The organism is Alkalibacillus aidingensis (assembly GCF_014595945.1).
Taxonomy (GTDB): Bacteria; Bacillota; Bacilli; order Bacillales; family Alkalibacillaceae; genus Alkalibacillus; species Alkalibacillus aidingensis.
Map to the genome: position 1 here is coordinate 57,672 of NZ_JABXWU010000007.1, position 55,387 is coordinate 113,058.

Consider the following 55,387-nt stretch of genomic DNA (forward strand, 5'->3'; position numbering starts at 1 on the left):
TTTCGTTAAGCCGAATTCTTTATTAATAATCATCTGGATTGCCATCGCACGACGAACAGATTCTTCAGTTGGGGTCGTAATCGCTTCATCATAAGCATTCGTGTGTAGGGAGTTCGTATTATCTTGAATGGCGATTAGTGCTTGTAAAGTCGTTCTAATATCATTAAAGTCAACTTCTTGAGCGTGTAAAGAGCGACCTGATGTTTGAATATGATATTTCAACTTTTGACTTCGCTCATTTGCGCCATACTTATCACGCATAACGATTGACCAAATGCGACGAGCAACACGACCGATCACGGTATATTCAGGGTCTAAGCCGTTAGAGAAGAAGAAGGATAAGTTCGGTGCAAATTTATTAATATCCATTCCTCGACTTAAATAATACTCGACATAAGTGAAGCCGTTTGCCAGTGTAAAAGCTAATTGGCTAATCGGATTAGCTCCCGCTTCAGCAATGTGGTAACCAGAAATCGATACCGAATAATAGTTACGTACTTCATTTTCAATAAAGTAAGCTTGAATATCACCCATCATTCTTAAAGCGAATTCGGTTGAGAAGATACACGTGTTTTGGCCTTGGTCTTCTTTCAAAATATCCGCTTGCACCGTACCACGGACAACTGAAATGGTTTCGGTTTTGATTTGTTCACGCTCTTGTTCGTTAGGCTGGCGACCATTTTCTTCTTTAAATTTCTCAATCTGTTGATCGATCGCTGCATTAAAGAACATCGCAAGGATAATAGGCGCTGGTCCATTAATCGTCATCGATACGGACGTCAGTGGATGACATAAGTCGAAACCATCATACAGCTTCTTCATATCTTCTACCGTACAAATACTCACACCAGATTCGCCCACTTTACCGTAAATATCCGGACGCTCATCTGGGTCTTCACCATAAAGTGTCACGGAGTCAAACGCCGTACTTAAACGCTTCGCCTGTTCACCTTTAGATAAATAGTGGAAACGACGATTCGTTCGTTCCGGTGTACCTTCACCAGCAAACTGACGCGTTGGGTCTTCGCCTTTACGCTTAAACGGAAAAACACCTGCTGTATAAGGGAAGTAGCCTGGAACATTTTCTAACAACATCCAACGCAGGCGATCGCCCCAGTCTTGATATTTCGGTAAAGCAACTTTAGGGATCTTTAACCCGGCTAAACTTTCCGTATTTAACTCCACTTTAAATTCTTTACCACGCACTTGGTAGGACATTTCGTCTTTCGTATAAGATTCTTGAAGTTCATCATACTTCTCAAGCTTCTCAGCACTTTCAGAATCAAGTTGCTGTTCGTATTTTTCTACAAGCTCTTGAAGGGCTTCTACCTCATTCTGCTCAAGCTCGTCTTTAACTCCCTTTAACTTATATAATTTACTAGCAATTTCACTTTGCTTTTCTGCATGATCTTTATAGTTGTGCACTGTTTGAACAATATCTCTTAGGTACTGACGTCGTTCTGGTGGAATAATTAAATTTTGCTTCTCCACTACCTTAATCTTGGTGTCAAACGGAACTTCAACACCCCATTGGTAACGATCATTTAACGTCTCAAGTAACGAGGCGAATAGTGTGTTCGTTCCTGGGTCGTTAAATTGACTAGCTATCGTTCCAAAGACAGGGAAGGTTTCATGATCTTCATGAAAACGCATGTGACTACGTTCATATTGTTTACGAACTTGACGAAGTGCATCCTCTGAACCTTTTTGTTCAAATTTATTAATCACAATAAAATCAGCAAAATCAATCATATCGATTTTCTCAAGCTGAGATGGTGCGCCAAATTCAGCAGTCATCACATACATAGACAGGTCTGTGATTTCGGTAATTTCTGCATCACCTTGACCAATTCCACTTGTCTCGACAATAACAAAGTCAAAATCAGCGGCTTTAACGACATCAATCGCATCTAAAATAGCTTTAGATAATTCACTTTTCGAGTCACGTGTTGCTAATGAGCGCATATAAACTCGAGGGTTAAAAATCGCGTTCATACGAATTCTATCACCTAATAATGCTCCACCGGTTTTCTTCTTAGTTGGATCGACAGACAGAATTGCAATCTTTTTATCTGGAACTTCGTTGATAAATCGGCGAATTAGCTCATCTGTTAGTGAACTTTTACCTGCTCCACCTGTACCGGTAATTCCTAGTACAGGAATGTTTGAGCCGTCAACCTTAAGTAAGTCGGCTAACTTTTCGCTTGATACTTCTTTGTTTTCTACGTGCGAGATTAATCTAGCAATAGCTTGGTAATCTCCAGATTTAGCGGCCTTTGCATCCTTTTCCAATTCAAGAGGTGTTGGATGATCGCACTCTTCAAGCATGTTATTAATCATTCCTTGAAGCCCAACCTCACGACCATCTTCAGGTGAAAAGATTCTTGCTACACCATAATCATGAAGCTCCTTAATCTCCCGGGGAAGAATTACTCCTCCCCCTCCACCATAGACTCGAATATGGTTAGCACCTTTATCATTTAGCAAGTCAACCATGTATTTGAAATATTCAACATGGCCACCTTGATAAGAGGAAATCGCTATTCCTTGTGCGTCCTCTTGAATTGCGGCATTAACAACCTCTTCAACAGAACGATTGTGACCTAAGTGAATCACTTCAGCGCCACTCGCCTGCAAGATCCGTCTCATAATATTAATTGATGCATCATGACCATCAAAAAGACTCGAAGCTGTCACGAAGCGAACCGGATGCTTCACTTGATAAACTTCCTGCTGTTGCATGACTTAACGCCTCCCTTTTTCCTTTACTTGCATTTGATAGGCCAATTGGTTTTTAAGTAAATTAAACTGCTGCTTGGTATAGGATTCTAACGTAAATTCTTTTTGCAGAACCCACCTACGAACTCCCCACATTTGACCTTGGATAAAAATATTGTTAGCAATCAAGGTGATTTCCTGTTTGGTTAGTACATTCTGATTGCTATTTTCTAAAACCTTCTCAAAGAGACTTAACATCTCCTTCTCTTTATCTAAGACATACTCTTGCGCTTCTTTTGGTAATGCTTTTAGCTCTTGGTAAAGAATTAAGACTTCATCTTGCATGTCATCCATCAGCTGAAAATATGACTCTATTGCCTGATATAACGCACCTTCAGATGGTTTGTTCGTATCAATAACTGCTTCCATCCGTGCCTTTACTTCATCATAAATCGCATCACAAACGAGAAAGAGTACGTCTTCTTTTTTTCGGATATATTCATAGAGAGTGCCGATACTAAACCCAGCCGCTTTGGCAATTTCCCTGGTTGTCGCTCGGTGGAAGCCTTTTTGTTTAAAAAGCTTAACCGCACCTTTTTGTAGTTCGGCCCTTCGCTTTTGGATTAACGATTCATCTTTAATGGATGAAGCGATGTGTTTAACCATCAGAGCCATCCTTTCTTTGAATTAAATCTTTCCATTTTAATAACCACTCGTTAGCAAGCCGGTATGGATCGTCCGTTTGCTCCAGCTGTTGCTTCATGTGTTCGTTACTTTGTATGACCTGGTGAATATCCTTTAGTAATTGCTCTTGAATTAGTTCGTAAACCTCGTGCTCCAGCTGTGTTTCTCGCTTATGTTTTCCTGCTTGTGATTCGTCAAGATAGGTTTTGTGTTTGACAATCGCATCAAATAATTCATCGAATCCTGACGGTTGAGCCTCTGAGATCGTTTCGACGATTAACGGTTCAAATCCGTCATTACTAGCAATATGAATTAAGTCTTTCAACTGTCTTTTTAATTTCCTAACCCCTGGAAGGTCTGCTTTGTTTAAAATAAACAAATCGGCAATCTCCATGATTCCAGCTTTAAAGATTTGCAGAATATCACCAGAGTTTGGAGTCAAAACAACGGCTGTTGTATCAGCCACCTTCATAATATCTAGCTCTGACTGACCAACACCGACTGTTTCGATTAAGATATAATCAAACCCATAAGCATCACAAGCTCTAATAGCATCCTTTGTCGCTCTAGCTAAACCACCTAAACTACCACGTGTTGCCATGCTACGAATAAAGACGTGTTCATCCGTGAAATGTTTATGCATTCGAACACGATCGCCTAACAAAGCCCCACCACTAAAAGGACTTGTTGGATCAACTGCGATGATTGCAACCTTCTGATCATGTTCACGCAAGAGGGTGATTAAATGATCAACAAGCGAACTCTTTCCAGCTCCAGGAGATCCAGTGATTCCTATATAGTGAGCCCCTTGCTTACGAGCATTTAAATCACTTAATAGCTTTAGCTTCTCAGGATGATCATTTTCAATCATCGTAATTGCTCGAGCAAGCGCACGCTGATCTTGGTTTTCAATCCGACTTGCGAGTTGATCCATACTTTTCAGTCCTTTCTAAGAGTTTTTCGGCATATTTTCAAGAGTCCGCACGGAAATTAGTATTACGTTTCCGGCCTTTCGAGCGCTTCGTCCGACTGTCAGTGCTCTTCGTCCGACCGTGAGTTGCTTCCGTCCGACTGTCAGTGCTCTTCGTCCGACCGTGAGTTGCTTCCGTCCGACTGTCAGCGATCTTCATCCGACCGTGAGATGCTTCGTCCGACTGTCAGCGATCTTCGTCCGACCGTGAGTTGCTTCCGTCCGACTGTCAGCGATCTTCATCCGACCGTGAGATGCTTCGTCCGACTGTAAGCTGCTTAGTCATACTTACTTGGTAACCATTCGTCCAATTACAAGACGCTGAATTTCTTGTGTTCCTTCATAGATTTGAGTGATTTTAGCATCACGCATATAACGCTCGACCGGGTAGTCTTTCGTATAACCGTAACCCCCAAATACTTGAACAGCTTCTACAGTCACCTTCATCGCTGTGTCCCCTGCAAATAGTTTGGCCATTGCTGATTCCTTTTGATAAGGAAGACCTTCCGATTCATTATAAGCAGCCTGGTAAGTTAATAGACGGGATGCTTCTATTTCTGTCGCCATATCTGCTAATTTAAAAGAAATCCCTTGATTTTTAGCGATCGGCTTTCCGAACTGTTCACGTTCTTTGGCATATTCAGCCGATGCATCCAGTGCACCTTGAGCAATACCAACTGCTTGTGCAGCGATACCATTTCGGCCCCCATCTAAAGTTGTCATCGCTATTTTAAAGCCATCACCCTCTTCACCAAGCATATTTTCCTTAGGGATTCGGCAGTTTTCAAAAATCAACTCTGTTGTTGGGGATGATCTGATTCCTAGTTTTTCTTCTTTCTTTCCGAACGTGAATCCTTCTGTTCCTTTTTCAACGATAAAAGCGGAGATCCCTTTATGTTTAGCATCTGCATCTGTTTTAGCAAAGACAACATAAATATCTGCTACTCCACCGTTAGTAATCCAAACCTTAGAACCATTCAAGACATACTCATCACCGTCTAATTTGGCTGAAGTTTTCATGGAAGATACGTCACTACCTGCTCCTGGTTCGGAGAGAGCATAAGCACCTAACGCTTCACCTGTTGCCAAACGTTGTAAGAAATTTTGCTTTTGTTCTTCTGATCCGTATTTATAAATCGGCCAGCTTGCTAGAGATATATGAGCTGAAAGGGTTACCCCTGTCGAAGCACACACACGTGAAAGCTCCTCAACTGCAATCACATAGCTAACAAAGTCTGCCCCAATTCCTCCATATTCCTCTGGCCAAGGAATGCCAGTCAGTCCCAGTTCAGCCATTTGATCAAAGATCCCTCGATCAAAACGCTCTTGTTCATCTCGTTCTGCTGCCGTTGGTCCAACTTCATTCTCAGCAAAGTCACGAACCATCTTACGTAACATTTGTTGTTCTTCTGTTAATTGAAAATTCATCTGCAGTTCCTCCCTTATGATCGAATAAAGTCAATTTAGTCATTGATTAAATGTCTACTAATAACCATGTTCTGTACTTCTGTTGTCCCTTCATAGATTTGTGTGATCTTAGCATCACGGAAGTAACGCTCAACTGGATAATCCTCGGTATACCCATAACCACCAAATACTTGAACAGCCTCAATGGCAACATCTACTGCCGTTTTGGATGCAAATTTTTTCGCCATAGAAGCTTCTTTGCTACTGTTTTTTCCAGCTTGATACATGGAAGCAGCATGGTAGATTAATAGTTTAGCGCTCTCGACAGCCGTAGCCATATCTGCAAGTTTAAATGATACCCCTTGGTGATGAGCAATTGGTTTCCCAAATTGCTCACGCTCTTTAGCATAGTCAACCCCTGCCTCAAGAGCTGCTTCTGCTATCCCAAGCGCTTGAGCAGCAATACCGATTCGACCAATGTTTAAGTTGGCTAAAGCAATCTTTAACCCTTCTCCTTCTTGGCCTAGTAGTTGATTAGCAGGGATTTTACATTGATCGAAATTTAATGAGATCGTACTTGAACCATGTAAACCCATTTTCTTCTCCGGCTTTCCCATCTCAAACCCTGGTGTGTCTTTCTCAACGATAAATGTGGATAACCCTTTACTTCCTGCTTCAGGGTCTGTATTGGCAAATACAATATACGTATCTGCATAACCACCATTCGTAATAAAAACTTTAGAACCATTGAGTATATAGTGGTCTCCATCCTTAATCGCTTTAGTTTTCAGTCCTCCGGCATCACTACCAGCACCTGGTTCAGTTAAGGCAAAAGCACCTAAATATTCTCCTGAAGCTAGTTTTGGGATATAGTGATTGATCTGTTCGTCACTTCCAAACTTAAGAATTGGAAATGTGCCAACAGATGTATGAACTGATAAGATGACACCAATCGTTGCACTTACTTTCGATAACTCATGAATGGCAATGATATAAGACATATAATCCATTCCTGAGCCACCGTGTTCTTCACTAATTGGGATTCCTAATAAACCTAAGTCCCCCATCTTCTTAATAACTTCTTGGGGAAATCGGTCTTCCTTTTCCATTCTTTCGATTTCTGGTGCAACTTCTTTTTGGGCAAAGTCGCGCACCATTTTGCGCATCATTTCTTGTTCTTCTGTAAACTGTAAGTTCATGGGGATGCACTCCTTCAATCCACTTTATTCGTACACATAAAAACCACGTCCCGATTTCTTCCCTAACCAACCTGCGTTAACATATTTGCGAAGTAATGGACAAGGGCGATACTTACTGTCACCAAAGCCTTCATGTAAGATTTCCATAATATATAAGCAAGTATCTAAACCGATAAAATCGGCTAATTGCAATGGCCCCATCGGATGATTCATACCTAATTTCATCACCTGATCCACCGCTTCAGGTTCTGCCACTCCTTCAAACACTGTATAAATAGCTTCATTAATCATTGGCATTAACACTCGATTGGAAACAAAACCAGGATAGTCGTTCACTTCAACCGGCACTTTATTAAGTTGTTTTGTTGTTTCATTGACAAGTCGGTAGGTTTCATCAGATGTCTGGATGGCGCGAATTACTTCTACTAACTTCATGACTGGTACTGGATTCATGAAATGCATTCCAATCACTTGGCTTGGTCGTTCAGTTACTGCTGCAATATCGGTAATCGGTAATGAAGATGTATTGGTTGCAAGAATCGTATGTTTTGGTGTAACTTGATCTAACTGTTGAAACACTTTTGTTTTAACATCCATATTCTCTACTACTGCTTCGATCACTAAATCACAATCACTAGCATCTTCGAGGTTGGTAGTTGTTTGAATTCTATTTAAGGCTTCTTCCTTTTCACTCTCCGTGATTCTTTCTTTTTCAACGTTACGGATTAATCGTTTTTCAATTCCTTTGTATCCGTTTTCTAATGACTGTTCAGAAACGTCATTTAAAACCACGTCAAAAGATGCTTGAGCAAAGACTTGGGCAATACCTGCTCCCATTTGGCCTGCTCCAATCACCATGACTTTTTTGACTGACATGATTGACTCCCCCTTTTAATTTCTACTAATATATTCGTTTCACCTATTTTATCCATGTTTCATTAACACTACTGTTTAGGAACTTCTATTAATAGGGCATCTCCTTGCCCACCACCAGAACAAATTGAAGCGATACCTAAGCCGCCTCCTCGGCGTTTAAGTTCGTAGGCAAGTGTCAGGATGATTCTGGTACCACTAGCACCAATTGGGTGACCTAATGCTACTGCCCCACCATTGACATTCACTTTTTCAGGGGCCAATCCTGCAATTTTCCCACTAGCAAGTGAAACTGCAGCAAACGCTTCATTGACCTCAAACAAATCTATATCTTCGAGAGAGTACTGTGTTTTTTCTAGTAGTTTGTTAATAACGATTCCAGGGGTTTCCGGAAAACGATCAGCTTCAACCGCTACTTCTTCATGGGCTACAATGTTTGCTAAAGGTTCTTTTCCCAATGATTCTGCCTTCTCGCTCGACATCAACACAAGTGCGGCTGCACCATCATTAACACCTGGTGCATTCCCAGCTGTAATCGTTCCATCCTTATCAAATGCTGGTCGTAATTTAGCTAACCCTTCAGCTGTTGTCCCATCACGAGGTGCTTCATCTTGCTCTACTTTAATTGGATCCTTTTTCCGTTGAGGCACTTCAACTGTAGCGATTTCCTCTTGCATCTTTCCGTTTTCCATCGCTTCAAGCGCTCTGGTGTGACTTCTTGCAGCCCATTCATCTTGTTGTTCACGTGTCAATTCAAAAGACTTAGCCGTCTTATTGCCGTATGTACCCATGTGAACATTTTCAAATGAACAAGTAAGACCATCGTGGACCATCATATCAACAACTTTTTGATCTCCCATACGCATGCCCCAGCGTGCATTAGGCATAAAATAAGGCGCATTACTCATGCTCTCCATTCCACCAGCAACAACAACTTCTTCTTCTCCTAACCGAATCATCATGTCACCTAGGGCCACACTGCGCATACCTGATGCACAAACTTTGTTAATCGTTTCTGTCTTCGTTTCCCAAGGGATATCAGCATAACGCATAGCTTGTCGTGAAGGTAACTGACCTTGGCCTCCTTGTAAGACAGTTCCCATAATTACCTCTTGAACGTCCTCACCTTGAATTGCTGCTCGCTTTAGCGCCTCCTTAATAGCAATACCACCTAACTGCGCAGCTGTTAAAGGTGCTAATGAACCCCCAAACTTTCCAAATGGTGTTCTCGCACCAGCGACTATAACTGTTTGACTCATCATACTCTCCCCTTTCCGACTTTGTAAACGCTACCATTAATTATAACATAATTTGATTGAGCGTTCGCTCAATTAGGAGCAATTTTTAAAAAATTTATTTTAGTATAAATATTAAGTTTACTGTTATTATTTACCGTTGATTGTTTGGCTCATTACTTTAATTAAAGCATAAAAAAACTGATGCGTAGGTTTAGCCTACGCACCAGTTTTATCTAAGTGAATTATTCAGCTACAACTGGTTCGTCTTCAGTTACACCAAGTTCATACCAGTATACACCTGAACCAGGAGCGATATCGTAGTTTACGATACGATCGTTAGCTGGTAGCATTAGTGCACGGTATAATGTTGGGAATACTGGAATCTCCTCAACCATTAGCTCTTGCCACTCACTGTAAACTTCTTGACGGTATTCTACGTCAAATGCTTCATCAGAAATACCTTCTTCTAATAGACGGTCATTTTCTTCACTAGCATAACGTGGGTAGTTGAATGCTGCATTACGACCGTATAATCCTGAAGGGTCTACGTCAGAACCAACACCCCAAGCACCTTGGTAAATGTCGATTTCTGGGTCATCAGCTTCTACTCTGTCATAGAAACTATTGAACTCTAGTAAACGTCCATCTACTAATTCAACGTTTAGACCAACAGCTTCCCAAGCTTGCATATAGTAGTTAGCGATTGGTTCTGCAACGTCGCCACCAGACATTGAAGCAAAGTTAATAACTAACTCTTCACCATCTGGATCTTCACGCAAGCCATCACCATCTATATCTTCGTAACCAGCTTCATCTAATAGACGGTTAGCCTCATCTGGATCATATGATGGTGCTTCAATTGAATCGTCATGATAGTCTGGGTGAGATGGTACGATTAATGTTGTACCAGACCAACGAAGACCGTTGTAGAACTGTTCACCAACTGAGTCGTTATCAACTGCGTGCCACATAGCCTTACGTAGGTTTTTATTACCCATCTTCATGTTTTCTGGCTCGTAAACAACTTCGCCAGCATCTTCATCCCAATGACCTAATTTGAATCCAATATACGTGTATGCTAAGTCGATATCCGCTAAGAATTCAACGTTAGACATATCCGCATTTTCTGGATATTGGTCTGTAGGGAAGCTAGATACGATATCTACTCCACCAGTTTCTAATTCTTGAACAACAACGTTAGGGTTAACTACTTTTACAGTTAGAGTATCTAAGTTCGGCTCTCCACGCCAGTAGTTTTCGTTCTTAACCATTGATACAGACTCACCAGGGACGATTGAATCGACAACGAATGGTCCAATACCAATTGGTTCTTCACGTACAGCGTCACTTTCTTCCATTTCTGCTACAGGAATATCTTCAAACACATGTTTTGGTAAAGCGTAAGTCCATACACCACCAGTTAATAATGATGGAGTTAAACGCTCATATTGAATAGTAAAAGATTTTTCATCGTGAATTTCAATACCAGGAATTGAATCTGTATTTCCTTCACGATATTCGTCAATACCTTCAATTAGTGTGAAGCCTGGAGTACCCCAACGGATACCAGTATAATCAGGGTGAGCAATTACCTCATATGAATATACCCAGTCTTCTGCTGTTAACTCTTCACCATCATGCCACTGTACATCATCACGGATTGTGAATGTGATTGTGTTAGCATCTTGATCCGCTTCATATGTTGCAGCGCCATCTTGTGTATAAGTGTAGTTTTCGTCCATTGACAATAATGCTTCATCAAAGAACTGAATAATTTGTGAATCCGGGTTACCTTGATAGAAGTTCCAGTTTAAAGTACCTTCAAACACTGTATCAGATACTAAACCGAAAGTAACATCGCCTCCATCAATCGGTTCGCCATCGTTTGATACTGCTGTATCAAAGTCTGAGACATCATAAATTTGATCTTCTGGATCAACAGGATCATCATCAGGCTCATCGCCGTCGTCATCTGGATCATCTGTTTCTTCTGTTGTATCACCTGGATCCTCGTCTGTTTCCCCATCCCCTGTGTCATCGCCACCACATGCAGCTAATACAAGGAATAGTGCGAGCATTAAGACAAATAAATATTTGCCCCATAAAGATTTGCTCATAAATAATACCTCCCCTTTTTTCCTTTATTTAGTCATGTCAAAGAATTTGACTGACCTAAATTTATACTGATCGCAGCCCAATTTAATGGGCTGGCGATAGTAACATAGATTGATAGAATTTCTTTTAATTTTGCTATGCTCTTCTTTGTCTAGCATCGGCCGCACGTTTTAATGCTTCACCAACGTTACGTACAGCTAGCATTAATATTAAAATTAATACAGCTGCCGGCACCCAAATCCACCATCTAAATTCTAATGTTTGTGGATTGGTTGCATAGCCGAGTAAGGTTCCTAAACTAGGCGTATCCTCAGGAAATCCGAATCCTAGGAATGATAAGCCTGACTCTAAGCCTATATTGGCTGCAAGGTTCAGCGTCATCGTTACGACAATTAATGACGTAATGTTCGGTAAAACCTGTGTAAATATAATTTTTGTATGCGAAGAGCCAAGCGTCCTTGAAGCTTGAACATAATCTAACTCTTTCTCTTGCAATGCCCTTGAACGGATCAACCTGGCGATTCCCATCCACAGGAATGCTGTCATAACAAGTGAGAAGGACCATACACTATACTTTGGAACAATAGCAACAAATACGATGATGATCATTAAGTTTGGTAATACCATGAAGAAGTCAACTATACGCATCATCACGTTATCAATGTGGCCCCCGAAGTATCCAGCAACAACACCGAATACGATTCCGATAAAACCTGACATCACCGTTACTAATATTCCAATAAGTAACGAGTTACGAGTCCCAATAATTAACTGACCAAAGATATCACGTCCACCATAATCTGTACCTAACCAAAATTCACTTGAAGGTGGTTCATAAATGGCAAACAAGTCGACTGTTACGATTTCATCTTGGTCTAGTATCCATGAAATCCCAAATACAAATGCAGTTATTAATACTAAAAAGATTAAAGAGAATAAGGCTAATTTATCCTTTAAAAGCTCCTTCCAAAAGATCTTGAAACCTGAAGGACTTTTATCGAACTTATCAAAATCTACTGTTTCTTCTACTTCCTGTGCGTTATTTTTATTACTCACTCGTTTCACCCCCTAAGCTGCCTTTCTTATTTGATTCGAATCCTTGGATCAACAATACTTAAGATAATGTCAGACAGTAATGCACCAATAATAGCTGCTAAACCAAACAATAATACTAGTGCAGTTACTACTGAGTAGTCTCTTAACAAGATAGACTCAATAAATAAATTCCCCATTCCCGGGTAGCTATATATTCTCTCGACAAAGACTGAGCCACTAATTAACATCGTAATTTCATATCCAAAGAATGCAGCAATCGGTAACACTGAATTCCGGAAAATATGACGGTTATAAACTCTTGATTCAGGTGCACCTTTTGCTCTTGCAAGTAATATGAAATCCTTTTGTTTCGTATCTATAATCTCACTACGTAAGTATTGTACCGTACCAACAACCCCAATTAAGGCAATCGATAAACCTGGTAACAATAGATGGTGTAACTTACTTAATATATATTCCATTGATCCTGGTTCTAGTCCTGGTGCTACTGAACCACCAGTTGGGAACCAACCAAAATGGAACCCGAATACCCATAAAGTAACTAAAGCAAAAATAAATAGTGGTGTTGCGAAACCTAAGTAAGTATAACCAGTAATCACTTGGTCAATTAAACGGTCATTGTATCGACCACTAATAATTCCTAATGGTAAACCAATAGCATAGATAAAAATTACCGATACTAATGATAACCAGAAAGTATTAATTATTCGGCCCCAAATCAAATCTGTTACCGGCATCTTAAAACGAAATGAATCTCCAAAATCCCCTTGAACAGCACCAACAACCCAATCCTTATATTGTATGTACCATGGGTCGTTCATTCCTAAACGTTCTCGCATCTCATCTATAGCATCTCGTGATATATTTGGATCTATTTGTCCAGATAAAGCATCACCTGGCATTAAAGATGCAAGAATGAAAACAAATAAACTTAGAACTACTATCTGCGGCATAGTGATAATTAATCTTCTAACTATAAATTTCCACATAATCCAATCAACCTCTCTCTGGTAACGCTACTTTGTGTGTGTCTGTGACTGGCTTAAGACTATGCGCTAAGCCGTTTTCGTCAAAGTAATCGTTAAACGATTGTTCGTATTCTTCTTTGACTTGTGCGCGAAAACTTTGATGTTCTTCACGCCTTCTTGGATCAACATCTGGAATTGCCGCAACTAACCTTTTGGTATAAATGTGCTGTGGGTCATTAAAAATATCATCTCTTAAACCTTCCTCAACAAACCGACCACGATACATAATACCGATTCGGTTACACATATGTTTAATAACTCCTAAGTCATGTGCGATAAATAAGATCGTTAAGTTTAAATCTTTTTGAATATCCTGCAAGAAGTTTAAAACCTGCGCCTGTACAGATACGTCTAATGCTGATACAGGCTCATCAGCTATAATTAGTTTAGGTTTTAATGCAATCGCACGCGCGACTCCGATACGTTGTCTTTGCCCACCCGAGAATTCGTGTGGATATTTATAAACGCTGTCAGAGCTCAAACCGACCTTCTCCAGTAACTCTTGTACTTTAAACATTTCTTCCTTTTTAGTCATTTTTTCATAATTTCTAAAAGGTTCAGCAATGATATCAAGTACACGTTTTCTCGGATTGAGACTTGAATAAGGATCCTGGAAAATCATCTGAACGTCTCTTCTGACATCAACTTTTTTTCCTTTTTTAGCATTTAAGTGAGTTCCTTCAAAATAAATATCTCCTGAGGTGATATTGTTTAACCCCATGATGGCTTTCCCTGTAGTTGTTTTCCCTGACCCAGACTCTCCTACAAGGCCATATGTTTCACCCTGTTTCACTTCAAAAGAAACGCCATCTACTGCTCTTACATCATCAATTTTACGGTTAAGTATGCCCCCCCTAATAGGGAAATGTATTTTTAGATCATCTACTTTAAGTAACGCCATTAGTTTGTTCCTCCTTGCTCTCTTCTGGGAAGTAGAAATGCTGGTAGCAGGTACAACGAACATGGTGCCCTGGACTAATTTCGTGTAACTTTGGATCTTCTTCGTGTACAGATTCATCCATCCAAGGAATTCTAGATCTAAAACGACACCCTTCTCTCGGTAAATTTTGTAATGAAGGGACAATACCTTGAATAACGTGTAATCGATCCTGTGCATACTCTGTCGCTGGTACCGAGCTTAATAACGATTTGGTATATGGATGTTGAGGATTAACAAATAATGACTCGACATCTGCAAGTTCAACAATTTGTCCTGCATACATAACTGCCACTCGATCTGCCATCTCAGCAACAACTCCTAAATCGTGAGTTATTAGGATGACTCCTGAGTTTAAATCGTCTTTAAGTTCTCTTATTAGATCAAGTATTTGTGCCTGAATCGTTACGTCTAGTGCTGTTGTCGGCTCATCTGCGATTAATAATTCAGGTTTGTTCGCTATTGCAATGGCAATAACGACACGCTGTCTCATACCACCAGATAACTCGTGTGGGAACTGATCAACTACCCGATCTGGACGGGGAATACCCACTCGGTCTAATAACTCGATTGAATATTCACGTCGTTTAGCTTTCGACATCTCACTATTATGTAGGAGAAGGACTTCTCCAATCTGTCTTCCAATTTCCATCAACGGGTTTAAAGCGGTTAATGGGTCTTGGAATATCATTGACATTTCTTTACCTCGTATTTTATTGATTTTAGATGGCGGTAAATTAGCAATGTCTCGTCCTTTAAAAGTGATTTCACCTTCGATTTTGGCTCTGTTATGTAACCCCATAATCGAAAATGCAGTTGCACTCTTACCTGAGCCAGACTCTCCCACTATAGCTAGAACCTCATTTTCCTTAAGTTCTAAGGAGACGTCATCAACAGCTGCATAATACTCCTCACCGATTCGAAACGATGTTGTTAAATTTTTGATTTCTAATAAAGTTTTACTCAACACTATCACCTACACTCAGATTTTCTCGTTGATCCTTTTAGCCTAATATAGAGGTTGTTTATAGATTGTAAATTCGGAAAATTTAATCTAAAAAAATTTAAAATCTTACTTAGGAGTTTCTACCCCTAACTAACCCTATAATTTCCATTTTTGTTTTTCAAACTATTTTAATAACTCTTATTTTATGAAACAAAATGTAAAATTGCAACCTATATTTTATAATTTTCTAAAAATACTTCAAATTTGCATTACAGTTTCATTTCAGAATATTTCTGTACAGTTTATCACTTTCGTATGATTATGCAATAGGAAATTTTATATCTATTAAAAAACCATAAAAAAACCATACTACCGGCCTCCAGTAGTATGGGCATTTATATTTATACAGGTTGATCTACTTTTGCAGGTTCACCAAATATTGAACGTTCTAATACTTCTGCGACATCTTGTGTGGTTACTTCTTCTTCTACTTCTTTAGCTTTCGTCCCATCAGATAACATAGTTAAACAGTATGGACATCCACTTGAAATTGTATTTGGTGACACCTCTAGTGCCTGTTCAGTACGAGCAACATTCACGCGATTCCCTGTTGTCTCTTCCATCCACATCATTCCACCACCAGCACCACAGCACATTGCGTTTTCACGGTTTCGCTCTATTTCGACGTATTCAACTCCTGGGATGGCTTGTAGTATGTCTCGTGGAGGATTATAAACTTCATTATAACGTCCTAAATAACATGAATCGTGGAAGGTAATCTTCTCATTAATAGCATGTTCAGGCGCAAGACGTCCTTCATTTATTAAATCCGCTAATAATTCTGTATGGTGAAAAACTTCACCTTCAAACCCGAAATCTGGGTACTCATTTTTGAAAATATTATATGCATGTGGGTCAATCGTGACGATCTTCTTCACATCATTTTTCTCAAATTCTTTAATATTTTTTTCAGCTAGCTCTTGAAACAGGAACTCGTTACCTAACCTTCGTGGTGTGTCTCCAGAGTTACGTTCTTTATTACCTAAAATGGCAAACTTTACCCCGGCTTTGTTCATTAAGCGAGCAAATGCTAAAGCGATTTTCTGACTACGATTATCATAGGCACCCATTGAGCTAACCCAGAATAAGTATTCAAATTCCTCGCCTTCTTTTTTCACTTCTTTAACCGTCGGAATACGTAATGTTTCGTCCATTTCCCTCCAGTTTTCACGATCTTTCTTAGACAGACCCCATGGATTCCCTTGACGTTCTATGTTCATCATCGCACGTTGAGCATCTTGATCCATTTTACCTTCTGTTAATACTAAATAACGGCGAAGATCAATAATGGTATCAACATGTTGATTCATAACCGGACAGGCGTCTTCACAATTACGACAAGTGGTACACGCCCACAACTCTTCTTCTGTTACAACATCTCCAATTAACTGTTGATTCATCACCTGCTCGGCTAGAGAACTATTAGGTTCAGCTGCTTGATTTCCTGTTGTCTCTGCAAAGGCGTAGGATGGGACCCAAGCTGACTTACCTGTGACAGCTGCTCCTTTTTCTGTTAAATGATCTCGTATCTTTACTAAAAGATCCATTGGTGAGAGCATTTTTCCTGTACCTGATGCAGGGCAAACATTTGTACAACGTCCACATTCAACACAGGCGTATAAATCAAGCAATTGTAACTCGTTTAAATCCTCAACCTTACCAACACCAAATGTTGGCTCCTCATCTGTTTCTTCGATCTCATCGATATCAAAGTTAATTGCTTCAAGCTTCCCATGTTGCTTATCCTTATTGAAATAAACATTGGCAGGCCCTGCAATTAAGTGTGCGTGTTTTGACTGTGGTACATAGACTAAAAAGCTTAGTAGCGCGATTAAGTGGATCCACCACATCACATAAAACATCGCTGTAGCTACAGTTGGACTCATCCACATAAAGGCAGCAGCAATAGCTGAAGCAACCGGTTCAGTCCAAGTTAATTCATGCCCATGCCAAATCATATCAAAACCGTTCCCTGCTAAAACAGTGACCATTAATGTACCAATAAAAATTAAAACTAGACCTGCTTTAAAGCCACGTTTGAGGCGAACAAGTTTCTCAATATATCGACGGTAAAACGCCCAAATAACAGCCACTAAAATAGTCAGAGTGACAATCTCTTGGAAAAATACAAACCCAGGATAGAAAATACCTAATGGAAGGTGTGAGCCAGGTGCTAGCCCCTTCCAGATGTAATCAATAGCACCAAATTGAACGAGTAAAAAGCCATAGAACATCATGACGTGAATAATACCAGATTTCATATCTTTTAATAGTTTTTTCTGGCCAAAAACATATGTCCAGATGTCTTTCAATCGGCTTTTCACATCTTGGTCGTACTCCTGTTTGCGTCCTAACTTAATATAAGCAATACGTGTCCGGACGACTTGCACAAATAAATAAATCCCGTACAATGTAATAGCTAAAAAAGCTATCCAGTTGATCCATAATAGCGCTTCCATAATTTAGACTCCCCCCACTGTTTGTATTCACTAAGACGACTTACTACAATCATTTTATCACTTATGGCGTCAGAATTTTATAAAGAATTCATATAATTTCATTATACACTGAATGAGCATTCAGTCAACACGTTTTTGTATAGCTCAAAACTTTTTAAAACATACTAGCATGGAAGGGGAGATGCTATGTGTGGGTATTGATTGTTATTGCCATAATCATTATTTTCTTTTTAATTTATAATCATCAATCTAATTCGAAAACACCCGAACTATTCAAATATCCGATACGAAAATCAGATTTGAAACTTTTCTGGAATGGTAAAGATTTGTTTAACCAGCTCTTTGAGGACATAAGAAAAGCAGAAGAGTTTGTTTGTATTTCTTTTTTTATCGTTAGGGACGATCGTTTCGGTGACGAATTCTTAACATTACTTAAAGAAAAAGCAGATAGTGGTGTGCCTGTTTATCTACTTCTTGACAGAATCGGTTCACGTTCACTAAAAGGCCGAAAAGATGAATTACGTCAAGCAGGTATACATCTAACTTTCAGCAACCGAATTAACCTAATGAAACCGATTGCCTCTATGAATAAAAGAAATCACCGTAAATTAACGGTTATTGATGGAGAAATTGCTTATATCGGTGGTTTTAATGTTGCTGATGAATATGTCAATGAAAGTCCTAAGTTTTCATTATGGAGAGATTACCATCTAAGATTGACTGGAGAGGTTGTGGAGGATGCGCAAAACTTATTTACCCTTGATTGGGAGTTCAGTAGTAAATACCCGATTAAATTAACTCAAAAAGAACATCCCCCAGGAACGGTTAAGTGTCAACTAGTGCCGACTGCCCAAGGGTCACTAGAAGAAAATATGATTAACTTAATTTCACAAGCCAAACAATCAATTTGTATTGGAAGCCCTTATTTTATTCCTAGTAACAAAGTGTTTAACCTATTACTGGATAAGGCTAATCAAGGTGTTCAAATAACCATTCTGTATCCTCATCAGTCAGATCATCCACTTGTTAAAGAGGCATCGATTCCTTATTTAAAAAAGATGCAGGATGTTGGTGCCAATGTTCAGTTATTTACTAACGGATTTTACCATGCAAAAGTCATCATTATTGATGATCATATAGCAGATGTTGGTACGGCCAACTTTGATAGAAGAAGTATCTTTTTAAGTGATGAATTAAATGTACTGATCCACAACCCAGTATTTATTAGAACAATATATTCCATCTATTCGGTTGATTTAAAAGATTCGATACCGTTATATGATCAGTGGATGAATACTCCAAATCGATTGGTGATGTTCTTTAAAAAACAGGTCGCTTATGCTTTTCGTGGGTTATTATAACTTAATTTAGTTGGTGGATGGTGGGTTAAATGCAGGAACTTACTTATTCAAAGATGGTGCGATAATTAGGAGAAGCGTTTTTTATTAATGAATAGTGGAATTTATTCAGGAATGCCCTCTCGCAAATGTCGAATACGCATGAATTAATAATGTATATGGACACTTATTCATGAATGATCAGCATTAAATGATGAATCACACATCTTAATGTGGAATCGCGTCGGTCTTTCGTGGGATGCGTCCGGCTGTTGCGTGGCTGCGTCCGGCTGTCGCGTGGCTGTGTCGGCTGTTGCGTGGCTGCGTCCGACTGTCACGGGGCTGCGTCCGACTGATGCGTGGCTGCGTCCGACTGTCGCGGGGCTGCGTCCGACTGTCGCGGGGCTGCATCCGACTGTCGCGGGGCTGCATCCGACTGTCACGTGGCTGCGTCCGACTGATGCGTGGCTGCGTCCGACTGTCACGGGGCTTCATCCGACTGTTGCGTGGCTGCATCCGACTGATGCGTGGATCCATCCGACGCTCAGTCCTCTCGTCCGACTGTCACGTGGCTGCGTCCGACTGTCGCGGGGCTGCGTCCGACTGTCACAGGGCTGCATCCGACTGTCACGTGGCTGCGTCCGACTGTCACGGGGCTGCATCCGACGCTCAGTCCTCTCATCAGACTGTCGCGTACCTTAATCCGACGTCTAACTCCTCTCAACCGACTGTCATCACTCAGTTCACAATTAGTGACATGAAGTGACAAATCCTTTAATATATATGTAGTAAAAAATGACTAAGGAGAGAGGCTTAAAGGATGGATCACGAACACTCGATGAACAAAGTCTTAATCAATCATTTACCACAGGACCAATCAGAACAATTAAGGCGAACATTAAAAACACTTGAAGATATCCAGTATGCCCTTGATCAATCAAGTATCGTCGCCATCACTAACCCACAAGGTATCATCCAGTACGTTAATGATAAATTTTGCGAGATATCTAAATATGATCGCCATGAACTAATCGGACAAACACATTACATTATCAACTCTGGCTATCACACTAAGGCTTTTTTTAAGAATATGTGGCGCACAATCGGTACGGGTCATGTCTGGCATGGTGAAATTTGTAATCAGGCCAAGGACGGTAGTTTATATTGGGTTAAAACGACTATTGTCCCTTTTTTAGATGACCGTGGCAAACCCGAGCAGTATGTTGCCATTCGAACTGATATTTCTGACCAAAAGAGAAATGAAGAAAAGATTTTTCATATGGCTCATTATGATGAACTAACAGGAGTCGCTAACCGTCGTTTGTTTTATCAAACCTTAGAACTTGCCTTAGAACAGCATAAAAGAACAGGTGACCCTCTTTCTGTTAGCTTTATTGATATGGACCGATTTTCTATAGTCAATGACACGATGGGACATGCTTTTGGAGATCAAGTATTAAAAGCTTTTGCTGCTCGTTTAAAAGAATGGACTTATTACCATGAAGGTACGTTTATTTCACGCTATGGTGGAGATGAGTTTATTCTATTAACTCAAAATCGCTCGGAAGAAGAAGTGCATGAACTTTTGCAAAGTATTCACGAGCTAACCAAAGAACCTTTAAAGATAGAAGGTGAGGAGTGGAAGCCATCCTTAAGCATCGGGGTTGCGATGTACCCTAAGGATGGAGATACCATTGACGGATTGATTCAGTATGCGGATACCGCGATGTATCACGCTAAAAATATTGGTCAAAATTTAATGTTTCATTATCAGGATTTTCATGAGCAGTTATCTCGGGAGATGGAAATTGAGCGCGCGATTGGGGATGGTATTGAGAATGGAGAATTCATGGTTTATTACCAACCTAAGCTTGATGCTTACAGTAACCAAATCCTTGGTACAGAGGCCTTGATGCGCTGGGAACACCCTGAACTTGGCTTTATTTCTCCAGGAGAATTCATTCCAATTGCTGAACATACGAAATGGATTGTGCAATTAGGTATGTGGGTTATTAAACAAGCAATTCTACAAACGAAAAAATGGCATACGGAAGGCTATGAACTATCCCTGTCGGTCAATGTTTCACCTGTTCAATTAGAGCAAAAGTTGTTTATCGAAAAGCTAAGAGACATTCTCACAGATACTGAATTTCCACCCTATCTACTTGAAATTGAGATTACAGAAAATGTTGCGGTCAGTTCGTCCAAGGAAGTTTTACGCCGATTAGAGGGTATTCGTTCCCTCGGAGTCAAAATTGCAGTTGATGATTTTGGTACTGGCTATTCATCTTTAAATTATTTAAGAGAGTTTAAGGCAGATACATTAAAAATTGACAAGTCCTTTATCAGGGATGTTCAAACAGATCATGAAAAGCATTGTTTAGTACCGACTATTATCGATATTGGTCATGCTTTAAATATGAATGTTGTCGCTGAGGGTGTCGAAACGAAAGAACAAGTGGAATATTTAAAGTTTAACGACTGTGACATCCTTCAAGGGTTTTATTATGGCAAACCTGTTCCTCCTGAAGAGTTACCGTTAAGCTGATGTGCTCATTCTAAATTTTCTATTACTAACTTGTTTTAACAGAGCGTGAAAATTAAAATGAGGCTGAGGACACATGCAAAAGCATGGTTGTCTTCAGCCTCATTATTTACATTTGATCAGGTGCATGAACACCTATTAAATCTAATGCATCAGCGATTACTGTTCTAACGGCTTTCATTAACGCAATTCTAGCTTGTGTTAGCTCTATATTCTCTAAATCCAGAACCTTCTCTGCATTGTAGAAACTATGAAGGTCTGACGCTAAGTCGAATACATATTGCGGAATTCGGTGTGGCATTTTCTTCGTTGCCGCTTCTGAAATCACTTGTGGATAGTCTCCCAAGCGCTTCAGAAGATCGACCTCTTTCTCTGCTGTTAATAAAGAAAGATTAACCTCATCTTCAACATGAATTCCTTTCTCCTCAGCCTGCCTTAACATACTACAAATTCTCGCATGCGCATACTGTACATAATATACTGGATTATCATTTGATTCAGATTTTGCTAGGTCCATATCAAAATCTAAATGCGAATCATTTGAACGCATAATGAAGAAATATCGGGTTGCGTCTAAACCTACCTCTTCGATTAACTCTTTCATCGTAACGGCTTTACCTGTACGCTTACTCATCTTTACTTTCTCACCGTTTTCAAATAAGTTAACCATTTGAGCAATTTTAATATCGAGAATGTCTTTAGGATTACCTAAAGCTTGAATGGCTGCTTGCATCCGAGAAACATAACCGTGATGGTCGGCTCCCCAAATATTAATTAATTGATCAAAACCACGGTCAATTTTATTTTGGTGATAGGCAATATCCGGTGTTAAGTAGGTATAAGTACCGTCTTGTTTTACTAAGACACGGTCTTTATCATCACCAAAATCGGTTGAGCGAAACCATACTGCACCATCCGCTTCATAAATATACCCTTTATCCCTAAGTGTTTCTACTGCCTGTTCAACTAGTCCATTTGTGTATAAAGACGTTTCAGAAAACCATGAATCAAATGGAACACGGAAATCTTCTAAATCTTGCTTGATACGATCTAGTAAGTAATCTAAGCCATACTTTCTAAAGGCTTGTAGTCGTTCTTCTTCTTCTTGTTGTAAGAAATGGTCTCCATGTTCTTCCACTAATTGTTTAGCAAGCTCAATAATGTCACGACCTTGATAGCCGTCTTCAGGCATCTCTTTTTCTTCACCTAATACTTCGAAATAACGTGCTTCAATTGATTTAGCTAAATTATCAATTTGGTTACCCGCGTCATTAATGTAATACTCACGCTCGACTTGGTAGCCAGCTTTCTCCATGACATTCGCTAAAGTATCACCATATGCTGCCCCTCTAGCATGTCCTAAATGTAATGTACCAGTTGGATTGGCAGACACGAATTCAATTTGAACACGTTTACCTTCTCCGTTGTTGGACTGCCCATAATCAGAACCTTGATCAAAAATGGTTTCTATAACATCCGTCAAGTATGAAGTATCCATAAAGAAATTAATAAACCCTGGTCCTGCGATTTCAATCTCTTTAACGGATGCAGCTTCTTGATCTATATTCGCGACAATTTCTTCAGCAATTTGTCTTGGGTTCTTTTTCGCAATACGCGCTAACTGCATGGCCATATTTGTTGCGTAATCACCATGAGCTTTGTCTTTAGGGGTTTCTAATACAACTTCTGGCATTTCTTCCGGACTTGCTAATTCTGCTTTTATTACCGCTTGTTCAATACCTTCTTTTAACTGTTTTTCAATCTGCCCTACAATATTCACCTCAAGCATCCTCCTCATGAAACGCTAAATGTAGTATATGTTTTCTTGGTTCATCATCGTTTAATGAAACATCATATTTCAAAAAAATCTTCCCAGAGCGATTCCCTTCTCCCTTAAAATACTCCATTCGATGAGTAGTTGTCTCCATTCGAAATTGACCATAAGGGTGGCGGTAGACACTCTCTGTTTTGGAGCCAATCTTAAATACTTGGTGTAATTTAATTGGTCCTTCTCGTTTTAAGGTCACACGATCGTCGGTGATGATTAGCGTTGTCTGTACAACCCCAACTTCATCCATTTGTTCATTGTATTTAATCAGGTGTAGTTGGCCTTTTCGTGTATATGACCCACTTTCTTGACGATTAATGCTTTCTTTCATCCCGTTTGGGTCTTTAATTTCAGTATCAACGGTTATCTTCACATTCAAACTCTCACTTGACAATACGATTCGTCCTCTCTTTCTTTTAACCGAAACATTCCGTATAACAAATTGTATTATAACGAATCACTAATTGAAAGAGAAGTACTAGTTTACCAATAATTTATTTAGTTTTATTCGCAAAGTTAATTCTAATTATCAGTAACAACCGTAATACCCATCTAAGATTAATAAATAATCGTTTGGGGATGACGTTAATAGCCAAGCTTGGGTGCACCAGAGATTTCACAGTAGACGTTTAAAAAACGTTAACTCATTCCATAATGAAACTAGAAGACGCCAAAAACAGACAGGAGAATTCATAAATGGTTAAGAAATTACTAGTTTTGTCATTATTCATGACTGTCTTCATATTATCATCCATTATTGTCATCTTTACATATACGTTTATTCAAGGTCCACCGACTCACGAGATGGATGAGAATACTATCATCTATGATCAAAATGAAGAGGTTGTGTCCATACAACACGGGGTGGAAAGCCGTTTTTCTGTTAGCTTAGACGAAATATCTCCCCATGTTATTGATGCTTTTGTGGCTGCTGAAGATCAACATTTTTATGACCATTACGGTTTTGACTTGAAACGAATTGCCAGTGCTGCTTATCATAACGTTTTAAACCAAAACATGGGTCAAGGGGCGAGTACTCTTACACAGCAATATGCTAGAAACTTGTTTTTATCCCATTCGAAAACTTGGAGTAGGAAAATTCAAGAAGCTTTGATTGCACTTAGATTAGAAATCTTTTACTCCAAAGATGAAATTTTAGAAGGATATTTAAATACTATCTATTTTGGACATGGTCAGTACGGAATTGAAGCTGCCAGTCGTTTCTATTTCGATAAGTCGGCAGCAGATTTATCTATCGAAGAGGCAGCTTTATTAGCTGGTATTCCTAAAGGCCCTTCTTTATATTCACCAATTAGATCTCATGATCGTGCAATAGAACGCCAACAATGGATTCTTAGCCGAATGAATGATATAGAGAAACTATCAACCGAGGAATATGAAGAAGCACTTGATCAGTCAGTTGACGTTGTGGCAACCGTGGATGCTCAGGATGAAACTGGACAATACTATATGGATTTTGCCTTCAAAGAGGCGTCGAAAATACTTAATATTGACCGTGAACAACTAGAAGCAAAAGGGTATCATATCTACACAACTATTGATCCTGAAGCTCAAGAAGCGTTAGAACATAATGTTCAAGAAAACATGAGTAGTCATGAAGATTTGGAAGTGGGTGCCTTGACACTTGATCATAACACTGGAAAAATTGTTGCCTTACAAGGGGGACGCAACTACCAAGAGAGTACATTTAACCGGGCAGTTCAAGCAGAAAGAATGACTGGTTCAACATTCAAACCTTTCTTATACTATGCTGCTTTAGTTTATGGTTATACACCTTCTACCACACTTGAAAGTTCACCTACTACCTTTACATTAGAAGATGGTACGCCTTATAATCCATCAAACTTTGCACATCGATATGCAGATCGCCCCGTAACATTGGCACAGGCTTTAGCAGTTTCAGATAATATTTTTGCTTTAAAGACTAACATGTTTATTGGTCCTGAGAACCTTGTGGAGTCAGCGCAGCTATTTGGAATCGAAAAAAATCTCAATCCTGTTCCTTCCTTGGCATTAGGAACTGCGTCTGTATCTGTTCATGACATGGCCAAAGCATATGCCTTACTAGGTAATGAAGGTTGGCAGGTAGAGCCTTATGTCATTGAAAGGATTGAAGATTCCGATGGGAAAATTCTATATGAACATGAAAAAAATATGCCTGAACAAATTTTAGATGAAAAGTATGCATTTGTTCTGACTCACCTTTTAACAGGAATGTTTGACGATCGGCTTAGTGGGTATTTACGGGCTACTGGTGGCTCAATTAGTCATCAGCTTAACCATGAATACGCTGGAAAATCCGGAACGACTGATTATGACGGGTGGATGATTGGTTATAGTCCACATTATACAACGGCCGTCTGGACTGGGTACGATGACCATCGCAAAATTGAAAGTAGTCAAGAGTTCCAAGTTGCTAAGCATATCTGGGCCGATTACATGGAGGAAATACACTCAGAGTTACCGGCAGAACCATTTAATGTCCCACCAGGGGTTACATCAAAACAAATTGATCCAACAACAGGGTTGTTAGAAGGGCCTGGATGTGAGGGTGAGACTAGACTGATGTATTACATTAACGGGACTGAGCCAGAGCGGACCTGTGATGAGGAGTAATGAACACCACCACATTTAGTATAGATCCGAATACAACACATATTTAAAAAAAGAAGGGTTAGACCTATATATATTATAGGCTAACCCTTCTTTTTGTCCTAATAAACATGCATTAAAAACCCCATGTTTACTTATTATTTTACAAAGGAATCACTAAAAGTACAATCATAACATGAATTGTTCACAATTCAGTCATAATTAAGCGAGAATTTCTTTTAATTCGTCACCAGCTAATTCCCAATATTCTTCATTAAAGTCTTTTAAAAATTCGCGGAGAAGATTTTTAGAATGTTCATCCATATGATCCAGCACAATACGTCCTTTTAATGACTTATCCATACGGTTAACATGCTCAGCTAAGATCTTATAGCCACGTCTAGCTTCCCGATCCACTTCCAAGTAGCTAGCTGCAACACCGTGGTAATACGGACCTTCCTCCCCACGCTCTACTGTGACCCAGACAATCCAGTAAGGTTTGCCATTAGGTACTTCTTCTTTATCAGAGACGAATTTAATCCGTTTTTCCACTTCACTTCGTGCATGCATAGCTCCCATATCTACCCAAACCTTATCTTCATTTGGGTCAACAATCAACGGGGACATATTTTCTAGACTGATCGCTCCACCACCTGAATAACCAGGGTGACCGTCTATTGGGTCGTCTTTCATAATTGTAAATTGATTACTTTTCTTACCTTGTTGATCATCAAATGACTTCATGAACATCCTCCTTTAAGTCATCACTATCAATATTGTGACATATTTAATATTTCTTTAAAAGTAATGCCTATGTCTATCTAAAATAATCCACTGAAGAAATTAAGGATGCTTTTAAAGAAGTTTGCAATGGACGTCAATAAACCGCCACCTTCGTCAATTTCAAAGTTTGATTGTAAATAGTTGATCACTTCATCCGTGTATTCCAATTCCTGCACCGAATCTTTATTAAAGAAATCCCACAGCTCCCCAACCGCTTGTTCATCTAACTGATTCGACCACTGTTCTCTTTCGGATTCATTATCGGTAAATACAGCATCCAGTGTAAATAGAACATAATGTAAATCAATGTATTCATAGTCATCTTGAACTAAATACCAGTTATCCTCTACTGCAATTCGATAATCCATTAGCTCATCCGCCACAACAGCACCTGGAGCTAACAAAATTAACAATAATCCTACTATTAGACTTCTACCAATCCATCGCATAGACTAACTCCTTACTGATTAGATCTGTTAATAATATTTATTTGCTGATCATCAATAGGTCGTAACCCCACTGTCAGAGGCAACCTACCGATCATGAAAAGACAAACAGACATAACAAGACTATTATAATCTATTCCATATCATATATGAATTTGTTTCATGAGCAAATTCATATGCTTACCAAAAGAAAAAAGCCACCCTCACCTAGTTGAGAGTAGCTCATTTCCTATCCAACCATTTTAGTCACACCATAAGCTAAAATGACCCAACCTATCAAGAAAGCGACACCACCTAGTGGCGTGATCATTGCAAACGTCTTCGCACCTGTCAGAGAATAGACATAGAGACTTCCTGAGAATAAGATGATACCGATTAGAAATACCCACGCAGATGTTTGAAAAGTGGTCACTTCTGATACCACTAATAAAATGGCTGCGATGAAGATAGCCGTCGTATGAAACATCTGATATTGAACAGCTTTTTCCCATGTTTGCATCATTTTTTCAGTAAGTTTAGATTCTAAGCCATGGGCACCAAATGCGCCTAACGCAACGGTGATGAACCCACTGATGGCTCCGATCATTAGGATCAATTTCATCATTCAATTCTCTCCTTATAGTGGTCCTATTAAGTGTTCGTTGTTAAAAATCAAAGATTGAATCGCCATTAGCATCATCTTCTTCTAAGATGTTTGGTTCTGTCGATGGTTTCTTGGGTACCTTTATCCCCATCATTCTTGCTTCGACATCAGTTATGTCGGTTGTAGGTGGAGTATTGGCGACCTGTTTGTTTAGGTTCTGATCACTTTGCTTTTCTTCTGTAGCCAAAATTAAGTCTGCAAGAGAACGAATTGCATAGACTTTAGCTTTCACTTCTGCTTCATTGGATGAAGCATCTAGAGCCTGTAATTCTTCTTTCATTTTGGCGATTATCGCTTGATGTGAAACGGACATTACTGATCACCTATTTCTCTAAATACTACCAGCATTATAACATAGACAACTATTTTTTAAATAATACCAAACAGCGATCCGACTAATATGACTACCATAATTACAGGAATAATATAACGAATAAGTAGATACCATGCTGATTGTAAAAATGGTGTTTCTAGTTCACTATTTTTAATCGCTTGCTCCTTCGTCAGATAATAACCAACAAATAAAACCATTAATAGTCCACCAAGTGGAAGAATGATATTGGCTGTCAGGTTATCCATCATATCCATTATATTGTTGCCACCTAATTGTACGCCACCCCATATTCCAAAACCTAAAGATGCTGCAACTCCTAACACAAACACAATTGAGCCGATAATTAATGTAGCAGCCTTTCTTGTGAAGCCAAGTGTGCGGTGGAAGTAAGCAACAGGTAGTTCCAATAACGATATGGCTGATGAGAATGCAGCCATGGTTAATAAAATAAAGAAAACAATACCGACAACATTACCTGCTGGCATACTCGCAAAAATACTTGGAAGTGTGATAAACACAAGTGGTGGGCCTGAACTAGGATCGACATCAAAACTAAAGACTGCTGTAAAGATCATCACACCAGCAATCACGGCAAACACCGTATCCATAATACCGATTCCTACTGTCGCTGCAGGTAAACGATCTTTTTCTTTCAAGTAACTACTATAAGTCAGCATCCCACAAATCCCAATACTCAAGGAGAAGAATGCCTGCCCCATCGCCATAAAGTAAATCGATGGGTTGGTTAATTGTGACCAATCTGGAGTGAATAAAAATGCTAATCCATCTTTTGCTCCCTCTAAAGTTAGACCGTAAACAGCTAATAAGATCATTAACACGGCTAATGCTGGCATGAAAACATTATTAGCACGCTCAATCCCTTTTTTGATCCCTTGCATCACAATCAATATCGTCGCAACTAAAAATAACCCTTGCCAGAATAAAGGAGCGATCGGACTGGCAATCCAACTATCAAAGGCAGCCCCAAAACCTCCATCTGGTTCAGTCCAGTAAGCACCTGTTAAATAACGATATAAATAAAATAATGACCAACCGGATACTACGGTATAGAAACTTAAGATTAAAATTCCTCCGACTACACCCATTAAGCCGGTTAAGTGCCATTTTGTGTTTGGAGCTAATTTTTTAAAAGAGCCCACGGCATCCATTTTACCTGCCTTACCAATACTAAACTCAGTTAAAAGTAACGGAATTCCAATTAAAAGAGTAAAAAATAAATATATGAGTAAGAACGTTGCTCCGCCATTTTCACCAGCGACATATGAAAAGCGCCAAATGTTACCTAATCCCACGGCTGACCCCATCGCGGCCAACATAAATCCGAAACGTGTCTTCCATTGATCGTGGCCAATGCCACCTGTTTGATTCATGATGTTCACCTCTAAACTTTTATTATTTACTTACCTTATCACATGAAACTGTTTTCACAGAAGCCATAATGATATATTCTCATATTTTAACACTAAAAACCTTTTATGTGTCAACGCTTTTATGCATAAAAGTTTATAATCCAAAAAATAACACTGCTTAATAGCAGTGTGAGTTTAATCTCTCTACCTTCTTACCTTCTTATTCTGTTTTTGCTTTTCGAACATCCATGTTACAAACTCCCGCTCTTTCTCGCATAGATCTCTCCCCAACTCCGCCTCAAATTTTCCCATAAACTTCTCATACTTCTCCTTCATTTTTATCCATGCTTCCTCCCTACACATATTAACATCTTTTTTATATTTCTATGTGTTTATACATCATAATTTTAGAACGGAAGGTAAAAATAAAAGGTAAAGAATACCAATTAATTATTATTATACATATAAAAAATATGATTGTAAAGGTACTTTTCTGAATTTTTCGCCAATTGTGTTTGTATAATAATTAATTCGATAGAAGAAGTTTTAGAAGGGCTAAATATTCCATATACGAAGTGTTGACGAAGTTCTTATGGCGTTATATAATGACAAATTGTTGCATAAAGATTAATTTTAAATATTATTTATGCATTGAAGGAGGAGAAAACATGACTAACGAAACGACAGCCTCATTTATATATCATATGAAGTTTATCATACTATCAGCACTAGGTATATTCTTATTTATGACACCTGTTACGTATGGTGACGAAACAAGTATTCCGGTGGCGATTCTTGCTGGAGAACTTGAATCTATTTTAGGTAATTATACAGCACTCATGGTCTTGGGGATTATCTCTTTATCAGCGATCATGTCGGTAATTGCCTTTTTAATGAATAAAATAGATGACGATAAGTTTTCTAAGGATGTTTTTTGGGGTTCCCTTTTTAATGTTGGGCCTATTTGGCTAATCGTTCGGTTACTTGGAATGGTCTTTGCGATCTTTACTTATTATCAAATCGGATGGGAATGGGTCTATTCAGATGTCACTGGTGGATTACTACTTGATGATTTATTGACCTTCCTGCTAACGGTATTCTTATTTGCTGGGTTATTATTACCTTTACTACTAAGCTTTGGGCTATTAGAGCTAATTGGAGCACTGTTCACTAAAATTATGCGACCAGTTTTCACTTTACCCGGTCGTTCAACTGTTGATAATTTAACCTCTTGGTTTGGTGATGGCACGGTTGGTGTGTTACTAACTAATCAGCAATATGAGCAAGGCTATTATACTAAACGAGAGGCGGCTGTAATCGGTACAACTTTCTCTGTCGTATCCATTACTTTTACGATCTCAATTATTCAACAAGTTGATTTAATGCACATGTTCTTACCGTTATATGGGACTATTTTTGTTGCTGGTCTTTTTGCAGCATTAATCATGCCGAGAATTCCACCTTTATCACGTATTCCAGATACTTATATTAAAGACGGACAATCCAAGCTTGATGAATCCATTCCTAAAAACTATAATGCATTTACTTGGGGATATAAAAAAGCAGTTGAGCGTGCTGCACAATCACCTGGATTAACTGGTTATTTACAGTCTGCTGCGAAAAATGTGTTGGACATGTGGGTTGGTGTGTTACCAATCGTTATGGCTGTAGGTACTCTCGGCTTAATAGTAGCTGAGATGACTCCAGTTTTCACTTGGTTGGGTACGCCATTTGTTCCTGTATTAGAGTTAATGCAGGTACCTGAAGCACAAGCCGCTGCAGAAACAATCTTAATCGGTTTTACTGACATGTTTTTACCAGCGTTAATGATTGAATCTGTAGCAAGTGAAATGACTCGTTTCATCATTGCTGCATTAAGTGTTGTTCAGCTTATTTACTTGTCAGAAGTTGGTGGTGTGTTGCTTGCTTCTAATATTCCAATTAATTTCAGACGTTTAGTAGCGATTTTCCTACTACGTACTGCGATTACCTTACCAATTATCATCTTAATCGCACACTTAATTTTTTAAGTATAAACCTTAAAAATGCTGCCACAACGTTTGTGGCAGCATTTTTTCTGTTCCTTATTTGATTAACCACTACTGTTAGACCATATAATGATCTCTAGCAAGCATAAAATATTCAGCCGCTTTTTTATATCGTTTATTCTGATATAAGAGTTGTCCATACAGATAATAATAATGCTTCAATTCTACTTCTTCACCACTATTTTCAAAAAACGGAAGGACTTTATGCTGTAAGTAATCTAGAAGTTCTCCATCTCGTTTTTCTAACTGCATTTTCAATACTTTAAATTTCACGATATATCGTTGGTGATTAATATTTTTTGCAATCATCAGCCCATGATTTATATGTTTTTTAGCCAAGTAATGATCTTTCTTTAAGACATGAATATATGAGAGCAAATATCTCGCATTTAAGAAATCACTTTCACTTATATTGAAGTCTAATGCTTTCTTAAAATATTTCTGTGCTTCATCATAGCGTTGCATATGAAAACGAATATAGCCAATGTGATGATGAATATTCGCCCTCGTTTTATCTAATAAATGCTCTCCGTCGACTTCTTTTAACTTTACAAAGTAATTTTCAGCCGAGTAGTAATCTCCTACTAAACAATAGTTAACACCCAGTACTACTTGACAGTCTATCATACGTACGTAATACAGTTTATCTTGAAATAATTTAAAGGCTTTTTGAGCATGCTTATTTGAAATTAATATATCATTGAAACGATTATATACCTGTGCCATAACTAAATGAAGTTCCGGGTCTTCTTCATCTCCTAGGATTTCCTCAGCTGTTTCCAAATGTTCAATAGCATGGTTATATAATCCTTTTCGCCTGTAATAAATCCCTACAAACTTATAAAAGCTGTATGGGGCGCAAGCTTTAAATACCATTGACCGATTCGTTATATATTTAAATATCTTCTCAGCCTCGTTCAATTGATCCATTAATAAATAGTGACCAAATAACCCCAAATAATATAGCGTATGATGATCGACATGAAGATCATCAGTTATGGATGATGTTAATTTGTTATAGAATTTCTTCATCTCAGGTATATGAAAAATGTGAATATGCTCTAACCAACCTTTTAGATCTTCTTCAAGCGATGGATTCTTACGACTTAAGATTAGTGACTGTTTAATGTCTAGCCTCTGTGAGAGCTTTCTTAGGATGTCTTCATTAAACTCAACCAGCCCATTCTCCAATTTACTAATGTAGGTTACCGAACAAATCCCCTCAGCCAACTGTTCTTGCGTTAATCCTTTACCAGTTCGGTACCATTTAATGGTCTTTCCCACTAATGTCATATGAATCCCACCTACGGCTTCAAACCAATTATTCTTTTATCGCCCATTCACCTTGTACGATAATCGGTTCTCTGTCACCTCCTTTAGTGACTCCATAGACATCTAAATCATGTGATCCCATCATGAAGTCTTCATGAACTAGACTAGTATTAATGCCTTTTTCTTTTAGTTCTTCTTCGCTTAACTTCTCTCCACCTTTCAAATTAGTCGGATATGCAGAACCTAACGCTAAGTGGCAGGATGCATTTTCGTCATAGAGAGTATTAAAGAAAATAAGATTAGATTGTGAAATTGGTGATGAATGTGGGACTAGCGCTATTTCCCCTAATCTTGTTGACCCTTCATCAGAGTCTAAAAGATGTTTTAAAATTTCCTCACCTTTTCTAGCTTCAAAATCAACCACTTGTCCATCTTTAAAGGTCAACTTAAAGTCCTCAACAAGATTACCGTTATAGTTAAGTGGTTTGGTATTCTTAACGGTTCCATTTACTCGCTCGCGATGAGGCGCTGTGAACACTTCTTCTGTTGGCATATTCGGGTTGAATGATGCTCCATTCTCTGCAACAGCTCCTCCACCAGCCCATAAATGGTTTTCCGGTAATCCAACTGTTAAGTCAACTGTTTCAGATTTATATTCTAGCGCATCATATTGCTTATCATTTAAATAGTCTCTAATTTGGTATAACGTTTCATTATGATCGTTCCAGGCGGCTATTGGATCGTTTTGGTCAACTCGTACAATTTGGAAAATTTGTTTCCATAAATCTTCAATCGCTTCTTCGGTATTTTTTTGATGATCATAAATTTTATCAGCCCATTTTTCAGTAGGAACCGAAACGATTGACCACTGAATCTTGTCATTCATAATATATTGTTTATACTCTTTCATTGCCTGACTTTGTGCTTTGGTTGATTTGGCAACTTTTTCTGCATCAATTCCTTCTAATAAGTCAGGGTTCGGTGCATATATATTTAATACAGCACCTCCGTTTTTGACGTGACCTACTTGGCGTTCGACCAACCAGTCAGGAACATTTTCAAGTACATGCATTGGTTCTTTTTCATATCTTTTTCTAGTCAATACTTCATCTGACCAATTAACGTGGACATTTTCAGCTCCGGCTTCATAAGCCTCATCGACAACGTAATGGGCAAATTCTCTCGCTTCTATTGGCGCATTAATAAATAGAGCTTGTCCTTGTTGAATATTGACTCCCATAGTAACTGCTAGCTTAGCATACTTCGTTAATTGCTCTTTGGTTGGTACCATCCAAACACTCCTTATCCTTCTCTTTTCTCCTATTATTTCATAATTTGCCCAATATAAAAAGTCATCAAACCTAGGTAAAAGACTCAACATCGAGTTGAGCCTTTTTATTACTGCTTTAAGATCCATTTGATCAGGTCATCTTCAACGTTTGTAGTTAAATCCAAATCCATGGACTGTTGATATATTTGTTCAAATTCAACTTGCTGTTTTTTGATATCAGCAAGGCATTCCTTTGCCTTAAGCATTTCCTCTTTATAGGACGATTTGTACTTTGCTAATTCATCATGATAAAGATCATCCGGGTGACCATCGATGAACCGCTCATATACATCAAAAATCTCATCAGTCTCTTTAATAGGATCATGTTCATGTGGTGCTGTTGCATCAAAAATAGCTACACTCAACTCTCGCAAAATGACCATGTCTAGGCTTCCAGGGTCAAAACCACAATGATAAATTTCTATATCAAAGCCTCGATTTTTAGCTTCATGAGCAATCTTACGTAGCATCGTAGACTTCCCTGTTCCAGACCTTCCTTTGATAAAGATTCTTTTCTTCAGTTCATCAGTCAACTCCATCACATAATCAACTGGTCCTTCTGGTGTAGCTGCTCCTAAATAGCGATGTTTAACACTACCTGGCTTATGAAGAGAGCTATTTTCGAAAATGTCTTGAATGAGTTGTTCCGTTTCTTGGTTGGCTCTTTCCACATTTAAATGATCGACATACAGCTTCTCTACTTGATGATGATGTGATAATGCTGTTTGAAAATGGTCAATGGCTGCTTGGTATAAGGTTTTAACTTCTCCACGATGCTTTTGTAAGTCTTTCTCGTGGTTCTTTAAGTAGTCATAATCGTAGCGATCACCTAAATAAACTAACTTCTCATATAACATTGGATAAACCACACGTTTTTGGTTCATTTTCGTTCGATCAAAAATACCAATATCGAGTGATGGTATGACGATTCCTTCTAGTTGATCGGTCATTAGATGGTTGTGAATATAATCAATGTCATAATGATTGGTAAAATGATTAGCTACTCGTTGTAAAATCGGGCTAACTATTGTGGTAAAACCACCTTCGATGTAAACGACTCGCTCTAATTGTTCAATTAAATTCTCATAAAAGTTCACATAACCTTTAGCTGTCGTACCACCCATGAAGTATCTGTAGTGAACCATATGCACCCTCCTTATGCTCCCGTAACATACTATATGTGTAGAGGGCTTGGAAAAGAACAGACGACAGCTAGTCATAGAACCGATTAACTTGTTTTATTTTTTTGCCTCATTCATCATTTCTTTCGTCTCCCGATCCTCAATATCTACCTTACTTGATGTAAACCAACCAATCACTGCAATTAAGACTAAAGTTGCATAGAAGATGATTTTCCATAAGGTTGAATGGGGAAAATCGTGAGGTATCCACGCAATATCTTCATGAGCAAGCGTTAAAACGATTAGTTTAACACCGACCCAACCAACAATGATGAAAGCTGCCGTTTCTAGACCAGGTCTTTTCTTTATCAGTTTGACAAAGAATGTCGCTGCAAATCGCATAATGATGACACCCACTAAACCACCAAATAAAATAACGAGGAACTGACCACCATCCATTCCACCAATCTCAGGTAAACCAGATTCAGGAAGAGCGATCGCGATTGCAACTGCAGCTAAAATTGAGTCCACCGCAAAGGCAATATCTGCAATCTCAACCTTTAACACTGTCATCCAAAAACCAGCACCCTGAACTTTTTGCGCTTTTTTTTCTTGGTCTTCTTCTTTATCTTTATTTAGTAGAAATTTCTTTACGATATGGTTACCTGCAATGAATAATAAGTAAACGGCACCTATGGCTTGGACCTGCCATACATCGACAAGAAAAGATATGATAAATAACGAACCGATACGGAATATAAAAGCGCCAAAAAGACCATAAAATAATGCTTTCTTACGCTCTTTTTCCGGAAGGTGCTTAACCATAACGGCCAGTACCATGGCGTTATCTGCTGCTAGGATTCCTTCTAATACAATTAAAATTAATAATACCCATCCATATTCTAATAACAGTGATACATCCATTGTGTTTCTCTCCTCAATTAGCTATTATACGTGGTAAGGACTACATATGTTTTTAGCATAACCACGTAGATGCTAGATCATTAAAATTAATTTTCTATTGAGGAGATGTTACACTTCATGAGGAATCAGACCCGAGGGGATGTGTGCGAGAAAGGTGGTTTCAATGACTTTTTGCCCTCGTTTGAAGCGCAAATTGGCCGTGACACATCGCCTCAAGACCGTTTTCAGCCCCCTTGAAGCGCAAAATGGACGAGAGACGTGATCTAACTCGTCACAAAGCTTATTACATTCCCATCACACAAAAAAGAGCAATGCCATCATCGGCACTGCCCTTTCTCCACAGATTTCTTACTTATTGATAATCTTCCATTTCATCTAACAGTTTATCAAGAATGGCACCATCAAGTTCTGATACTTCATTTCTATAGAAGTCACGAACTTCAACAGCTTCTTGTCTGAACGCATCACGCTCTTCTTCAGTTAATTCAATAATTTCGATATCAGAATCCTCTTCCATAAACTCTAGGAATTCAGTGTTCTGACGATCTTGTTCTTCATAAATCCACTCTTGCATTTCCTCTGTTGTTTCATCAACCATTTCCTGTACTTCAGAATCTAAGCCTTCATACCACTCAGTATTTACTGTAGTCATCGCTACATAGTTGTTGTGGTTTGAAATCATTAGATAATCTTGAACCTCGTGGAATGACGCATCCGCGATGAAGAAAATTGGGTTTTCTTGTCCATCAACAGTACCACGGTCCAATGCTGTGTATAGCTCACCCCAGCTCATTTCTTGTGGGTTAGCATTATATCTTTCATATGACTCCATAATTAATGGTGATGTTTGTACACGCATTTGGAAGTTCTCAAAGTCCTCAGGTGTTTGTAGTGGATGACCATTTGAAGTCCACTGCATACCACCCTCAGTCCAGAATGCGAGTGGTGAAATGTTATGTTCTTCATAACGTTCACGTAAATCTACATTTAACGCTTCACTATTTTCTAAAACTTCTTGAGTTGTTCCTACATCATCTGGGAATAAGAAATGTAGAGCGAATAACTGCCCTTCTGCAACCATGTTACCTGTAAAACCAGGTGACATAACTGCCATTTCTACTGTACCTTGCATTAACTGGTCAACTTGGTCCGTTTCACTACCTAGTCCACCAAACTCATATACTTCAATCTCGATTGCTCCATCAGATTTCTCTGCCATACGATTAGCAAATTCTTCTGCATAGACATATTGAACTTGACCTGGTTCTTCCTCGGTAACAAATCTCCAAGTTTGTGGTTCAATACTTGTATTCTCATCTTCATCTTCATCTGAATCGTTATTGTCATTCGAGTTTTCTTCTTCGGTTGAATCTTCACCATTCGAGTTATCACCTTCAGCACCTTCGTCTGAATCGCCACCACACGCAGCTAGTAACCCTAGTGTTAGAAATAATACTAAAGCTAACCAGAAAATCTTTTTGTTAAAAATAACCATTACCCCCTGTAATATTGTTTATTATTATAGTTTCCCTTACAGTAATGCAAGAGAAATCTGTGGAAACAGAATTAATAAAATAGACATTAACACCATTAAAATAATATAAGGTGGTGTTCCTTTAATGACTTCCATGTATGGCCTATTAAAGACCGCACTGGCTGTAAATATGTCAACTCCAAACGGCGGTGTTGCAGAACCTAATGCTGCTTGGAAAGTAATAATAATGCCTAAATGAATAGGATCAATGTCTGCTGTTTCAGCTACTGGCAAGAAAATTGGTGTCAGTACTATAATCACAACAATTGGATCAACAAACATACATCCAATAAAGAAGAAGATACTAACAATAATTAAGACATATATCGCACTTGGATCCGTTCCTAGTACTGTTTCAGTCAGCATCCTTGGAATGTTTTCTAAGTTAATTAAAAAGGTAAACACTTGTCCACCAGCTACAAGTATAAAAACAGCCGATGTGACCAATCCTGTAGATAAAGCAATACTTGGAATTTGTTTAATATGCACAGATCGGTATACAATAACTTCGAGTATAAAAGCGTATAATACCGAAACACCTGCTGCTTCAGTTGCCGTAAATAGACCACTATATATACCACCGATGACTAGGATTGGAAAACCTAGAGGTAGTAATGCCTTCCTGAAAGTCACAAACCTTTCTTTCCAAGTTGCTTTTGGCGCAAGAGGTATGTCTTTAACCTTTGCATAAACCATGCTGTATGTAGCAAATACCAAAAATACCATAATACCAGGTAATATACCTGCGATAAACAAGTCACCTATTGATGTACTTGACGATAATCCATAAATAATCAACCCGATACTCGGTGGAATTAACAATGCAACATCACTAGAGTTAATGATCAATGCCATTGCACTCGAGTCTTTGTACCCAACCCGTAGTAAACGTTCACGCATTGGGCGACCAATTGCAACAACTGTCGCTTGTGTTGAGCCTGATATTGAACCAAACATCGAACAAGCTGCTGCTGTTGTGACTGCATATCCTCCACGAATATGACGGACGAACGAACCAATAAAATCCAGTAAGCGTTCTGAAGTTCTACCTGATGTCATAATATCAGCTGCCAAGATAAATAACGGAACACATAAAAGTTCGTACGTCTCGATTCCTGTTATTAACTGTGGCACCATGATTGATGAATCCAACATCGGTGAGTAGAAAATAACGACAACAAAAGGCGCTATAATAAGTGGAATCATCATCGGAAAATTAAGCATCAGGAGAACAAACATAATCCCTAGTAGTGCTGTTAACATGATTTTTTCCTCACTTTTATGATTTTTTTAAACCTGCAAATTTTCATCTAACTCACGATCTTCTGGTTCAATGTCATTGTAGTCCAAAACATCTGTCCCAATATATACTTCTTTATTTACAATATTCACGATCGTGTTACGTAAGAATTGTATAGCGCCTGTAAAAAAGCCAATCGGGATAAACATATACATCCACCAAAGAGGAACTTCAAGTGACGCTGTTGTTCTACCTGATTCATAAACTGTTAAGACATATTCATAAGAAACATATGATAAATAAAATAGGGCAATTGATGTTACACAAGGGATGAAGATCGCCATTGCCTTACGAACCTTCCAAGGCACTGTATCGTAGATCGCCGACATACTAATATGGCGTCCTTTACGCGCTGCATAACTAATCCCCATAAATGTTGCAATGACAACTGCAAAACGTGCAACTTCAGCATGAAACCATATACTTGGTCCAAATACTTCACGACTGATCACATTTCCACAGATCATAATCGCAATGACTAGAATTGCTCCGATCAAAATAAACTCTTCTAATTTTAAAAATGCACGATCTAGAAGTCTTAACCCTTTTATGATCGATTGTAAGACCTTATGATCCTTCACTGATTTAGAACTCACTTGGTTTTCTCCTCCATTTATTTATGCCATCTAACGACAATCAAAATATGGTATCCAAAATGAATCAATATTATCGTAACTAAAATTTCCAACAGACTACAAACAGCGAATATTTAGAAATAGTCGAAATATTCTTTGCTAATTTGTATATGTTACATCTATGAATAACTATTCTTTGTTATATTTATCTATGCTTATTTATAGTGCTAAATACTTAAAATTTGTCATTTGACTTTATGTGGAATTTTATATATAGAAGGAAACGACTTGTTTATAAAATATATATTTCTTGGAGGTCAATTTATGAAAAGATTTTTTCTGAATTATAGGAAAATTCTATCACACAAAATAAGCGATTTCAATTACTAATTTTGTCAAGATTTTCCGATTAGATAAAAAATCTATGATGAACTTTGCTGAAAGGAGTCTCATGGTGTTTGAATACGTCATCACCCCTTTATCACACATCAGTATAAAAAAAGCCTACTGATCAACAGTAGGCTTCATTATTTGAGCTTATTGTCTTTTGGATAGGCTAATAATTAAATCCCCTGACTCCGCGTATAAGTCGGTTTTTGGATTGAAGAAGGATAGCTCGCCAGACTTTCTTAGTATTAGCAATAGAACGTCTTCTTCTTCTCGGTCATTTAGATAGTGGCGATGAGTATATTCTTTCGTAATCATCGTCTTTTTAAAGACAAATCCTTGGTTGATTTTTTCATTTAGTGATGTCCATGTCACTTTTCCATCAAACAATACCGTACCACTAATATGACGGCTAACATCTTCTAGTTGATCGCCCTCATTCACCTGTAAAGGCAATTGGAAAAGATGTTCCCTTCCAAAAGTCGGCTTAAAGGTTGAGCTAACTAACGTATTATACGAATCATACTCCGTTAAACTTAACATGTAGTCGTAAGGTGTCATATCAATTTGGTAATCCGTTTGTTCAGATAAAATCTCACCGTGCACACACGGCACCCCTAACTGCTTAGCGTGTGACAAACGACTCCATGAGGCATCTGAAATTAATACCGGAACACCTAAATCATGCAATACCTTACCTAATTGTGCAGAGAATTTGTTGGATCCGACCATTAAAACTCCTGGTTTACTGTCTGTCGACAAACCTAACTTACGTGATAACCAGCTAATGGAAAATCCGTGCGCCACAACGGTAGCAAAGACTAAGCCAAAGGTTAATGAGGTTAAGATCTCTGCATCATGAAACCCTTCATCAACTAATATACTTGCAAAATACGCTGAAACCGTTAAGGCTACAATACCTCGAGGCGCGATCCACCCAACTAATAACTTTTCTCGGAACTCCAAATTTGTTCCGATCGTGGATAAGAAAATAGTCAAAGGGCGAATCACAAATAACATCATCAAGATGAATAAAACAATATTTATATCAAAGATCGATAGCAAAGTTTCACGATTTAAAGATGCAGTTAACATAATGAAGATAACTGAAATCAGTAATATCGATATATTTTCCTTAAAGTGACGCATATCTTCAATGGATGAAATATGCATATTGGCAATTGTCATCCCCATAACAGTAACTGCTAAAAGGCCTGTTTCATGCATAATGAAGTCGCTTAAAGCAAATGCCATTATAACCGTTACTAAGACGATTGGCGATTTTAGATACTCAGGTACAGCACCCTTTTCAAAAGAATAACCAATACCGTAACCAAAAATCATTCCAATAATACCGGCTAACACGGAAGCTGCTAAGAACGTTAATACTGCTGAGAAAGCAACTGTTTCGACTGTTAAGAATTTAATAAATTCAAATGCAAAGACGGCTATTAAAGCACCAAACGGATCGACAACAATTCCTTCCCATTTCAAAATGGCAGCTACTCTAGGTTTAAGCTTGGCTTGTCTTAGAAGTGGTAAAATAACTGTAGGACCCGTCACGATAAAGATTCCACCAATTACAAAGGCAACAGCCCATGATAAACCTGCCACATAATGAGCCGCTAATGAGCCTAGCACCCATGCTAAGAACGCCCCAAGCGTCACAATGCGGTAAACCGGCTTACGCATTCCTTTAATTTCGCGAAAATCTAAATTCAAACTACCTTCAAAAAGGATAATCCCTACCGCAATAGAAATCAACGGACTATATAAGTCTCCTAATTCCTGTGCTGGATTGATTATTCCTAAAGTGGGACCGGCTATTAGACCAACAATCGCCATGACAACAATAGCTGGTAAACGAGTGCGCCAAGCAACCCATTGAGAAAAGATCCCAAGTACCCCAATTAGCATCATGACCATTAATAAGTTCTCCAATGATGTTCCTCCTAACGTTGCCCTTTTTTAAGTTTCTCTTAAATATGGAAAGTTATTAATTAACTTTGCATGAAGAGACTGAACAAAAGTGTGCTTGCTATAGATCATCCGAACTATGGGAAACTTACCACTTCCACTAAGCTAGTGAATCATTCGCTTTAGTATTATAAACACGTCATTATGTCGCAGCCTCTTTTTATTTTTGACACAAGATACCATGCAATTATAAATAGGTGTTAAGGGTGAGTCAATCATAAAACTTTATATTAATATAAGTTTTTTTAGGGGGGTTACCAACTAAGTTCTCTATATCCAAAAACTTATACAAAAAACACCTTAACTCCCCTCATGAAGGGAATTAAGGTGTTAATGGGAAATCCTAATCGTATTATGATACAGGTTGGTTGTTTAGGTAATTTTCTTCGTATTGCTCACGGCGTCGTTTGGAAGCTTCACTTACCTGTTCATCAGCATGATAAGATGAACGAACCAACGGACCCGCCTGACAATGCTGGAAGCCTTTTTGGAAAGCAATTTTTCTTAACTCAGCAAACTCTTTTGGTTCATAATAGCGCTCAACCTTCAGGTGGTTACGCGTAGGTTGTAAGTATTGACCAATGGTTAAAATATCAACATCATGTGCTAACAAATCATCCATGGTTTCTATCAGTTCTTCTTTCGTTTCACCTAATCCAACCATAATACTTGATTTAGTTGGTGTATCTGGTGAAATTTCCTTAACACGTTTAAGTAACGTTAGTGAACGATCATAGGTAGCTCTTGAACGAACAGTTGGTGTTAACCGACGAACCGTTTCAACGTTATGATTAAAAATATCAGGTCCAGCATCCATTAATGTACGAATGCTATCATAGTCACCTTTCATGTCTGAAGGTAATACTTCTACTGTTGTACCTGGATTACGGCGGCGAATAGCTTTAACTGTCTCTGCAAAAATAGCGGCACCACCATCTTTTAAGTCATCGCGAGCGACAGCCGTGACAACTGCATGACGTAGGCCCATAATCTCAACTGATTCAGCTACACGCTCTGGTTCTCCCCAGTCTAACTCAGTTGGTAATCCTGTGTTAACAGCACAGAAACGACAACCTCTTGTACATGTGCTTCCTAAGATCATAAAGGTAGCTGTTTTACGAACAGCCCAACATTCATGAATATTTGGACAGCGCGCTTCTTCACAGACGGTATTGAGATTTTTTTCACGCATCATTTTCTTAAGGCCAATATAATTTTTGTTCGTGTTTAACTTAATTTTTAGCCACTCAGGCTTTCTTACATACTCCTCTTTCTTTGTCACTAATAACACCCCTTACAAAAGATTATCTGGCAAAATTCCAATCATCACTTGCATATTTCTGTTTCATTAGTTGTTTGACTTCTTGTTGTTGATCTTCTGTTAACATATACGGCTCGAGGCTAACTTGTAAACCTTTTTCAAATCCATGAAAAAAAGCTTTTTCTACCTCTCTAATTGAAGGACGCCTTCCTAACTCCCTTTCGATCGAGGTTGCTTTATCCTTAAGCTTCTCCTTTGCTCTTTCTCGCTTATGTTCATCTGAGTAGACGAACATATCAAACAACTGATCAAGATTCATGCTTAACGGAATCGATCCGTGTTGTAAAATTACTCCACGCTGTCGTGTTTGCGCACTTCCTGCTGCTTTCTTTCCATTAAGAACTAATTCGTACCAAGATGGTTCATCAAAACAAACGGCTGATCCAGTTTGATTCAACTTTCCTTCTGGTATGGAAAACTTGGCATCAAGTCCAAGTAACCGGTAACCTTCAAGCAGTCCTTTCGAGATAACCTTATACGCCTCAGTCACTGTGCTTGGCATACCCGGATGTTCTTCTGAAACAATGACACTATATGTTAACTCATCATCGTGTAAAACAGCTCGACCTCCTGTTAAACGACGAACTAAGCCAAACCCGTATTTCTTAACGTTTTCTGTATGTATTCTTCCATTAACCTTCTGGAAATATCCTAGAGATAATCCAGCTGGTTCCCACTGATAAAATCTCAACGTCGGTGGAATCTTTCCCTCACTATGCCATTTTAATAAACACTCATCTAATGCCATATTATATTGAGGTGATTGAACCTTAGAATTAATAAAATACCAAGTTTTCGTCATGACCTACACACTTTCTGTTATTTATGCTCTGATAAAGTCCGTTGTTGTTATGGTGATTCGCTTTCGGTGGACGCTTTCCGTGGGCACGGCTTCAGCTAACTTGGGAAGGAAAAGCACTTCCCAAGTGGATCTTCAGCTCGTGCTGTTCCCACAGGAGTCGCCACCTTCGCTCTCACCATACAACAACTAAGAACTATTCCTTGAATTATCAACACTAAAATTTAACAGAGCCATTATTTAAGTAAAACCGTAACAATTCTCTTGAAGGAATTTTTTAGTAATCATTTCAAACAACTTCATCATATCAAGAAACATTAAGCGTGTAAAATAACACACATCTAATTACGGTTAATAAACAATTTTAAAAAATAACCCCTAATACAGAGGACAAATGTGCTTCTATTAGGGGGATTCCTATCTATTATTGTTGTTTTAACTGTTCTCTTAATGAAGCTAACTCTTCTTCTAGTCGTTTAAGAGTTTTCTCCAACATGGTGACGTTTCCACCATTAGCCTCTAGCTTATCTAAGTCACCTTGAATACGGATATAATCATTTTTAACTTGATCAATTTGGGCTTGTATTTCCTCTTTTGTCATGTAATTCACTCCATTCTGAGTATTATTCTATATCTGATATTAAGGTTCTATTTCAATTGTGGTAGTGTGAATATTTACACCACCGACTTATTACCTTTTTTAATCTGTAGGGTTAGGACAAAATCAATTTATAATCCATAGATGAGCTGGTTATGAATTCTTGGTGTGCTCTAATACCGCTTCATCAAAATGCTTCGCTTTCCGCGGGCACGGCTTCAGCTAACTTGGGAAGAAAAGCACTTCCCAAGTGGATCTTCAGCTCGTGCTGTTCCCGCAGGAGTCTACGCATTTTGATTCCGCTTAGTACTGCTCACCTAACACAGATAAATTACTATATGTTCTTACTCAATATCGACCCTCTTTCCCTAGTGTCTTCGTCAGCTTTAGGATAACAAGAGATGGCGAGCGATAGGTGGTCACGCCAGGTTGGTGACAACACTACCCCCGTGGCAACACCGACACTTATCCACCCTGTACATCGTGGGAACAGCGCGAAGCTCGAGCCGTGCCCACGATAAGCGTCCACCGAAAGCGAGTCACACACGGGGCATTCATCAACTTCTCAACATGACTGCTGTAATAATAGACACCACCACATTTAGTATAGAGCCTAAATTAACACTAATGCAATGAATCGATCTAAAAAAACTAGGAGTCCCTCGCTCCTAGTTTAGTGGTGAAGTATAAAGTTGCGTAGTGGTAACCGTTGTTCAAACTCTCGTCTGTCGATTTCATAAATAATTTTCAACTCTTCTAAATCAAACTGATAATTAGGCTTCTCTAAGTTAACTTTAAAAACTAATGTCATTTGTGGTTCAGTTAATTTGAACCCTTCAACACCAACATAGTCTTCAATAACCTGATGAACTTCAGGACTCGATTGGTAAAAAAGATCTGTTTGATGACTTGGATCAATAAACAAATCAACCTGAATCATTTCACTTGCTGATGACAAGCTAACACCATTTTCCTTAACGATTTGAATATCTTTAATGATAGGCATTTCATTCCCTGTCCAACGAAGCTGTTTACCTATATAGACGTCTTCATAACTTTCAAATATCTTGGCTTTTGCACCTGTATGAGTGATACTAAGAAATTCACCACTATTACTATTAGCGGTTACAACGAAAAACCCGGTCAATCCTGATCCAAAAAATAATATCGTTACCAACATCCATCTAAGTTTCTTCATATACTAGGCACCTCATTATCGAGTACAGTTTGACATGGTTGTCTAATTTACAACTATTATTTATATTATTCGATATAACCGAGCTAATTCCTTTTTCTTAGTTCAATTTTCTCGAGGCACCTAGTCATTTCTTATGATGATGATAATATTAGTCTGCTAAATATTTACCTTTCCAGTAAGAGAACAGTATATGTGCTGCAATCCGACTCGTCATGTTACGGAAATCTATGGTTGGATCAATTTCAACGATATCCATTGCCTTCACCTTTGGATGCTTAGCCGCTTCTTCAACTGCCTTCATTAAAGTCAAACTATCCATCCCACCTGGGCCAATTGCCGGACAACCAGGTGCATAGGCTTGGTCTAATACGTCCATATCGACGGATAAATAAATGAGATCAACCTGTTGGGCTAAATGATCAAGTGACTTCTTGATTAAAGTATCGATCTGATGTTGTCTGACATCAGCCATGGTATACACGGTAACACCTTGTTCCTTGGCATAGTCATCATACCCTTTGGCATTGGTGAAATCTCTAATACCGATTTGAATTATTTGCTCACCTTTTAGAACATTATTTTCAATAGAACGACGAAATGGTGTTCCGTTTGTTGGGCCACCGTCTTCTAAGTTTCGAAGATCATGGTGAGCATCAAATTGAATGACGCCAACCATACCATAGGCTTCATGATGAGCTTTTATAGACGGGAAACTTACCGAATGATCTCCACCCAATACAATAAGCTGATTAACTTCTTCCCGGTCAAGAACCGATTTTGTCGATTGGTAGATTCTATCTTGTGAGTGGATGAGATCGGTTGGATGCATTTCCACATCACCGTAGTCAGACACTTCGATATCTTTAAAGTCGTGTCCTAGCTCATTTGAATAGGTAGAGTAACTACCAAGTGCTTGACGTATCGCCCCTGGTGCAAAAGCTGCTCCTGAATGGCTGATAGACGGCTTCGATAAAGGGGCTCCAATCACCCCATATTGTCTTCTCTCACCATCTTCTTCCACTAACAATTCATTCATCTTGGTCACATATGAATCTTTGAAAATAGCTTTTCCAGCTGGTTTTAGAAAAGATTTACCCATGCAAACCACCTCGTTCATATAGCTTACACCCTGCTTTAAATACAGTGTTCACGTGATTGACCCCATAATGATAAGGAATATATTTATAATTTGGTGCATCCCATATGACAAGGTCTGCTTGACGCCCTACCTTTAATTTACCAGCAACTTCCCCACGATTGATCGCATAAGCGGCATTCGTAGTGACGGCATGCCAAATCTCTTCTGGTGTCATTTGCATCTTAAGGGCCGCAAGTGACATAATCAGTTGGATATTTTCTGTAACCGAGCTTCCAGGGTTAAAGTCAGTGGAAATGGCGATGATTGCTCCTGCTTCAATCATGTCACGTGCTCTTGCAAATTCCCCTTTACCTAAATAAAAGATCGTCCCTGGTAATAACACTCCTATGGTATTTGAACTAGCCAGTTGCTGGATCCCTTCATCGGTTGCAACAGCTAGGTGATCGCCAGAAGTTGCTCCTAATTCAACAGCTAGTTGTGTTCCACCTAGTGGGTCAATTTCATCAGCATGAAGCTTGACATTAAACCCATACTCTTTGGCTTGCTGTAAATAACGTCGTGATTGGTCGACCGTAAATACGCCTGTTTCGGTAAAGATATCGACAAATTCAGCTAGCCCTTCCTCTTTAATGGTTGGGAACATTGCTGCCATTTTATCGAGTAAAGCTTCAGGGTCATCTTTATATTCTTCAGTAATCGCATGAGCGCCTAGAAAGGTTGAAACCACATCTATTGGGTGGTCAGAACCTGCCTTATTCGCAACTCGAAGTTGTTTTAATTCCGTTTCATGATCCATGCCGTAGCCACTTTTCGCTTCAACAGTTGTGATTCCATAACTGGCCATTCGGTCTAAATGAAACATCGCTTTTTTATACAATTCTTCTGCAGATGTTTCTCGGGTAGCACGAACGGTTGATAAAATTCCTCCACCTTGTTTAAGAATATCAAGGTATGGGACACCCTGCTGTTTAAGCGCCATCTCATGCTCACGCGATCCCCCAAACACCAAATGTGTATGTGGCTCCACAATTCCAGGTGTCACCAGTCGCCCTTCGCAATCTATTTTGTGATCAGCTGGTAGGTTCTTTATTTGATCAGATGACCCGATTTGACTAACCTTCCCATCCTCTATTAACAATCCATAATCTTCGTACACTTTTAACTCATTCATATCTTGACCACGAACCGGTCCATCCTGATGATCCATCGTTAATAGTTGACCGATGTTGTATAAAACGGTTGCCATGTGAAGTTCCTCCTTTCATCCTATCCATCAATCTAATAATGGAATATTGATACCCTTCTCCTTCGCTGTGTCCTTGGCTAAACTGTAGCCCGCATCGACATGGCGAGCAACTCCAATACCCGGGTCAGACGTTAGGACTCGTTCCAATCGTGCAGCGGCATCTTCTGTTCCATCTGCAACAATAACCATACCTGCGTGCAGGGAGTAGCCCATGCCAACACCACCACCATGATGAACAGATACCCAGCTCGCACCATTCACACTGTTAATTAAGGCATTTAAAATCGGCCAATCAGCTACTGCATCGCTCCCATCCTTCATTCCCTCTGTTTCTCGGTTAGGTGAGGCTACAGAGCCAGCATCTAAATGATCCCGACCGATGACAATCGGTGCTGATATCTCTCCAGATGCGACCATATCATTAATGATTTTTCCGAATCTTGCACGTTCACCGTATCCTAGCCAGCAGATCCTTGACGGTAACCCTTGGAATGCAACTTGCTCACGAGCCATTCTAATCCACTTACATAAATGCTCATTATATGAAAACTCCTCGAGTATCACCTCATCGATTTTATAAATATCTTCTGGGTCTCCAGATAATGCAGCCCACCTAAAAGGTCCTTTCCCTTCACAGAACTGAGGGCGAATAAATGCTGGTACAAAACCAGGAAAATCAAAAGCATCCTTCACACCTTCGTTATACGCTTCTTGTCGGATGTTATTACCGTAATCGAAAGTCACTGCTCCTGCTTTTTGTAAATCAATCATTGCTTGAACGTGCTTTTTGATACTTCTGCGTGATAGAACCAAATAATAGTCGGCATTTGATTCACGCAATTCTTTTCCTGCTTGTAATGTATAACCTTCTGGTAAATAGCCGTTTAATGGGTCGTGTGCCGATGTTTGATCCGTGACTAAGTCAGGTATTTCTCCACGCTCAACAAGTGCTGGTAAAACCTCTGCAGCATTACCTAATAATCCGATTGATAAAGGCTCACCCTTTGCTTGAGCCTCTCGAGCCATTTCTAAAGCTTCATCTAGTGAATCTGTCATCTTATTTAAATAACGGTGTTCAATCCGACGCCTAATTCTGTCCTCATTAACTTCAATAGCTATGACAACACCTTCATTCATCGTCACTGCTAAAGGCTGAGCACCACCCATACCACCTAAACCCGCTGTAACGGTTAAGGTACCCTTTAATGAACCACCAAAATGCTGTCTTGCTGCTTCGGCGAATGTTTCATAGGTACCTTGCAAAATCCCTTGAGTTCCAATGTAAATCCAGCTACCTGCCGTCATTTGTCCATACATCATTAACCCTTGTTTCTCTAGTTCACGGAAATGCTCCCAATTGGCCCAAGCGGGTACTAGATTTGAATTAGCTAACAACACTCTTGGAGCATCTTTATGAGACCTAAAAACGGCCACTGGTTTTCCAGACTGTACGAGTAACGTTTCATCGTCTTCTAACTCTTTTAACGTGCTGACGATTTTATGATAGCTCTCCCAATTACGCACAGCTTTACCAATCCCTCCATATACAACCAACTCATCCGGGTTCTCAGCTACTTCAGGATCTAAATTATTCATTAACATACGTAATGCCGCTTCTTGTACCCAACCTTTTGTATTGAGATCGCTTCCCCTTGGTGCACGGATATTCTTCACTCTATCAACCATTAAAAAAACTCCTCCTCTTTTGTAGACTACTAGCTCATTCATTCTAGCTTTAATAGATTATATGTTGAATCTATAATGATTCATGTTAATGTCTTACGTCGGTGTTGAATGAGATATTTTACTTGTCACCAACCAATTCGCTAATGCTTCAATATCTTTAGAAAATACACGATCTTGTGTAATCGTTGGTACTACCACACGAGCCCGGTTGTAAAAATCTTGCGTGTCCTTGGCCATTTTCTCTACTCCACGAATCTCAACTGCTTGCATGGCACACATTAACTCTATCGCTAGTACTCTTCTGACATTTTCAATGATTTGAGCAGCATGCCTGGCGCCAATAGTTCCCATACTCACGTGATCTTCTTGATTTGCTGATGATGGGATCGAATCCACACTGGCTGGGTGTGAAAGTGTTTTATTTTCAGAAACGAGTGATGCTGCCGTATATTGCATAATCATCGCCCCTGACTGTAATCCGGGTTCAGGGCTTAAAAATGGGGGTAAATCATTGAGCTGTGGATTAACCAACCTTTCAATGCGTCGTTCAGCCATACTTGCAACCTCTGACATACCGATTTTCAGTAAGTCCATCGCTATCGCAATTGGTTGACCGTGAAAATTACCTCCAGACCTCACTTCACCTTGCTCATTAAAAATAAGTGGATTATCTGTTGCCGCATTAATTTCAACAGCAAGTTTATCTTTGACATACTTAAGTGTTTGCCAAGACGCGCCTAAAACTTGAGGTATACAACGAATCGAGTAAGCATCTTGAACACGTTTCTCTCCTTGTTTAGTCACCAATTGACTATCCTGTAGATACTCTGAAATTCTTCTGGCGACATCAATTTGTTCGGTAAAACCTCGAGCCCGGTGAATTCGCTCATCAAAAGCATCCATAATACCTTCTAGCCCTTCAATGGTGATAGCAGCTATTCGTTCTGCTTGGCTTAATAGCTCTTCAGCCTTTAAATAGGATAAGACTCCAACTGCGGTCATTGCCTGCGTTCCATTAATTAAGGCTAACCCTTCTTTTGCCACAAGTTGAATGGGGTCAATTTGTTTTTGTGAAAACACCTCTTTAGTTGACTGTTTATCACCTTGATTAAACACTTCTCCTTCGCCAATTAATACCAAGGCTAAATGGGCTAAGGGAGCTAGGTCACCACTTGCTCCAAGTGAACCTTGCGAAGGGATAACCGGATGCACCTGTTTGTTTAATAATTCGACTAGCCGTTCAATGACAACTGGTCTGACCCCTGAGTATCCTTTTAAAAGCGTGTTGGCACGCAATAACACCATGGCGCGGCTAACTTCCTCACTAAAAGGCTCCCCGACTCCACAAGCATGGGAATGGATTAAATTTAGCTGAAGTGCATTAATGTCCTCTAAATCTATTTCCACATCGCTGAATTTCCCAAAACCTGTGTTGATTCCATAAATGAGTTCGTGGTTAGCGATTGATTCTTCAATCTGATGGCGACTATTACCCACCATAGCCATCGATTCTTCTGAGAGTGTCACGCATTCAAAATCGTAAACAACCCGCCCAACTTCCTCTAACGTTAAACCGTGTCCCGTTAATTCCACTGAATCACCCTCCTTCGCTTTTCACCATACAACAACTAAGAGAATCATCTACACTAAACTTTAAAAGTGCCCAACAAAAAGGGGACTTATCCTTGAATGTCTTCAAGAATAAGCCCCCTATTATCTCATTGCTCTGGGCATTTATATGTGGTTAATTCCTAAACCTGCCGTTTCATGCTCTAATCCTCGAATAGGTGCACCGATTGTTCCGTATAACGCAACGGCAATCCATTCACCTTCTTCTCGATCTTCATACGGCTGACCACGAACCACAGCAAACCTTAACCCGACTGTTCGCATGACATCACCTAATTGAACTTGACCTCTAGTGACCCCCTGTACAGCTTCCAAAATCGCATGATATAAAGCATGCATCTCTCGGTAAAGGTTTTCTTTAATTATTCCGTTTCGCTTAGCCGCTGTTTCAATCGCAGAAACAACCTTTTGTAAATCCATCGACCCTGTTTTTCCTAAACAGTAAGTATAGGATGTTTTCTCCATTTGGGGTTTAAGCTCAGATAACTCGTCACTACTAGCTAAAACTAACTGTAGAGCTTTCTTCCCAATTCCGATCTCTGTTTGTTTACCCATCTTGACACCATCAATCCTATTTAATAACTATCTAAATTGTAAAACTTTTTTGACAATGTGTCAATAACTTGTAAAATTATGATCGACCAGTTGGATCCCACGGGAAGCCAGCACCAAACTTCTTAGCTAGCGTTTTAGACTCCTCACGACGTTTTTTACGATAAACTGCACGTTCTTCTGCTCCTTGGTTTAACCACTTTTCTTCCTCAGACTCTGGGTAGACAGACGGCACTTGAGTTGGCTTTCCATTCTCATCTACAGCTACCATGGTTAGAAAGGCGGTTGTACATACCTTACGCTCACCTTTGATCAGATCTTCAGTAATCGCTTTAACGAACACTTCCATAGATGTATTGTGTGTCCAAGTGACAAATGCTTCTAAACAAATCGTGTCGCCTTCTTTTACAGGAGCTAGAAAGTCAACTGAATCTGTTGATGCCGTAACAACCGGCATTCTCGCATGTCTTGTTGCAGCGATAGCTGCTACATCATCCATATATGCCATTAGTTGACCACCAAATAATGTCCCATGACTATTTGTGTCTGGTGGTAGGACGTGTGAATTTTTAACCGTTAACGAATGTATACATGGCTTTGCTTCCATCGTTTCACCTCTTCATTTTTGCTAATAGTATACCATTCAACCTGGGTCTTTACACAAGAAAAAAGAAGCTCACAATACTGCAAGCTTCTTTCCTGACCTTTTACTCATCTTTCTTTTTAATTCCTTGTTCTTCTGCTAATCGCTTAGCAATTTTAACCGAATCCCAAACCGGTGGTAATAACAAGATGGAAACAGGTACAGCTGAAACAACGATGAAGTTTTGTAATAAACCAATACTGTCACCACTTCCATCACCGATCGCAATTAAAGTTGCTGCAACAGCACCAAAAATTAACGCCCAGAATACACGGACATACTTACTTGGGTCATCATTACCCGTAATCGATACGGCTGATGCATAGGACATAGAGTCTGTTGTTGTAGCTACGAAGACAACTGTAACGATTAAGAAACCAAACGCTAGTATCGTACCAAGTGGTAAACCGTCTAAAATAGCGGCTACAGCTGCCTCTTGACCGACTTCAGCCAGTGGCCCGGAAATGCTTTCTGGATTTTGGATTTCTAACCAAATTCCCGTACCACCAATCGTGGCGAACCAGAAGTTACTGACAAGTGGTGCCATGATCGCAACTGCAATCACTAGTTCACGAATCGTACGACCTCTTGAAATACGAGTAATAAAGATCGCCATCATTGGACCGAAACCAATGAACCAACCCCAGAAGAAAATGGTCCACCAACCAAGCCACGCTTCATCACCACGTGTTAAACTCATCATTAAGTAATTTTGCATTTGAAATGCTTCTGCTGCGACAAAAGCATCTAAAATAAACATTGTTGGACCAACGATTAAGATGATGACCATAAGGACAATTGCGAATCCAACGTTAAATCGACTTAAGATCTGAATACCTTTATCCACACCTGTAACAGCGGAAATAGATGCGACAATAACTAAAATAATAATGAACGACAATTGTGTAAATAAATTACTAGGTATTCCGAATAAGTTTTCAAACGCATATGCTGCCTGAATCCCCAGGAAACCAATCGCACCAATCGTACCCGCAGCAACGGCGATAATTGAGGTAATATCAGCTAAAGCACCCCAAACGTTAAAGCGTCTGTACACTTTATCACCAAGTAAAGGATAAAGAATTGTTCTTGGCTTTAATGGCATGCCTTTATGATAGTGAGCATACATTAATACGATTGTAGAAACTGTACCAAGAATCGCCCAAGCTGAGAATCCCCAGTGGAAGAATGCTTGTGATAGACCAGGTACAACCCGATCCCATGTGTCCATTCCTTCAGTTGCAAACAACGGTGGAGTCGTCATAAAGTGTTCCATCGGTTCACCTGCTGCCCAGAACACACCACCACTTGCCAGCAAGGTTGTTGCAATCATAGCAATCCATCGGAAATTACTATACTGTGGCTCGTCTTTTTTACCTAAACGAACACGTCCATAACGTGAAAACATCAAAATTAAACTAACAATTAACGTTGCTAGCATAAGTAACTGCCAAAATAATCCAAACCACTCGACTGAAAAATCAAATGATGTCGCTACAGCCTCGGCTGCAAAATCCGGAGTGAAGAATGCTAGTACTAAGAATAATACTAAAAATCCTCCACTAATTATAAAGGGTCCCCATTGAGTCCCTGTACCTAAATACTCATCGGTATAATACTTCTTCTTCATTCTTTTCCTCCCATTTGTAAAGAAACTTTTTAATCAATAATGTGCGAGTTGACTAAATCAACCTCTTACTCCCTTCGTAAGCTTTTTGCACAATTAGCTTTAAATTTTAGATAAAAAGTTGATGTTAGTCAAAAAGCTATTTAAGTACAATCTAGCAAGAATTTTAAGAATTTTAGAGTGATTTTATTCTTAGATATGCATTCCCATTAAATTTGGCTTTCAATCATGTTATTTGCAACTTTTCTATTTTTATAAGTATTTGTTATAGAGGATTTGCCTATTGATGTAAAATCCTTTAAAATTTGAAGCGAAATTTAGTTACTAATTCGATGTTTTAAAAGGAGATCAGCTATGGCTAACTTGAAAGAAATTAAAGCTCTTAAAGAAAAAGGGAGCTGGTCAGAAGCTCAATCTAACATACTAAAACTGGTTGAGGAAAACCCTAATGACTTCGAAGCTTTCCTGGAAGCTGGTTTAATTCATGAGAAGCTTGAGATGATACCTCAGGCGATTACTTATTATCAAAAAGCCTTAGAATTAGATGCTGATGAAATGATCCGTCAACATACGCTATTACAGCTTGGCATATCTTACCGTGCTGTTGGACTTTACGAACAAGCACGAGAAACACTTGAAATTGGTATGAGTGAATTCCCAAGCGACCATCGTTTTTATGTATACTTTGCGATGACACTTTACAATTTAGGTGATGCTGATCTAGCAATGGAGATTATTTTAAACAAGTTGCTGGAAACTACCGAAGATCAACAGCTACTAAGTCATCGTGAGCTAATTGAATTTTATGCAAGCTGTTTAGATGAGACATTTAACTAATTCAAAAGAAAACCAACCGAGGTAGTAGACTGACATAGCGAAATGAGACAAAGATAAAACACCTTCTTAGGCTGCTTTTACTCCGAAATTAATTG

Annotated in this window: 44 protein-coding genes (1 of these 44 running past the window's edge); 5 read left to right on the forward strand and 39 right to left on the reverse strand. The window is 39.1% G+C overall.

Features of this window, described 5'->3' with window-relative positions; all coding sequences use genetic code 11:
- The 13 genes from icmF to HWQ49_RS10850 form a co-directional block, all read right to left on the reverse strand.
- Positions 1 to 2,742: the 5' portion of a fused isobutyryl-CoA mutase/GTPase IcmF gene (icmF, locus tag HWQ49_RS10790; protein ID WP_188207630.1), read on the reverse strand. The gene continues 489 nt to the left of window position 1, outside the view; only the first 2,742 of its 3,231 coding nucleotides appear in the window; it begins with the start codon at positions 2,740 to 2,742; the stop codon falls past the left edge of the window.
- Positions 2,743 to 2,745: 3 nt separating this feature from the next.
- Positions 2,746 to 3,384, reverse strand: a complete 639-nt coding sequence (locus HWQ49_RS10795) for a TetR/AcrR family transcriptional regulator (RefSeq protein ID WP_223155132.1) — start codon at positions 3,382 to 3,384, stop codon at positions 2,746 to 2,748.
- Positions 3,377 to 4,336 carry a methylmalonyl Co-A mutase-associated GTPase MeaB gene (gene meaB, locus HWQ49_RS10800; RefSeq protein WP_188207632.1) on the reverse strand — a complete coding sequence of 320 codons (960 nt, stop codon included), beginning with the start codon at positions 4,334 to 4,336 and terminating at the stop codon, positions 3,377 to 3,379. The genes HWQ49_RS10795 and meaB overlap by 8 nt, the downstream gene beginning before the upstream one ends.
- 324 nt (positions 4,337 to 4,660) lie before the next feature.
- Positions 4,661 to 5,800 carry an acyl-CoA dehydrogenase gene (locus HWQ49_RS10805; RefSeq protein ID WP_188207633.1) on the reverse strand — a complete coding sequence of 380 codons (1,140 nt, stop codon included), beginning with the start codon at positions 5,798 to 5,800 and terminating at the stop codon, positions 4,661 to 4,663.
- 35 nt (positions 5,801 to 5,835) lie between these two features.
- Entirely contained in the window at positions 5,836 to 6,978 is a 1,143-nt protein-coding gene (locus tag HWQ49_RS10810; RefSeq protein ID WP_188207634.1) for an acyl-CoA dehydrogenase, read from the reverse strand.
- Between the two features lie 24 nt (positions 6,979 to 7,002).
- Complete coding sequence (locus HWQ49_RS10815; RefSeq protein WP_188207635.1) at positions 7,003 to 7,854, reverse strand: 3-hydroxybutyryl-CoA dehydrogenase; 852 nt, start codon at positions 7,852 to 7,854, stop codon at positions 7,003 to 7,005.
- A 68-nt stretch (positions 7,855 to 7,922) separates the two neighbouring features.
- Positions 7,923 to 9,110, reverse strand: a complete 1,188-nt coding sequence (locus HWQ49_RS10820) for an acetyl-CoA C-acetyltransferase (RefSeq protein ID WP_188207636.1) — start codon at positions 9,108 to 9,110, stop codon at positions 7,923 to 7,925.
- A 221-nt stretch (positions 9,111 to 9,331) separates the two neighbouring features.
- Positions 9,332 to 11,206, reverse strand: coding sequence for an oligopeptide ABC transporter substrate-binding protein (gene opp4A / locus HWQ49_RS10825; protein ID WP_188207637.1), 1,875 nt, complete (start codon positions 11,204 to 11,206; stop codon positions 9,332 to 9,334).
- A 133-nt stretch (positions 11,207 to 11,339) separates the two neighbouring features.
- The gene (locus tag HWQ49_RS10830) at positions 11,340 to 12,260 is read right to left on the reverse strand and encodes an ABC transporter permease (protein WP_188207638.1); all 921 of its coding nucleotides are present in this window, start codon (positions 12,258 to 12,260) and stop codon (positions 11,340 to 11,342) included.
- Between the two features lie 26 nt (positions 12,261 to 12,286).
- Positions 12,287 to 13,249, reverse strand: coding sequence for an oligopeptide ABC transporter permease (gene opp4B, locus HWQ49_RS10835; protein WP_188207639.1), 963 nt, complete (start codon positions 13,247 to 13,249; stop codon positions 12,287 to 12,289).
- A 7-nt stretch (positions 13,250 to 13,256) separates the two neighbouring features.
- On the reverse strand, positions 13,257 to 14,189 hold the full coding sequence (locus HWQ49_RS10840; protein ID WP_188207640.1) for an ABC transporter ATP-binding protein: 933 nt from the start codon (positions 14,187 to 14,189) through the stop codon (positions 13,257 to 13,259).
- Entirely contained in the window at positions 14,176 to 15,192 is a 1,017-nt protein-coding gene (locus tag HWQ49_RS10845) for an ABC transporter ATP-binding protein (RefSeq protein WP_223155133.1), read from the reverse strand. The genes HWQ49_RS10840 and HWQ49_RS10845 overlap by 14 nt, the downstream gene beginning before the upstream one ends.
- A gap of 380 nt (positions 15,193 to 15,572) precedes the next feature.
- The gene (locus HWQ49_RS10850; protein ID WP_188207642.1) at positions 15,573 to 17,690 is read right to left on the reverse strand and encodes a (Fe-S)-binding protein; all 2,118 of its coding nucleotides are present in this window, start codon (positions 17,688 to 17,690) and stop codon (positions 15,573 to 15,575) included.
- 188 nt (positions 17,691 to 17,878) lie between these two features.
- Here HWQ49_RS10850 and HWQ49_RS10855 point away from each other — a divergent pair, with 188 nt between their 5' ends.
- Together HWQ49_RS10855 and HWQ49_RS10860 are read left to right on the forward strand one after the other, a co-directional pair.
- Positions 17,879 to 19,051, forward strand: a complete 1,173-nt coding sequence (locus HWQ49_RS10855) for a phospholipase D-like domain-containing protein (RefSeq protein WP_188207643.1) — start codon at positions 17,879 to 17,881, stop codon at positions 19,049 to 19,051.
- Between the two features lie 796 nt (positions 19,052 to 19,847).
- Positions 19,848 to 21,575, forward strand: a complete 1,728-nt coding sequence (locus HWQ49_RS10860) for a putative bifunctional diguanylate cyclase/phosphodiesterase (protein WP_188207644.1) — start codon at positions 19,848 to 19,850, stop codon at positions 21,573 to 21,575.
- 106 nt (positions 21,576 to 21,681) lie between these two features.
- Here the strand turns inward: HWQ49_RS10860 and argS are convergent, their stop codons facing one another.
- Together argS and HWQ49_RS10870 are read right to left on the reverse strand one after the other, a co-directional pair.
- Complete coding sequence (gene argS / locus HWQ49_RS10865) at positions 21,682 to 23,352, reverse strand: arginine--tRNA ligase (RefSeq protein WP_188207645.1); 1,671 nt, start codon at positions 23,350 to 23,352, stop codon at positions 21,682 to 21,684.
- Between the two features lies 1 nt (position 23,353).
- A complete protein-coding gene (locus tag HWQ49_RS10870) occupies positions 23,354 to 23,794 on the reverse strand; it encodes a DUF1934 domain-containing protein (protein ID WP_188207646.1) in 441 nt (146 codons plus the stop codon).
- Positions 23,795 to 24,096: 302 nt separating this feature from the next.
- On the opposite strand from HWQ49_RS10870, the gene HWQ49_RS10875 reads away from it, so the two are divergent.
- Positions 24,097 to 26,037, forward strand: a complete 1,941-nt coding sequence (locus tag HWQ49_RS10875) for a transglycosylase domain-containing protein (RefSeq protein WP_188207647.1) — start codon at positions 24,097 to 24,099, stop codon at positions 26,035 to 26,037.
- A 198-nt stretch (positions 26,038 to 26,235) separates the two neighbouring features.
- Here the strand turns inward: HWQ49_RS10875 and HWQ49_RS10880 are convergent, their stop codons facing one another.
- The 5 genes from HWQ49_RS10880 to HWQ49_RS10900 form a co-directional block, all read right to left on the reverse strand.
- On the reverse strand, positions 26,236 to 26,757 hold the full coding sequence (locus HWQ49_RS10880) for a YwhD family protein (RefSeq protein ID WP_188207648.1): 522 nt from the start codon (positions 26,755 to 26,757) through the stop codon (positions 26,236 to 26,238).
- Positions 26,758 to 26,834: 77 nt separating this feature from the next.
- Complete coding sequence (locus tag HWQ49_RS10885; RefSeq protein WP_188207649.1) at positions 26,835 to 27,245, reverse strand: hypothetical protein; 411 nt, start codon at positions 27,243 to 27,245, stop codon at positions 26,835 to 26,837.
- A 226-nt stretch (positions 27,246 to 27,471) separates the two neighbouring features.
- Positions 27,472 to 27,843 (reverse strand): DUF423 domain-containing protein, encoded by a 372-nt coding sequence (locus tag HWQ49_RS10890; RefSeq protein WP_188207675.1) that lies wholly within the window; start codon positions 27,841 to 27,843, stop codon positions 27,472 to 27,474.
- A gap of 43 nt (positions 27,844 to 27,886) precedes the next feature.
- Positions 27,887 to 28,198 (reverse strand): YwdI family protein, encoded by a 312-nt coding sequence (locus HWQ49_RS10895; protein WP_188207650.1) that lies wholly within the window; start codon positions 28,196 to 28,198, stop codon positions 27,887 to 27,889.
- 56 nt (positions 28,199 to 28,254) lie between these two features.
- Positions 28,255 to 29,610, reverse strand: a complete 1,356-nt coding sequence (locus HWQ49_RS10900) for a sodium-dependent transporter (RefSeq protein WP_223155134.1) — start codon at positions 29,608 to 29,610, stop codon at positions 28,255 to 28,257.
- 647 nt (positions 29,611 to 30,257) lie between these two features.
- Here HWQ49_RS10900 and HWQ49_RS10905 point away from each other — a divergent pair.
- Positions 30,258 to 31,619, forward strand: a complete 1,362-nt coding sequence (locus HWQ49_RS10905; protein WP_188207651.1) for a YjiH family protein — start codon at positions 30,258 to 30,260, stop codon at positions 31,617 to 31,619.
- Between the two features lie 75 nt (positions 31,620 to 31,694).
- On the opposite strand, the gene HWQ49_RS10910 is transcribed toward HWQ49_RS10905, so the two are convergent.
- The 19 genes from HWQ49_RS10910 to HWQ49_RS11000 all read right to left on the reverse strand — a co-directional run bounded on the left by HWQ49_RS10910 (position 31,695) and on the right by HWQ49_RS11000 (position 54,458).
- A complete protein-coding gene (locus HWQ49_RS10910; RefSeq protein ID WP_188207652.1) occupies positions 31,695 to 32,930 on the reverse strand; it encodes a helix-turn-helix domain-containing protein in 1,236 nt (411 codons plus the stop codon).
- Between the two features lie 28 nt (positions 32,931 to 32,958).
- The gene (locus HWQ49_RS10915; protein ID WP_188207653.1) at positions 32,959 to 34,200 is read right to left on the reverse strand and encodes an aminopeptidase; all 1,242 of its coding nucleotides are present in this window, start codon (positions 34,198 to 34,200) and stop codon (positions 32,959 to 32,961) included.
- A 107-nt stretch (positions 34,201 to 34,307) separates the two neighbouring features.
- On the reverse strand, positions 34,308 to 35,384 hold the full coding sequence (locus HWQ49_RS10920) for a hypothetical protein (protein WP_188207654.1): 1,077 nt from the start codon (positions 35,382 to 35,384) through the stop codon (positions 34,308 to 34,310).
- 93 nt (positions 35,385 to 35,477) lie between these two features.
- Positions 35,478 to 36,284: a TerC family protein gene (locus HWQ49_RS10925; RefSeq protein WP_188207655.1), complete on the reverse strand. Its 807-nt coding sequence runs from the start codon at positions 36,282 to 36,284 to the stop codon at positions 35,478 to 35,480.
- A gap of 352 nt (positions 36,285 to 36,636) precedes the next feature.
- Positions 36,637 to 37,779 carry a TRAP transporter substrate-binding protein DctP gene (dctP, locus tag HWQ49_RS10930; RefSeq protein ID WP_188207656.1) on the reverse strand — a complete coding sequence of 381 codons (1,143 nt, stop codon included), beginning with the start codon at positions 37,777 to 37,779 and terminating at the stop codon, positions 36,637 to 36,639.
- Between the two features lie 36 nt (positions 37,780 to 37,815).
- Positions 37,816 to 39,081 carry a TRAP transporter large permease gene (locus tag HWQ49_RS10935; protein ID WP_188207657.1) on the reverse strand — a complete coding sequence of 422 codons (1,266 nt, stop codon included), beginning with the start codon at positions 39,079 to 39,081 and terminating at the stop codon, positions 37,816 to 37,818.
- A gap of 27 nt (positions 39,082 to 39,108) precedes the next feature.
- Positions 39,109 to 39,714, reverse strand: a complete 606-nt coding sequence (locus HWQ49_RS10940; protein WP_317450929.1) for a TRAP transporter small permease — start codon at positions 39,712 to 39,714, stop codon at positions 39,109 to 39,111.
- 516 nt (positions 39,715 to 40,230) lie between these two features.
- Positions 40,231 to 42,021 (reverse strand): cation:proton antiporter, encoded by a 1,791-nt coding sequence (locus HWQ49_RS10945; protein ID WP_188207658.1) that lies wholly within the window; start codon positions 42,019 to 42,021, stop codon positions 40,231 to 40,233.
- A 388-nt stretch (positions 42,022 to 42,409) separates the two neighbouring features.
- Positions 42,410 to 43,339, reverse strand: coding sequence for a lipoyl synthase (gene lipA / locus HWQ49_RS10950; protein WP_188207659.1), 930 nt, complete (start codon positions 43,337 to 43,339; stop codon positions 42,410 to 42,412).
- A gap of 22 nt (positions 43,340 to 43,361) precedes the next feature.
- Entirely contained in the window at positions 43,362 to 44,180 is an 819-nt protein-coding gene (locus HWQ49_RS10955; protein ID WP_188207660.1) for a lipoate--protein ligase family protein, read from the reverse strand.
- Positions 44,181 to 44,601: 421 nt separating this feature from the next.
- A complete protein-coding gene (locus tag HWQ49_RS10960) occupies positions 44,602 to 44,778 on the reverse strand; it encodes an SE1832 family protein (RefSeq protein ID WP_188207661.1) in 177 nt (58 codons plus the stop codon).
- A 670-nt stretch (positions 44,779 to 45,448) separates the two neighbouring features.
- Entirely contained in the window at positions 45,449 to 45,973 is a 525-nt protein-coding gene (locus tag HWQ49_RS10965; protein ID WP_188207662.1) for a hypothetical protein, read from the reverse strand.
- Between the two features lie 148 nt (positions 45,974 to 46,121).
- On the reverse strand, positions 46,122 to 47,072 hold the full coding sequence (hutG, locus tag HWQ49_RS10970; RefSeq protein ID WP_188207663.1) for a formimidoylglutamase: 951 nt from the start codon (positions 47,070 to 47,072) through the stop codon (positions 46,122 to 46,124).
- Positions 47,065 to 48,318: an imidazolonepropionase gene (hutI, locus tag HWQ49_RS10975; protein WP_188207664.1), complete on the reverse strand. Its 1,254-nt coding sequence runs from the start codon at positions 48,316 to 48,318 to the stop codon at positions 47,065 to 47,067. The genes hutG and hutI overlap by 8 nt, the downstream gene beginning before the upstream one ends.
- A 27-nt stretch (positions 48,319 to 48,345) precedes the next feature.
- Positions 48,346 to 50,004 (reverse strand): urocanate hydratase, encoded by a 1,659-nt coding sequence (gene hutU / locus HWQ49_RS10980; RefSeq protein ID WP_188207665.1) that lies wholly within the window; start codon positions 50,002 to 50,004, stop codon positions 48,346 to 48,348.
- Positions 50,005 to 50,097: 93 nt separating this feature from the next.
- Positions 50,098 to 51,597, reverse strand: a complete 1,500-nt coding sequence (gene hutH, locus HWQ49_RS10985; RefSeq protein ID WP_188207666.1) for a histidine ammonia-lyase — start codon at positions 51,595 to 51,597, stop codon at positions 50,098 to 50,100.
- 141 nt (positions 51,598 to 51,738) lie between these two features.
- Positions 51,739 to 52,188, reverse strand: coding sequence for a hut operon transcriptional regulator HutP (gene hutP / locus HWQ49_RS10990; RefSeq protein WP_188207667.1), 450 nt, complete (start codon positions 52,186 to 52,188; stop codon positions 51,739 to 51,741).
- Between the two features lie 76 nt (positions 52,189 to 52,264).
- Complete coding sequence (locus HWQ49_RS10995; RefSeq protein WP_188207668.1) at positions 52,265 to 52,792, reverse strand: acyl-CoA thioesterase; 528 nt, start codon at positions 52,790 to 52,792, stop codon at positions 52,265 to 52,267.
- A gap of 100 nt (positions 52,793 to 52,892) precedes the next feature.
- Positions 52,893 to 54,458, reverse strand: a complete 1,566-nt coding sequence (locus HWQ49_RS11000; protein WP_188207669.1) for a BCCT family transporter — start codon at positions 54,456 to 54,458, stop codon at positions 52,893 to 52,895.
- A gap of 351 nt (positions 54,459 to 54,809) precedes the next feature.
- On the opposite strand from HWQ49_RS11000, the gene HWQ49_RS11005 reads away from it, so the two are divergent.
- Positions 54,810 to 55,292: a tetratricopeptide repeat protein gene (locus HWQ49_RS11005; RefSeq protein WP_188207670.1), complete on the forward strand. Its 483-nt coding sequence runs from the start codon at positions 54,810 to 54,812 to the stop codon at positions 55,290 to 55,292.
- The last annotated feature ends 95 nt before the right edge of the window (positions 55,293 to 55,387 follow it).

Excerpts from the sequence above, each read along its gene's own strand:
- HWQ49_RS10795 (WP_223155132.1), bottom strand. The coding sequence starts at position 3,384 with ATGGTTAAACACATCGCTTCATCCATTAAAGATGAATCGTTAATCCAA.
- HWQ49_RS10850 (WP_188207642.1), bottom strand. The coding sequence starts at position 17,690 with ATGGAAGCGCTATTATGGATCAACTGGATAGCTTTTTTAGCTATTACA.
- HWQ49_RS10910 (WP_188207652.1), bottom strand. The coding sequence starts at position 32,930 with ATGACATTAGTGGGAAAGACCATTAAATGGTACCGAACTGGTAAAGGA.
- HWQ49_RS10895 (WP_188207650.1), bottom strand. The coding sequence starts at position 28,198 with ATGTCCGTTTCACATCAAGCGATAATCGCCAAAATGAAAGAAGAATTA.
- HWQ49_RS11005 (WP_188207670.1), top strand. The coding sequence starts at position 54,810 with ATGGCTAACTTGAAAGAAATTAAAGCTCTTAAAGAAAAAGGGAGCTGG.
- HWQ49_RS10925 (WP_188207655.1), bottom strand. The coding sequence starts at position 36,284 with ATGGATGTATCACTGTTATTAGAATATGGATGGGTATTATTAATTTTA.
- HWQ49_RS10965 (WP_188207662.1), bottom strand. The coding sequence starts at position 45,973 with ATGAAGAAACTTAGATGGATGTTGGTAACGATATTATTTTTTGGATCA.
- HWQ49_RS10960 (WP_188207661.1), bottom strand. The coding sequence starts at position 44,778 with ATGACAAAAGAGGAAATACAAGCCCAAATTGATCAAGTTAAAAATGAT.
- HWQ49_RS10935 (WP_188207657.1), bottom strand. The coding sequence starts at position 39,081 with ATGTTAACAGCACTACTAGGGATTATGTTTGTTCTCCTGATGCTTAAT.
- HWQ49_RS10860 (WP_188207644.1), top strand. The coding sequence starts at position 19,848 with ATGGATCACGAACACTCGATGAACAAAGTCTTAATCAATCATTTACCA.
- HWQ49_RS10840 (WP_188207640.1), bottom strand. The coding sequence starts at position 14,189 with ATGGCGTTACTTAAAGTAGATGATCTAAAAATACATTTCCCTATTAGG.
- hutP (WP_188207667.1), bottom strand. The coding sequence starts at position 52,188 with ATGGGTAAACAAACAGAGATCGGAATTGGGAAGAAAGCTCTACAGTTA.
- HWQ49_RS11000 (WP_188207669.1), bottom strand. The coding sequence starts at position 54,458 with ATGAAGAAGAAGTATTATACCGATGAGTATTTAGGTACAGGGACTCAA.
- HWQ49_RS10915 (WP_188207653.1), bottom strand. The coding sequence starts at position 34,200 with ATGGTACCAACCAAAGAGCAATTAACGAAGTATGCTAAGCTAGCAGTT.
- HWQ49_RS10920 (WP_188207654.1), bottom strand. The coding sequence starts at position 35,384 with ATGGTTCACTACAGATACTTCATGGGTGGTACGACAGCTAAAGGTTAT.
- hutI (WP_188207664.1), bottom strand. The coding sequence starts at position 48,318 with ATGGCAACCGTTTTATACAACATCGGTCAACTATTAACGATGGATCAT.
- hutG (WP_188207663.1), bottom strand. The coding sequence starts at position 47,072 with ATGGGTAAATCTTTTCTAAAACCAGCTGGAAAAGCTATTTTCAAAGAT.
- opp4A (WP_188207637.1), bottom strand. The coding sequence starts at position 11,206 with ATGAGCAAATCTTTATGGGGCAAATATTTATTTGTCTTAATGCTCGCA.
- HWQ49_RS10995 (WP_188207668.1), bottom strand. The coding sequence starts at position 52,792 with ATGGAAGCAAAGCCATGTATACATTCGTTAACGGTTAAAAATTCACAC.
- HWQ49_RS10880 (WP_188207648.1), bottom strand. The coding sequence starts at position 26,757 with ATGAAGTCATTTGATGATCAACAAGGTAAGAAAAGTAATCAATTTACA.
- HWQ49_RS10955 (WP_188207660.1), bottom strand. The coding sequence starts at position 44,180 with ATGACGAAAACTTGGTATTTTATTAATTCTAAGGTTCAATCACCTCAA.
- HWQ49_RS10820 (WP_188207636.1), bottom strand. The coding sequence starts at position 9,110 with ATGAGTCAAACAGTTATAGTCGCTGGTGCGAGAACACCATTTGGAAAG.
- hutU (WP_188207665.1), bottom strand. The coding sequence starts at position 50,004 with ATGGTTGATAGAGTGAAGAATATCCGTGCACCAAGGGGAAGCGATCTC.
- meaB (WP_188207632.1), bottom strand. The coding sequence starts at position 4,336 with ATGGATCAACTCGCAAGTCGGATTGAAAACCAAGATCAGCGTGCGCTT.
- HWQ49_RS10810 (WP_188207634.1), bottom strand. The coding sequence starts at position 6,978 with ATGAACTTACAGTTTACAGAAGAACAAGAAATGATGCGCAAAATGGTG.
- opp4B (WP_188207639.1), bottom strand. The coding sequence starts at position 13,249 with ATGTGGAAATTTATAGTTAGAAGATTAATTATCACTATGCCGCAGATA.
- HWQ49_RS10890 (WP_188207675.1), bottom strand. The coding sequence starts at position 27,843 with ATGAAATTGATCCTAATGATCGGAGCCATCAGTGGGTTCATCACCGTT.
- HWQ49_RS10900 (WP_223155134.1), bottom strand. The coding sequence starts at position 29,610 with ATGAATCAAACAGGTGGCATTGGCCACGATCAATGGAAGACACGTTTC.
- HWQ49_RS10805 (WP_188207633.1), bottom strand. The coding sequence starts at position 5,800 with ATGAATTTTCAATTAACAGAAGAACAACAAATGTTACGTAAGATGGTT.
- HWQ49_RS10815 (WP_188207635.1), bottom strand. The coding sequence starts at position 7,854 with ATGTCAGTCAAAAAAGTCATGGTGATTGGAGCAGGCCAAATGGGAGCA.
- dctP (WP_188207656.1), bottom strand. The coding sequence starts at position 37,779 with ATGGTTATTTTTAACAAAAAGATTTTCTGGTTAGCTTTAGTATTATTT.
- HWQ49_RS10875 (WP_188207647.1), top strand. The coding sequence starts at position 24,097 with ATGGTTAAGAAATTACTAGTTTTGTCATTATTCATGACTGTCTTCATA.
- HWQ49_RS10885 (WP_188207649.1), bottom strand. The coding sequence starts at position 27,245 with ATGCGATGGATTGGTAGAAGTCTAATAGTAGGATTATTGTTAATTTTG.
- HWQ49_RS10905 (WP_188207651.1), top strand. The coding sequence starts at position 30,258 with ATGACTAACGAAACGACAGCCTCATTTATATATCATATGAAGTTTATC.